Here is a 57303-nt window from a genome sequence, read left to right on the forward strand (position 1 = left end):
GCACTGTGCGCCAGCGCACGGGCCTTGGCCGCCCACTCCCCCATCCTCGTGATGGCGGAGGTCAATTGCTCCACCGCTGCGGAGATGTCCTTCACCGGCTTGCGGAGGTGTCGGCTCACCCGGACCATGGCGCCCGCCGAGGTGCCGAAGAAGCCCATCTGCACCAGACCGTCCTGCGCGGCCTCGTCCAGGGACATCAGCTGCTCCAGGAACACCTCCGCTCCCTCATCGCGCTCGTCGGGAGGCGTCATCTCGATGAGCCCCAGCGCGGCCCGCACCCCGCTGTCCATGGTTGCCATCCGCTCCACGAACGCGGCGGCGACGACGTTCAGTTCGCCCGCCGGTGCACTGATCGTCTCCGCATACCGGACGACGGCGGCGAGGCGCGCGCTCGCGGGCGCGTTCGCCCGGGCCAGTTCCAGCATCTCGGTGCTGGACTGCTCGGTCAGCGCCCCGATCGTCTCGATCGTCTTCGCGATCGCCTCCAAGTCGGCGGTCATCTCGTCCAGCCCGTCCTCGATGACGGCGAAGTCGTCGAGCAGACCGGGCGGGTCCTCGTCCTCCTCCCTGCCATCGCCGACCTCCTGGCCGGAGCTTGACCCATCACCGGCCTGAAGTCCGCGCAGCACCCGTGCCGGTGTGAGAAGTTCGAAGCCGTCCCGGAGCCCGGCCTCCAGGGCGCTCTCGATCTCCTTGCGCGCTCCGGCCAGATGACTGCGCTTTCGCTGGTAGCGGATCGTCCTGATCGATGCGATGTCGAAGGGCAACTGCCCGGACTCCCCGATGTGGATCGTCGGCTTGCCGGTGATGTGCCGCAGCCCCAGCTCGTACATCACATTGGGGTTGCCGCCGCTTACGTCCGCGACGACCAAGTCGGACTCGACGACATACCGGCAGATCTGCTCGTTGATGTCACCGGCGTGTGCGATGCCGTCCGCGCGCACGGCGCTGATGCCGTACTTCTCGCAGGCGGGGGCGATCACCTCCTCGAAGATGCCGAGATGGTGCTCGTAGGCCTCACGCTCGGGGCTTCCGTGCGCGGCGTGCGGGTCGCCGATGGGGCCGACGACGAAGCACCTACGGGGCTGGGCGGACTCCTGCCGGAGCGCCTCTGGCGTGTTCATGCGGAAACCTCCGATGCTCGAGAGTGGGTGTCGTGGGGCCGGGCAGCGGGCGCCTCGTCGTCCTCCAGGGGAACGGCGTACACGGGCCGCTCCTCGATCCCGAGGGTGCGTAGCAAGTAGGCGGTGGGGATGCGGTAGCGTCCGCCGACCCTCAACACGGGACACGGGAAGACGCCGAGGCGGATCAGCTTGTACGCCGTCGCGGGACAGATACCGAAGGCGCGTGCGGCTGTGCGCAGGTCAACACTCAGTGGCAGGTCGAGGGCCTCCGCGAAGCCGAGCGGCGGGCCGGACCGCCCGCTCACCGCTGGGCTCCCGCTGGGCACAGGACCAGCGTGCCGATGAGGTCGGCTTCTTGGTGGCGGCGGGCCCGGAACACCAGGTCGGGCAGGCGGGTCCCGGTCCGCCGGCCGTCTTGCCGAGGGCGCGGCTCAGCGAAGCGGAGTGTGGCGTACAGGCCCTCGCGGCGGGGCGGGGGCGTGATATGCAGTTCCCATCGCTCGGGTGGACGGGGCCGTTTCTGCGGCGGGTCGACGGCATTGCGGGCATCGGCGAAGGCATCGATGTCGACGACGGGGATCTCCCGCGTGACGCGCTTCGCGTAGGCCCACATCCGGTTCACCGCGTCCTTGATCAGGCGGCCGCCCGGGTCCGGGCCGTCCGGGTCCGCCACGTCGAGGGCGGCAAGCAGGGCCAGGACGGCCTCCGACTCCAGGTCGGTCCGGCCGACCCGCCCCGCCCCGCCCCGCCCACGGAGATCCAGCCCCGGAACACCGCCCGGCACACCCCGGAGACCCAGGTCACAGCGTCGGAGAGGGAAAGGTCACAGCCGTGCCCTCTGCTGCTCCTTTGTCGATCTGACCTAGCATCCGAACATGACGGTCCTGCCTGACGACGGGCTCTCGCTGGCCGCCGAGTTCCCTGACGCAACCCATGAGCAGTGGCAACACCTGGTGGAAGGTGTTCTGCGCAAGTCGGGCAAGGACGTCTCGGGCGCGGCAGCGGAAGAAGCCCTGTCCACAGCTTTGGAGGACGGGCTCCGTACCCGTCCGCTGTTCACCGCGCGCGACGCCGCGCCCGACCCCGGCCTGCCCGGATTCGCCCCCTTCGTCCGCGGTTCTCGCCCCGAGGGCAACACGGCCGGCGGCTGGGATCTGCGGCAGCGGCACACGACGGTCGCGGACGGTGTGGCGCTCGCGGACCTGGAGAACGGCGTCACCTCGCTCTGGCTGGTCGTCGGCGAGGGCGGCATCCCGATCTCCTCGCTCGGCCGGGTCCTGGACGGCGTCTATCTCGACCTCGCGCCCGTCGCCCTCGACGCGGGAGCCGACGTGGAGGCCGCCGCCGGCGTGTTGCTGCGGCTGTACGAGGAGCGGGGCGTCGCCAAGGAGGCGGCGCGCGGCAACCTCGGCGGGGACCCGCTCGGCCATGAGGCACGTACCGGAAAGTCCTCGGCGTTCGCGCCGGTCGCCGCGCTGGCGCGGCTGTGCGCCGAGGAGTACCCGGGGCTGCGGGCACTGACCGTGGACGCGCTGCCGTATCACGAGGCCGGTGGCTCGGCCGCCCAGGAACTGGGCGCCTCGCTGGCGACCGGCGTCGCGTATCTGCGGGAGCTCACCGAGGCCGGGCTTACGGTCGAACAGGCCTGTGCGCAGCTGGAGTTCCGCTACGCGGCCACCGCCGACCAGTTCCTGACCATCGCCAAGCTGCGCGCCGCGCGCCGGCTGTGGGCGCGGGTGACCGAGGTGTGCGGGGCGCCGAGCGCCCAGGTGCAGCACGCCGTCACCTCGCCGGTGATGATGACGCGCCGCGACCCGTGGGTGAACATGCTGCGTACGACGGTGGCCACGCTGGCCGCCGGGGTCGGCGGCGCCGACGCGGTGACCGTGCTGCCGTTCGACCACGCGCTCGGGCTGCCGGACGCGTTCGCGCGGCGCATCGCCCGCAACACCTCGACCATCCTCATCGAGGAGTCGCACCTCGCCCGGGTGATCGACCCGGCGGGCGGCTCCTGGTACGTGGAGTCCCTCACCGACGAACTGGCCCGCGTCGGCTGGGAGTTCTTCCAGCGGATCGAGCAGGCGGGCGGCCAGGCCGCCGTGTTGCGCTCCGGTCAGCTGCGTCAGGACCTGGCCGACACCTGGGAGGCGCGCACCGGAAAGCTCGCGGGGCGCCGCGAGCCCGTCACCGGGGTCAGCGAGTTCCCGCACCTCTCCGAGCCGCCCGTGGAGCGCGAGCCCGCGCCCGAACCCCGGTCCGGCGGTCTCCCCCGGGTCCGTCGCGACGAGGCGTACGAGGTGCTGCGGGCCCGCTCCGACGCCCACCTGGCCGCCACCGGCTCCCGGCCCCGGATCTTCCTGGCCGCGCTCGGGCCGGCCGCCGCGCACACCGCGCGCCTCACCTTCGCCTCGAACCTGTTCCAGGCGGGCGGCATCGAGCCCGTCACCGAGGGCACCTTCGAGGAGAGCGGCGCCACCGAGGTGTGCGTGTGCTCCAGTGACGCCGTGTACGAGGAACAGGCCGGGACGGTGGCCGCCGGGTTCAGGTCGGCGGGCGCCACGCACGTGTTCCTCGCGGGCCGGCCCGGGCAGTACACCGATGTCGACAGTTACGTCTTCGCGGGCTGTGACGCCGTCGCCGTGCTGTCCGCCACCCTCGACCGCATGGGAGTGTCCTGATGGGAATCCCCGACTTCTCCGGGATCGAACTGGGGACCCCGGCCACCGTTGGCGGCGCCGACGAGTGGCGTACGGCCGTCAAGCAGGCCACGGGCGGCGACGAGCCGCTGTGGGAGACCCCCGAGGGCATCGCGGTCAAGCCGCTGTACACGGGCCGTGACCTGGAGGGCCTGGACTTCCTCGGCACCTACCCGGGCATGGCCCCGTACCTGCGCGGCCCGTACCCGACGATGTACGTCAACCAGCCCTGGACGATCCGCCAGTACGCCGGCTTCTCGACCGCCGAGGAGTCCAACGCCTTCTACCGCCGCAATCTGGCGGCCGGCCAGAAGGGCCTGTCGGTCGCCTTCGACCTGCCGACCCACCGCGGCTACGACAGCGACCACCCGCGCGTGACGGGCGACGTCGGCATGGCGGGTGTGGCGATCGACTCGATCTACGACATGCGGCAGCTGTTCGACGGGATCCCGCTGGACAGGATGACCGTGTCGATGACGATGAACGGCGCCGTGCTGCCGGTGCTGGCGCTGTACATCGTGGCGGCGGAGGAGCAGGGCGTACCGCCGGAGAAGCTGGCCGGGACCATTCAGAACGACATTCTGAAGGAGTTCATGGTCCGCAACACCTACATCTATCCGCCGAAGCCGTCGATGCGGATCATCTCCGACATCTTCGCGTTCACCTCGCAGCGGATGCCGCGCTACAACTCCATCTCCATCTCCGGCTACCACATCCAGGAGGCCGGTGCGACGGCCGACCTGGAGCTGGCGTACACGCTCGCGGACGGCGTCGAGTACATCCGCGCGGGCCGGGAGGCCGGCCTGGACGTGGACGCGTTCGCGCCCCGGCTGTCGTTCTTCTGGGCGATCGGCATGAACTTCTTCATGGAGGTCGCCAAGCTGCGCGCGGCCCGGCTGCTGTGGGCGAAGCTGGTGAAGCAGTTCGACCCGCAGAACTCCAAGTCGCTGTCGCTGCGCACCCATTCGCAGACCTCGGGCTGGTCGCTGACCGCGCAGGACGTGTTCAACAACGTCACGCGTACGTGTGTCGAGGCGATGGCGGCGACCCAGGGCCACACCCAGTCGCTGCACACCAACGCGCTCGACGAGGCGCTGGCCCTGCCGACCGACTTCTCGGCGCGCATCGCCCGCAACACGCAGCTGCTCCTCCAGCAGGAGTCCGGCACGACCCGGGTGATCGACCCGTGGGGCGGCAGCGCCTACGTGGAGAAGCTGACGTACGACCTCGCCCGGCGCGCCTGGCAGCACATCCAGGAGGTGGAGGCGGCCGGCGGCATGGCCAAGGCGATCGACGCCGGCATCCCGAAGCTGCGCATCGAGGAGGCCGCGGCCCGCACCCAGGCCCGGATCGACTCCGGCCGCCAGCCGGTGATCGGCGTGAACAAGTACCGCGTCGACAGCGACGAGCAGATCGAGGTGCTCAAGGTCGACAACTCCTCCGTGCGCGCGCAGCAGATCGCCAAACTGCGGCGGCTGCGCGAGGAGCGGGACGAGACCGCCTGCCGGGACGCCCTGGACGCGCTGACCCGGGCGGCCGGCGGTGAGGGCAACCTGCTGGAGCTCGCGGTGAACGCGGCCCGCGCGAAGGCCACCGTCGGGGAGATCTCGGACGCCCTGGAGCAGGTGTACGGGCGGCACGCGAGCCAGATCCGTACGATCTCCGGCGTGTACCGCAACGAAGCCGGAGAGTCCCCGTCCGTGGACCGCACCCGTACCCTCGTGGACTCCTTCGAGGAGAGCGAGGGCCGCCGCCCGCGCATCCTGGTCGCCAAGATGGGCCAGGACGGCCACGACCGCGGCCAGAAGGTGATCGCCACCGCCTTCGCCGACCTCGGTTTCGACGTCGACGTCGGCCCGCTGTTCCAGACCCCGGCCGAGGTGGCCCGCCAGGCCGTCGAGGCCGACGTGCACATCGTCGGGGTGTCGTCGCTGGCCGCCGGTCACCTCACCCTCGTACCGGCGCTCAAGGAGGCGCTGGCCGAGGAGGGCCGCGAGGACATCATGATCGTGGTCGGCGGGGTGATCCCGCCGCAGGATGTGGCGACGCTGCTGGAGATGGGCGCGGCGGCCGTCTTCCCACCCGGGACGGTGATCCCGGACGCGGCCCACGACCTGGTGCGGCGGCTGGCGGCCGACCTCGGGCACGGCATCTGAAGCCCATGGCGATCGAACTCGATGCGTATGTGAAGGGTGTACTCGACGGGAAGCGGGCGATCGTCGCCCGCGCCATCACCCTCGTCGAGTCCACCCGGCCCCAGCACCGGGTGCTGGCCCAGCGGTTGCTGACCGAGCTGCTGCCGCACAGCGGGAAGGCGCGCCGGATCGGGGTGAGCGGGGTGCCGGGGGTCGGTAAGTCGACGTTCATCGACGCGTTCGGCACGATGCTCACCGGGCTCGGCCACCGGGTCGCGGTGCTGGCCGTCGACCCCTCGTCCAGCCGTACGGGCGGGTCGATCCTGGGTGACAAGACGCGGATGGAGCGCCTGGCGGTCGACCCGGCCGCCTTCATCCGGCCCTCCCCCACCGCCGGGACGCTGGGCGGGGTCGCCAAGGCCACCCGTGAGTCGATCGTGGTGATGGAGGCCGCGGGCTACGACGTGGTGCTGGTGGAGACGGTCGGGGTCGGCCAGTCGGAGACCGCTGTCGCGAACATGGTCGACTCCTTCCTGCTGCTCACGCTGGCCCGCACCGGCGACCAGCTCCAGGGCATCAAGAAGGGCGTCCTGGAACTGGCCGACGTGCTCGCCGTGAACAAGGCGGACGGCCCGCACGAGCGGGACGCCCGGGCCGCAGCGCGCGAACTCTCGGGCGCGCTCCGGCTGATGCACGGCAAGGACGCCGCCTGGACCCCGCCCGTCCTGCACTGCAGCGGGCGTGAGTCGATCGGCCTGGACACCGTCTGGGACCGCCTCGAACAGCACCGGGCCCTCCTCGACTCCACCGGCCGTCTCGCCGCCAAGCGCCGCGACCAGCAGGTCGACTGGACCTGGACCATGGTCCGCGACGAACTCCTCGGCCGGCTGCACGCCGACCCGGCGGTGCGGGCGGTCGCCCCGGAGCTCGAACAGCAGGTCAGGGACGGCGAGTTGACGGCGACCCTCGCCGCGGAGCGGATCCTCGCGGCCTTCGGCGACGGGCACGGGGCTCGGGCTCAGAGCGCCGGCGTGTCGGGACTGCGCGGCGCCACCAGCCCCGACTCGTAGGCGAACACGACGAGCTGGGCGCGATCGCGCGCGCCCAGCTTCGTCATCGCCCGGCTGACGTGGGTCTTCGCGGTGAACGGGCTGATCACCATGTGTTCGGCGATCTCCTCGTTGGTCAGGCCGCGCGCCGCCAGCGCCGTCACCTCGCGTTCGCGGCGGGTCAGACACTCCAGGCCGGGGGCGGTGGCCCGGTCGGGTGGACGGGAGACGAACTCGCCGATGAGGGTGCGGGTCACCGCCGGGGACAGCAGTGCCTCGCCGCCCGCCACCACCTCGATCGCCTGGAGCAGATCGGCCGGATCGGTGTCCTTCAGCAGGAAGCCGCTCGCGCCTGCTCGCAGCGCCTCGAAGACGTACTCGTCGTGCCCGTAGTTGGTGAGGATCACCACGCGGACGCCCGACAGGGCCGGGTCGGCGGCGATGTGGCGGGTCGCCTCGATGCCCGTCATGACCGGCATCTGTACGTCGATCAGCGCGATGTCGGGCACCTGGGCGCGGATCAGCGCCAGGCCCCGCTCGCCGTCCGCCGCCTCGCCGACCACCTCGATGCCGTCCTCGGCCTCCAGCAGCGCTCTGAAGCCGGCCCGCATCAGCGCCTGGTCGTCGACGAGCGCCACCCTGATCACGCCGTCCGTCATCCCGCCTCCCCCAGCGGCAACCGCGCCCGTACCGCGAAGCCTCCCTGCTCGCGCGGGGCGGCGTCCAGGGTGCCGCCGAGGGCCGTGACCCGCTCCCGCATGCCGGTCAGGCCGATGCCGGGCGTGGGCGGACGGGACGGGTCGGCGGCACCGTCGTCCTCGACCAGTACGGTCAAGTCACCGTCCTCGTAGGCGAGTCGCACGCTGACCTTCGCCGGTCCGGCGTGCCGTGCCGCGTTGGTGAGGGCCTCCTGGACGATGCGGTACATCGCCCGGTCCACGGTGGCCGTCAGCGGGCGCTCCTCGCCCGTCACCGTCAGGTCCACCGCCAGCCCGGCCGCCCGCGCCCGCTCCACGAGCAGCGTGGGAGTGCCGGTGGGCTCGTCGGTGCGCAGCACCTCCAGGGTGGCGCGCAGCTCGCGCATGGCCTCGCCGCTGGCCTCCTGGATGGCGAGCAGGGCGGGCGGCACCTCCTCGCGGCGTTTGCGGGCGAGGTGCACGGCAACGCCCGCCTGGAGCTTGACGATGGAGATGCTGTGGGTGAGGGAGTCGTGCAACTCCCTGGTTATGCGCAGGCGTTCCTCGCCCGCCCGGCGCAGCGCCGCCTCCTCCCGGGTGCGTTCGGCCTCCAGGGCGCGCTGTTCGGTCTGACGCAGGTACGCCCGCCAGTTGCGGTCGGCGAGGCCCGTGACCACCGCGCACAGGAACCAGCCGGCGAGCAGCAGTGTCTCGCGGACGATGTCCGAGGTCGCCGAACCCGCCGCCGCGTATCCGCCGAGGAAGAGCGCGGCCGCGGCCGCCGCCGTGCCCCGGTGTCCGGTCCGGGACGCCGTGTGCACCGCGCCCACGACGGGGACGGCCAGCCCGGCGGCGGGCCCGGCGTGGACGACGTCGGCGAGCAGGCAGGCGGTGGTGACGGCGAGGACCGCGCGCGGGGCGGTGCGGTGCGCGGCCAGGGCCAGCGAACCGGCCACGATCAGCGCGCAGTCCACGAGCCCCGCCCGGTCGTCCGCGACGGCGGCGAGCACGGTGATCACGCCGACCACGACCGCGACGGTCAGGTCGCCGAGCCGCTCACGTGTGATCCGGTACCCACTCATGCCCGCACAGTAGACGGCCCCACCGACAGCGACGTCAGCCCTGTGGACGGCTCTGCGACTACTCCCCGCGTAGTAGTGCCGGACGTCGGCCCGCCCCGCCGTCGCAGCGACGACTGTCTTCGGCGGTACGACGCCCCGGGCCGCCCCTGCGGCGCACGCTGCTTCCCATGACCACACCCTTCCGATTCACCGAGCCCCTCCCGCCCAGGTCGGCCACCGGCACCGTCGCCGAGGTGTACGCGCAGATCGCCCTCGACTTCGGCATCGCCGAACCCGTCACCTTCGTGGTCCTGTCCTCCGCGCCCGAACTCCTCGCCCCCACCTGGGCGTTGATGCGCGAGTCCCTCATCGCCGGGGCGGGCAGCCGGACGGGCAAGGAACTGGCGGCCCTCGGGGTGTCCCTGGCCAACAGGTGCCCGTTCTGCGTGGACGCGCACACCGTGCTGCTGCACGCCACCGGCGACCACGCGCTCGCCGAACGTCTGGCCCGCGGGGAGCGGCCGGAGAACGAGGAGCACGCGCGTGTGCTCGCGTGGGGGCGGCACACGCGCGTGCCCGGCGCCGCCCTGGAGCCGTATCCCTTCCCGCGCGAGCACGCGCCCGCCTATCTCGGCACCGCGCTCACCTTCCACTTCATCAACCGGATCGCCTCGGCCCTGCTGACCGAGAACCTGCTCCCGGCGGGCGCCCAGCGTTTCCGTGCCGTCCGCAGCCTCGCGGGCCGCGGCCTCGCCCGCACCGTGCGCCGCCCCGCCCGCCCCGGCACCTCCCTCCAGCTGCTCGACCCCGTCGACCCCGGCGAGGCCCCCGCCTGGGCGCAGGGCACGCCCGTAGGGATCGCGTACGCGGCGCTGCTCAGGGCGGCCATGCGGGGCGCGGGCCTGTTGGACGGCGACGACCACGACCTGGTGGAGCAGACCCTCCAGGACTGGGACGGATCGCATCCGCCGCTCGCCCTGGACGGGTTCCCGGACCGCCGGGAGCGTCCGGGGGCGCGCCTGGCGCTGCTGGCCGCGCTCGCGCCGTACCGCATCACCGACGAGGACGTGCGGGCGTGGCGTCGGCCGGAACACACCGACCACTGTCTGGTGCATCTCGTGGCGCACGGCGCCTTTGTGGCGGTGGACCGCATTGAAAGCGCTATCTGCGCGCAAATCGCCCAGGAAGCCATGTAACTCGCCCAGGACACCCCGCAATTGCCACCTTCTCGCGACCCTTCTGTAATGGCGTCAGCACGGAGCGAGTTGGCACTTCCGCCCCACAGGGAGTCATGTGACACTGGCGTCCCGTCCGCAGTGCGGACTCCTTCCGCACCGTCCCCCACGAGAAGTGCGCCGTGCGTTCTCTGCCCTTGCCGCTCGCCCTCACCGCGCGTCTGTCGCCCGTCGTCGTGCTCGCCGCGGCGGGCTGGGCGCTGTCGTCCGGTCCGTTCGCCGCGACCCCGGCGGCCGAAGACCAGGCGACACAGAAGAGCGGCGAGGAGTCGCCCACGGCTCCCGCGACGGCGGCCGTGTCGAAGACGTACGCCGCCGCTCCCGCGCCCTGCGGCAGCCTGGGCTCGAAGTCGATAAAGGCGCTCGTCCCGGGCGCCAAGACGGCGGGCAAGGAGATACCGTCGACCGACTCCAAGCTGCGCCGCACCTGCTCGTGGAACGCGCTCAAGGGCTACGACTACCGGTGGCTGGACGTGTCCTTCGAGATCACCAAGTCGGACGAGGCGGCCGAGAAGTCCTACAAGGAGCGTGTCGCGGACCGCAGCGGCGGCGGTGACGTCCCGGGCATCGGCGACTCGGGGTACTCGGTCGTCAACCTCACCACCGAGGACAAGCAGCAGACCCGAGAGGGCGTGGTGCTGGTCCGCGTGTCCAACGCGCTGGTCTCCATCACGTACAGCGGCAGCGACTTCGAGTCGAAGAAGGCACCCGACACGGACGAGATCAACAAGGGTGCGATCAAGGCGGCCCGGGAGGCGGTGGCCGCCCTGGAGGACGGCCAGAAGGGCTGACCGCCCTCCACAGCCGCCCTCCGCAGCCGTCCGTCCGGTTCAGGCCGCGGCGCGTTCGCGGTGGCCGGCCATCAGCACCACGTACAGCACCAGCGAGGCGCCCAGCCCCACCGCCCAGCCGTAGTCGGCCAGCGGCTTGAGGAACGGGATCAGTCCGTCCGCCGGGAACGGTCCGGTCTTGGCCCCGTCGGCACCCACGCCCGAGTACGAGCCGCCGACCGCGAGGACACCGCCCACGAGGAAGGCGACGATCGCGCGCCAGTTCCAGCCGGACGAGTACCAGTAGCGTCCGCCGGGCGTGTACAGGTCGGCCAGGTGCAGGACCGTGCGGCGGACGATCCAGTAGTCGGCGATGAGGATGCCCGCGACCGTGCCGAGCAGGCCGCCGACCACGCCGAGCCAGGTGAAGATGTAGAACTCGGGCGTCGAGATCAGCTTCCACGGGAAGATCAGGATGCCGACGACACCCGTGATCAGCGCGCCCGTACGGAAGTTGATGAGCTTGGGCGCCAGGTTGGCGAGGTCGTACGCCGGTGAGACGACGTTGGCCGCGATGTTCACGGAGACGGTCGCGACGAGGACGACGATCAGCGCGAAGAGCAGTCCGAAGGCGTTGTCCGTCTTGGCCGCCAGGGCGACCGGGTCCCAGATCGCCTCGCCGTAGACGACCTCGGAGCCGGAGGTGACCAGCACGGCGAGGATCGCGAAGAGGGTCATCGTCGTGGGCAGGCCAAGGGACTGACCCCAGGTCTGCGCCTTCTGGCTGGCGCCGAAGCGGGTGAAGTCAGGAATGTTGAGCGACAAGGTGGCCCAGAAGCCGATCATTCCCATCAGGGACGGGAAGAAGACCGGCCAGAAGTCGGCGCCCCAGCCGAGCTTCGAGGGCTGGTCGAGCAGCGCGCCGAACCCGTCCGCCTTGACCGCGATCCAGACCAGCAGCACGAACGCGCCGACGATCACGAAGGGCGCGGCCCAGTTCTCGAAGTGCCGCAGGAAGTCCATGCCGCGGTAGATGATCGCGATCTGCAGCGCCCAGAAGAGGAGGAAGCACAGCCACAGCGGCCACGGGTTGCCCGCGATCTTCCCGGCGTTCTCCCAGCCGCCGCCGGTGAGCTTGGAGCCCAGCGCGAAGATGCCGCTGCCGCCGATCCAGGTCTGGATGCCGAACCAGCCGCAGGCCACGGCCGCCCGGATCAGCGCCGGGATGTTGGCGCCCCGCAGCCCGAAGGAGGCCCGCGCCAGCACCGGGAACGGGATGCCGTACTTGGGCCCGGCGTGCCCGGTGGCCAGCATCGGCAGCAGCACGATGACGTTGGCCAGGGCGATGGTGAAGACGGCCTGCTTCCAGTCCATGCCGAGCGCGACCAGGCCGGAGGCCAGGGTCCAGCTGGGGATGCAGTGGGCCATGGAGATCCACAGGGCCGCGAAGTTGTACGTCGTCCACTTGCGCTCGGCGACCGGGACGGGACGCAGGTCCTCGTTGGCGAAGGGGCTGTCGGCGGGGAAGGCCTCGGGGGCGAGTTCGATGCGTCCGCCGGTGTCGGCGGACTGGGATATCGGCGACCCCGTGGGGACTGTGTCGGTCATGAGCAGGCCAATCGACGTGCGGAACGGGAGGGATGGGCCGTGCGGGGGCCTTGGGCGGGTGGCGGGGAGGGGCGCGTGCCTGCCCCTCCCCGGCCCCGCCTCCCTCCCCGGGCGGGTGGCGGGGAGGCCGGACCGCGGGGAGGGCGACAAGGGGTGGGGGGTCGGGTGGAGCGGTGTCGCTGGGCCGTGCCTGAACTGGCTTACGGGCGTCAGGAGTTGTCGAGGGCGTTGTTGATCGCGGGGATCACCGTCGAGCCGTACGCGTCGATCACCGCTTCCTGCGCGTCGTGCATGTCGTAGACGGCGAACTGGTCGACGCCCAGCTCCCGCAGCGCGTTCAGCTTCTCGATGTGCTTCTCGACCGGGCCGATGACGCAGAACCGGTCGACGATCTCGTCGGGCACGAACTGGGTGTCCGGATTGTCGGCACGGCCGTGGTGGGAGTAGTCGTACCCTTCACGCGCCTTGATGTACTCGGTGAGTTCGTCGGGCACCGCGGCGGAGTGCTCGCCGTACTTGGACACCAGGTCGGCCACGTGGTTGCCGACCATCCCGCCGAACCAACGGCACTGCTCCCGGGCGTGGGCGAGGGCATCGGGCGAGTCGTCCTCGGTGACGTACGCGGGAGCGGCGACGCAGATCTTCACCTCGGACGGGTCACGGCCCGCCGCGACGGCGGCGTCCTTCACGGCCTTGACCATGTACTCGGTCAGATAAAGGTCGGCGAGCTGGAGGATGAAGCCGTCGGCCTCCTCGCCGGTCATCTTCAGGGCCTTCGGGCCGTACGCGGCCATCCAGACGGGGAGTTCGGCACCGGGCTTGATCCAGGGGAACCTGACGACCGTGCCGCCGCCGAGGTCGGCCTCACGGCCGCTGCCGAGCGCGCGGATGACCTTCATGGCCTCGCTGATCCGGGCCAGGGTGTTGGGCTTGCGGCCGGCGACGCGCATGGCCGAGTCGCCGCGCCCGATACCGCAGACCGTGCGGTTGCCGAACATGTCGTTGAGGGTGGCGAAGGTGGAGGCGGTGACCTCCCAGGTGCGGGTGCCCGGGTTGGTCACCATCGGGCCGACCTTGAGCCGCTCGGTGTTGGCGAGGATCTGGCTGTAGATGACGAACGGCTCCTGCCACAGCACGGCCGAGTCGAAGGTCCAGCCGTGGCTGAACCCGCTGCGCTCGGCACGTTTCATCAGGCTGACGACCCGCGAGGCGGGCGGGTCGGTCTGCAGGACGAGTCCGAAGTCCATGGGCTCCGCTCCTAGTTGAGGTACTGACAGGTGGAGCGGGGGGTGTAGACGCCGTGCCCGGCGCGCCCGGTGTACTCCCGCTCGGTGATGACGGGTTCGCCGCGCGAGAGGACCGTCTCGACCCGGCCGGTGGTCTGCTTGCCCTCGTACGCCGAGTAGTCGACGTTCATGTGGTGCGTCACGGCGGACATGACCTGCTCGGCCTGCGGGTCGTAGATCACGACGTCGGCGTCCGCGCCCGGCGCGATGGTGCCCTTCTTCGGGTACATGCCGAACATCCGGGCCGGGGTGGCGCAGGCGATCTCGATCCAGCGGCGGCGCGAGATGTGGCCCTCGACGACGGCCTGGTGGAGCAGGTCCATCCGGTTCTCGACGCCGGGCAGGCCGTTGGGGATCTTCGAGAAGTCGCCTCGTCCCAGCTCCTTCTGGCCCACGAAGCAGAAGGGGCAGTGGTCGGTGGAGACGACCTGGAGGTCGTTCGTCCTGAGCCCCTGCCACAGCTTGGCCTGGTGCTCCTTGGGCCGCAGGGGCGTGCTGCACACGTACTTCGAGCCCTCGAAGTCGGGCTCGGCGAGGTTGTCGGTCGACAGGAACAGGTACTGCGGGCAGGTCTCGCCGAAGACGTTGAGCCCCTCGTCGCGCGCCCGCGCCAGCTCGGCCACTGCCTCCATGGCCGAGACGTGCACGACGTACAGCGGAGCACCCGCGACCTGGGCGAGCCTTATGGCGCGATGGGTGGCCTCGGCCTCCAGCAGGGCCTTGCGCACCTCTCCGTGGTAGCGGGGATCGGTCTCCCCGCGCGCCAGCGCCTGTTCCACGAGGACGTCGATCGCGATGCCGTTCTCGGCGTGCATCATGATCAGGCCGCCGTTCTCGGCGGAGCGCTGCATGGCGCGCAGGATCTGGCCGTCGTCGGAGTAGAAGACGCCCGGGTAGGCCATGAACTGCTTGAAGGAGGTCACACCCTCCTCGACCAGCAGGTCCATCTCCTTCAAGGTCTCCTGGTTCACATCGGAGACGATCATGTGGAAGCCGTAGTCGATCGAGCAGTTGCCCTCGGCCTTGGCGTGCCAGGCGTCGAGGCCCTCGCGCAGGGTGTGGCCCACGCTCTGCACGGCGAAGTCGACGATCGTGGTGGTACCGCCCCAGGCGGCGGCGCGGGTGCCGGTCTCGAAGGTGTCGGAGGCGAAGGTGCCGCCGAAGGGCAGCTCCATGTGGGTGTGGACGTCCACGCCGCCCGGGATGACGTACTTTCCGTTGGCGTCGATGGTTCGGTCGGCCGTCCAGGCCTCGGCGACGGATGTTCCGGTGGCGGCGAGGGCGGTGATACGGCCGTCCTCGATCAGGACATCGGCGTGTGTCTCGTCGGATGCGGTGATGACGAGGCCGCCGCGGATTACTGTTCGGCCGGTCATGGGTCCTCTCCCTCGGTGGTCATGTGCCGGTTGGGTGGGGCTGGTCGCGCCCGCGCGGCGGAGCCGCATATGGATACAGCCCCGCGCCCCTAGGTGGGCTGCCCTGCCGGCGCTCTTATGGTGCTGTCAGGGGGCCGTACGCTCCCGGTGCGCGGTCCCTGTAGAACTGCCAGCGGTCTCGGACCTCCCGTAGCTTGGCCAGGTCCAGGTCGCGGACGACCAGTTCGGTCTCCTTGTCGCTCGCCACCTCGCCGACGAACTGGGCCTCCGGGTCGACGAAGTAGGTGGTGCCGTAGAAGTCGTTGTCGCCGAGGTCCTCCACGCCGACCCGGTTGATCGCGCCCACGAAGTACTCGTTGGCGACGGCCGCGGCCGGCTGTTCCAGATGCCAGAGGTAGCGGGAGAGGCCGCGGGAGGTGGCGGAGGGGTTGAACACGATCTCGGCGCCGGCCAGGCCGAGGGCGCGCCAGCCCTCGGGGAAGTGACGGTCGTAGCAGATGTACACGCCGATCTTCCCGACGGCCGTCTCGAATACGGGCCAGCCGCTGTTCCCCGGCCGGAAGTAGAACTTCTCCCAGAATCCCTGGACTTGGGGGATGTGGGTCTTGCGGTACTTGCCGAGGTAGGAGCCGTCCGCGTCGATCACGGCGGCGGTGTTGTAGAGGACGCCCGGCTGTTCCTCCTCGTACATCGGCAGGACGAGGACGATGCCGAGGTCCTTGGCGAGGGCCTGGAAGCGGCGGACGGTCGGGCCCTCGGGGATCTGCTCGGCGTACTCGTAGAACGCCTTGTCCTGCACCTGGCAGAAGTACGGCCCGTAGAACAGCTCCTGGAAACACAGCACTTGAGCGCCCTGCGCGGCCGCGTCGCGGGCCGCCTGCTCGTGTACCTGGATCATGGATTCCTTGTCGCCGGTCCAGGTGGTCTGGAAGAGGGCGGCACGAATCACTCGGCTCATCGGGACCTCCGGTCGCTCGGTGTGCGAGAAGGCTAGGAAGTCCGGAGCGGCGGTTTGAGTTGCACGGTGTCACGTCTGAGGGCGTGCGGCGTGCCACGGTGTCACCCTGTCGTGGTCCCATGTTTCACCACCGTTTTCCCAGGTCGTGGCAGGTTTCAACTCTGTTGCGCGTCATGCGCGAGGAGTGCGATGTGCACGGATGCGGCCTGTTCGAAGTCGTCGAGGTCGACGCCGATACGCGTCTGTATCGCCTCCAGACGGCGGTAGAGCGCGGGCCGTGAGACATGGTGGAGCTGGGCGGTGCGGGACTTGTTGCGGCCGGTCGCGAGGTAGGTGCGCAGCACGGACAACATGTCCTCGTCGGTCGCGCACAGCAGCCCGTCCAGCTCCCGCTCCGCGAACGACTGCACCTGCGGGTCGTCCCGCAACAGCCGGATCAGGCCGCGCAGATGGACGTCCTTGAGCCGTACGACGGCCGGGAGGTCAAGGGCGGCCGAGGAGTCGGCGACGGCATCGGCGACGTGCTGGGCCTCGCGCAGTCCGGCGGGCACGTCGTCCCAGGCGGTCCGCGCGTCCGCGGCGGCCACGACGGTCCGGGCGTCCCCCGACTCGGTACGCACCCGGCCCGCGAAGTTCGCCGCGAGCACGGCGGCGTCCTGGTCCCGGGCGAGGCTGAGCAGCACGGCGGTGGCTCCGTCGGCGAGCTCGGCGACGATCCCGGACAGCCCCAACAACCGCAGGACGCGCTCCAGTCGGCCCGCCTCGCCGCCCCGCACGACCAGCGGCACGAACGTGCGCCGGTTGACGGGCAGTCCGGCGGCACGCGCGCGGGGCAGGAGGTGCCTCGCCGGCACGACCCCGCTGACCAGGTCGGTCAGCAGGCTCTGCGCGGACTGCTCCTCCCAGGTGTGCGCGGAGGTGCCGCCGAGCATGCGGTGCAGGACCAGCGCCTCGGCGGCGCGGTCGGCGAGCAGCCGTCCGGTGGCGGTGTCGCCGCGGTACCCGCACAGCATGATCTGGCCCCACCGCTCCCCGCGTCCGCCGAGTTCGGCGCGGATCCAGCCGTCGCCCTCGCTGCCGCCGGCCTGCCGGGCGATGCGCTCCCAGTCACGCAGCACGTCGTCCACGGCGGACCGCTCGCCGGCCGTGGCGAGGACGCGGTGGGCGAGGTTGGTGACGACGACGGGGCAGGCGCTGTGCGAGGCGATCTCGTCGAGGAGCCGCTGCAGCGGGGCGCCCGCGGTGATGAGTCCGGTGAGGGCGGTCCGTACGGACTCCGAGAGGCTGACGGCGGCGAACTTGCGCCGTACGAGCCGGCACTGGACCTCTTCGGTCAGCTCGGCGAAGGGGAACGGCCGGTGCAGGACCACCATGGGCAGCCCGCACCGCTCGGCCGCCCGGCGCATCACCTCCGGCGGCGCGGGGAACGCCCGGCCGAGGCCCAGGACGACGGCCGCCGCCTCGGCCCGGTGCAGGGAGCGGATGTACTCGGCCTGCTTGTCCTCGTCCCCGGCGAGCAGCACCCCGGTGGTGAGCACCATCTCGCCGCCGCTGAGCATCACTCCGACGTCCGGCGCCTCGGCGACATGCACCCACCGCACCGGCCGGTCGAGCTGACCGGCACCGGCCACCACCTCGGGCTCACCGGCGAGCACCCGCTCCAGGGTGAGGACCTGCCGGACCGACAGGGCGGGTTCCGAGGGTTCCGCAGGCTCCAGGGGCTCGGGGGTGGTGACCATGGCGACGTTCCCTCACTCGGGTACTCGGATGGGTCCTGCTAGATGCTCCTCAGAGCGTTCTCGAGGATCGCGGCGCCTTCCTCGGCCTCCGCGACGGTGAGGGACAGGGGCGGGGCGATGCGCAGGGAGGTGGTGTTGTGGCCGCCGCCCTTGCCGATGAGGAGGCCGCCCTCGCGGGCCGCCTCCAGCACGGCCGACGCGGCGGCCGGGTCGGCCTCGTCGGTGCCGGGCCGGGTGATCTCGACCCCGAGCATCAGACCCCGGCCGCGTACCTCCCGTACGTGCGGCACCTGCGTGGCGAGGGACCGCAGTCGTTCGGCGAGCAGGCCGCCGACCCGTCGGGCGTTGCCCTGGAGGTCGTGTTCCAGCAGGTAGGAGAGGTTAGCGAGGCCGGCCGCCATGGTGATCTGGGTGCCGCCGAAGGTGGAGATGCTGTTGGAGTCCAGGCAGTTCATGATGTCGGCGCGGGCGACGACACCGCCGATGGACATGCCGTTGCCGATGCCCTTGGCGAAGGTCAGGATGTCCGGCGGACCGTTCTGCCCGTGCGCCTGCCAGCCCCAGAAGTGGTCGCCGGTGCGGCCCCAGCCGGTCTGCACCTCGTCGGCGATCCACAGGATGCCCTGCTCGGCGAGGACCTCACGGAAGGCGGCGTAGAGCCCGTCGGGGCCGGAGGTGAAGCCGCCGACGCCCTGGACGGGCTCGGCGATCAGCGCGGCCGGTGGACGGGTGTGGCCGAGGATGTCCCGCAGGTCATCGACGCAGGCGGCGATGAAGTCGTCGTCGTTCAGGTGCGCGTACGGCCCGCGTGTGCGCACCCCGCCGTGGACGTACAGCGTCTGCAGCGGTGACAGCGAGGTCGGGGACCAGCCGCGGTTGCCGGTGATGCCGACCGCGCTGAAGGAGCGGCCGTGGTAGCTGTTGCGCATCGCGAGGATCGTGTTGCTGCGGCGGTAGGTCGTCGCGAGCAGCAGGGCGGTGTCGTTGGCCTCGGTTCCGGAGGTGGTGAAGAAGACGCGGGCGTCCGGGATGCCGCTCAACTGGGCGATGCGCTCGGCGAGTTCGACCATGGGCCGGTTGAGGTACAGGGTCGAGGAGTGGATGATCCGCCCGGCCTGTTCGCTCACCGCCTTGGTCACCTCGGGCAGCGCGTGCGCGGTCATCGTCGTCAGGATGCCGCCGAAGAAGTCGAGGTAGCGGTTGCCCTCGGCGTCCCACACATGGCGGCCCTCGCCGTGGGTGATCTCCAGCGGCTCCTCGTAGTAGAGGGCGAGCCAGTCGGGCATGACTGCGCGGTGGCGTCCCAGCAGGTCCTTGGTCACGGCTGCACCAGTCCTTCGTAGGCGTCGGGTCGGCGGTCGCGGTAGAAGGCCCATTGCTGGCGCACTTCGTCGATGAGGTCGAAGTCGAGGTCGCGGACGATCAGTTCCTCCGTCTTGTCGCTGGCGAGCTCGCCGACGAACTGGCCGCGCGGGTCGACGAAGTACGAGGTGCCGTAGAAGTCGTTGTCGCCGTACTCCTCGACGCCGACCCGGTTGATCGCGGCGACGAAGTACTCGTTGGCGACGGCCGCGGCCGGCTGCTCCAGGCGCCAGAGGTAGGAGGAGAGGCCGCGGTGGGTGGCGGAGGGGTTGTAGACGAGCTGGGCGCCGTTCAGGCCGAGTTGCCGCCAGCCCTCCGGGAAGTGGCGGTCGTAGCAGATGTAGACGCCGACCTTGCCCACGGCGGTGTCGAAGACGGGCCAGCCGAGGTTGCCGGGCTTGAAGTAGTACTTCTCCCAGAAGCCCTTGACCTGTGGGATGTGGTGCTTTCGGTACTTCCCGAGGAAGGTGCCGTCGGCGTCGATGACGGCTGCGGTGTTGTAGTAGAAGCCGGACTGCTCGACCTCGAAGACCGGGACGACGATCACCATGCCCGTCTCGCGGGCCAGCTCCCGCATCCGCCGCACGGTCGGCCCGTCGGGGACCGGCTCGGCCCAGTCGTAGTGCTGGGGCTCCTGGACCTGGCAGAAGTAGGGCGCGTTGAAGACTTCCTGGAACCCGATGATCCGAGCACCCTGACGGGCCGCCTCGCGGGCGTGCTCCTCGTGCTTCGCCACCATGGACTCGGTGTCGCCGGTCCAGGTGGCCTGGACCAGAGCGGCACGAACGACGTTGGCCATGAGCTGCTCCTTCGACGGGACGTCAGAGCCTCTACGCCCGTAGAGGGGGCCGTAGAGGCACGAAAGTAAGCCCCTGGAACAGCCTTGCCAAGACCATCGTCGTTAACCCGCAGAGTCGATCGCGTTTCACACTCCTGTGGGTGACTGATGGGGCGGGTGGGAGTGGTGCGACGCCCGTTGCCCGCGGCGGCTCGCCGTGTGGCCCGCGGCGGCTCAGGCCGTGTGGCCGGCGACCCGCAGGGCGTGGACGAGATCCCACCGGCACTCGTCCGAGACCCCCTGGGCGGCGGCCAGCAGCAGGGGTACGAGCGTGTCCGGGTCGGCCGCGGCACTGCGGGCGGCCTCCTCCGGGGTGCGGACGCGGACGTAGGCGTCGAGCAGGGCGCGGATCTCGCGGTGCCGCCCGGCGGCTGCGAGGGCGACGACCGCCTGCCCGATCTCGTGCGCGGGGCGCCCCACGCCCTGCCGCAGGATCTGCTCGCCGTCCTCGGTCCGCCCCGCCCCGGTCAGCGCGTCGGCGGCGGCCACGAGCCGCTCGGCGGGCAGCGAGGCGGCCTCCCACAGCAGGGTCGCCCAGTCGGCCCCGAGGCCGAAGCGCTGCATCTCGGCGGCGAGCAGGGGGATGCGTTCGGCGGGCCAGTACGAGGCCTCGACGAGCAGCGCGTGCGCCTCGCCGCTGCGCTCCTCGCCGCGCAGCCGCACCAGCGTCTCCACGACCTCGACGGCCGCCCGCCGGTCCGCGCCTTCCGTCTGCTGGACCTGCGGTTGTGCGGGCGCGGTTGCGACCGGTTCGCCCCCGGCCCCGGCGCGGGCCCCGGCGAATCGTGCGCCGCCCCGGGTTCGACGGCCGGTGACGGGCTGGGCGGGGAGGACGGGGAGGACGGGTTCGGCGGTGGGCGGTACGACGACGGGGGTCACCTCCTCCTCGACGAACCCGGCGAAGCGGGCGCTGCCGCGGCGGCGTTTACGCTGCCGCGTGCCCCGCCCTTCGGGCCGGTCCGTGTCCCCGGCAGCAGGCTCCCCCTGCTCCTCGGCGCCGGGGTTCCCGGCGGCGCCCGTGTCCGTGGCAACCCCGGTGTTCCTGGCCGCTCCGGCCTCCCTTACGCCCCCGACTCCGTCATCTCCGAACCCGTCGCCGACGAACCCCTGACCTGCGAACCGGTCGTCTGCCGACCCGTCCCCTGGGAACCCGTCCCCTGCGAACTGGTGGGTCTCAAACCCGTCGTCGAACCGGAAGACGGACTCCTCCCCCACCCGCTCTCGCCGTATCGCATGCCCTTGGGCGCTCGCCGCCCGGCGGTCCAGGTCTGCAGTGCGGGCACGGAGTTCGGCGCAGCGGGCGGTGGCGCGTTCGTGGTCGTCGCGGGCCCAGGCGAGGTCGAGGCGGATGGCGTCGGCTTCCTCCTGGCTGGTCGCGGAGGCGAGCAGTCTGCCCAGTTCAGCCTGCCGTTCGGCGGCGTATCGCTGTTCGCGGAGCATGACGTCGAGGCGGTCGCCCAGGGCGTCACGGCCGCCGGGCCGGGCGTCGTACGCGGCGAGGGCGGCGGCGTGCAGGGCGCGGGCGCGTTCCGTCTCGGGGCCGGCGCCGCCAGGGCCGTACTGGCCGGCGAGGTCATGCAGGAGTGCCTCCACCACGTCCCAGGGCGGCACTTCGCGTCCGTCGAGGCAGGCCTGCATGCCCTCTGGGTCGCGCTGCCAGAACACCCCGCACCAGCCGCCGCTCTGGTCGAGGCGCGCCAGAAGGCCGTCCAGGTAGTTCACGAACTCCCGTACCCGGGCCGGGAGTTGTTCCACTGACATTGCCCAACTCCCGCCAGACCGGAGCACTCCGGTCCGTTAGGCAACACCAGTCATGTTACGAACGGGCTACGGGAAGTTTTCCGAATGGACGCAGAGTACGCCGCGACTGCCGGAACGTGACGTGCGCGCCGCTAGGCCGCGGCGTCGGCGTCGGCGTCGGCGTCGACGACCGGTGCGCAGCGGCCGACCAGATCGTCCATCGAGAGCCCGAGGGCGTGCGCCAGTGCGGCGACCGTGAAGAAGGCCGGGGTGGGCGCCCGGCCGGTCTCGATCTTGCGCAGCGTCTCGGCGGAGATGCCGGCGCTCGCCGCGACCGCCGTCATACTGCGACCGCCGCGGGCCTCGCGGAGGAGCCGGCCGAGTCGCTCGCCGCGTTCACGCTCTTCGGGGGTGAGAGGGGTGCGCACCATGGCGCCGATTCTAATACCGCACCCCGACCGAGCCACCCCATTCAAATACCGGTATAGTAATTGGCATGGTGGAACTGAAGACGGAAGAGTCGATCGAAGCGATGCACCGGACCGGGCAGGTCGTGGGCCAGGCGCTCACAGCCGTACGCAAGGCCGCTGACGTGGGGGTTTCCCTGCTGGAGCTGGACGAGGTGGCGCGCGAGGCACTGAACGCGGCGGGCGCGACGTCCCCCTTCCTCGGCTACCGCCCCTCCTTCGCCCCGACGCCCTTCCCGGCGGTCGTCTGCGCCTCCGTGAACGACGCGATCGTGCACGGCATCCCTACCGGGTACCGCCTGCGCGACGGCGACCTGGTCTCCATCGACTTCGGCGCCGAACTGGGCGGCTGGGCGGGCGACTCGGCGATCAGCTTCACGGTCGGCACGCCGCGCCCCGCCGACGTACGCCTGATCGAGACGGCGGAGCGGGCGCTTGCCGCGGGCATCGAGGCGGCTGTCGTAGGCAACCGCATCGGCGACATCGCCCACGCCATCGGCACGGTGTGCCGGTCGGCCGGCTACGGCATCCCGGACGACTTCGGCGGCCACGGCATCGGCCGCCGGATGCACGAGGACCCCTCGGTCCCGAACGAGGGCCGCCCGGGCCGCGGCATGCCCCTGCGGGCCGGCCTGGTCCTCGCCATCGAGCCCATGCTCATCGCCGGCGGCGAGGACGACTATCACGCCGCCCCCGACGGCTGGACCCTCCGCACGAACGACGGCTCCCGCGCGGCCCACGTGGAGCACACGGTGGCGATCACGGAGACGGGCCCCCGAATCCTGACGGCCCGCTGACCGCCTCCGGCCCGTCAATCCGACCCCGCCCTGCCTCAGCGCTCCCTGAAGACGCCGGCCCGTGCCCACGCACCGGCCGACCGGGGCCGGTACCGGGCGGGGGCCGAGCCGGGACCGGGGGCCGGGCGGAGTCCTGGGGCCCAGGACCGGGGGCCGGGAGCGGGGGTCGTGCGGAGCCGGACACCAGGCGTTGTCGCGGGCTGGGCGGGAGCTGGATGCCACTGGTCAGGGCTCCGCGGAGCCGGACGCCAGGCAGCCAGGGCAGCGTCGGCGATGGCCATCACGTCCTTCCCCGAAGGCGCCGGTGCGGCACCCTCCCTGAAGGTGCCCCCCGCCACCGTTCGTGCGAAGGTGTTCTACGAACGCGGCCAGGTGTAACCGGCTTCCGGCCGGGTTACCCGACTCCGGCACGCCGATCAAGCGAGGGCGACCCTGCCCGCGCAGGGACGCCGGATGGGAACGCCATGACCAGCGGCTTCAATGGTGGTCCGGAAGACTACGACCCCTTCGGAGAATTCCTCGCCCGCTTCTTCGGCGGACCGCGCCCCGGCCCCCGGCAGATCGACATCGGCCGTCTGCTCAGTCAGCCGGCCCGGGAGCTGGTGCGGGGCGCCGCGCAGTACGCCGCCGAGCACGGCAGCCGCGACCTGGACACCCAGCATCTGCTGCGCGCCGCGCTGTCCGCCGAGCCGACCCGGAGTCTGCTCAGCCGGGCCGGCGCGGACCCCGACTCGCTGGCGACGGAGATCGACGAGCGGTCGGGGCCGGTGCAGCACCCGCCGGGCGAGGCGCCGCCGCCGACGTCGCTGTCCCTGACGCCGGCCGCCAAGCGCGCCCTGCTGGACGCGCACGACCTGGCCCGGGCGCGCGGCACCGGCTACATCGGCCCGGAGCACGTGCTCAGCGCCCTCGCCGCGAACCCCGACTCGGCGGCCGGGCACATCCTCAACGCGGCCCGGTTCAGCCCCACCGGCGGCCCGACCGAGGCCCCGGACGCCGCCGATTCCCGGCCCCGTGTCGACCAGCGGCCGCGCGTCGACTCCGGTACTCCCACCCTCGACAAGTACGGCCGCGACCTGACCGACCTCGCCCGCCGGGGCCGTATCGACCCGGTGATCGGCCGGGACGAGGAGATCGAGCAGACCATCGAGGTGCTCTCCCGGCGCGGCAAGAACAACCCCGTGCTGATCGGCGACGCGGGCGTCGGCAAGACCGCGATCGTGGAGGGCCTGGCCCAGCGGATCGCCGACATCGACGTGCCCGACGTGCTCAGCGGCCGCCGCGTGGTCGCGCTGGACCTGACGGGCGTGGTCGCGGGCACCCGCTACCGGGGCGACTTCGAGGAGCGGCTCAACAACATCGTGGGCGAGATCCGCTCGCACTCCGATCAACTGATCGTTTTCATCGACGAGTTGCACACCGTCGTGGGCGCCGGAGGCGGCGGCGAGGGCGGGTCCATGGACGCCGGGAACATCCTCAAGCCGGCCCTCGCGCGCGGCGAGCTGCACATCGTGGGCGCGACCACGCTGGAGGAGTACCGCAGGATCGAGAAGGACGCGGCGCTCTCCCGCCGCTTCCAGCCGATCCTGGTCCCCGAGCCGACCACCGCCGACGCCATCGAGATCCTGCGCGGCCTGCGCGACCGCTACGAGGCCCACCACCAGGTCCGCTACACCGACGAGGCCCTCGTCGCCGCGGTCCAGCTGTCGGACCGCTATCTCACCGACCGCCGGCTGCCGGACAAGGCGATCGACCTGATCGACCAGGCGGGTGCCCGGGTGCGGCTGCGCGCCCGGACCAAGGGCACGGACGTGCGGGCCATGGAGCGCGAGGTCGAGCAGCTGCACCGGGACAAGGACCAGGCGGTCGCCGACGAACAGTACGAACAGGCGACCCAACTGCGCGACCGCATCGTCGAGTTGAAGCAGCGCATCGCCGACGCGTCCGGCGACGGGGAGGTCGACGAGGGCCTGAACCTGGAGGTCACCACCGAGGCCATCGCGGAGGTCGTCTCCCGGCAGACCGGCATCCCGGTGAGCAGCCTCACCGAGGAGGAGAAGGACCGGCTGCTCGGCCTGGAGGAACATCTGCACGAACGGGTCGTCGGCCAGAACGAGGCCGTGCGCGTCGTCTCCGAAGCGGTACTGCGCTCCCGGGCCGGACTCGCGAGCCCCGACCGGCCGATCGGCAGCTTCCTGTTCCTCGGGCCGACCGGCGTCGGCAAGACCGAACTGGCCCGGGCGCTCGCCGAGGCGCTGTTCGGCAGCGAGGAGCGCATGGTCCGCCTCGACATGAGCGAGTACCAGGAACGGCACACCGTCAGCCGGCTGATCGGCGCCCCGCCCGGCTACGTCGGCCATGAGGAGGCGGGACAGCTCACCGAGGTGGTGCGCCGGCACCCGTACTCGCTGCTGCTGCTCGACGAGGTCGAAAAGGCCCACCCGGACGTCTTCAACATCCTGCTCCAGGTCCTGGACGACGGCCGGCTGACCGACTCCCAGGGCCGCACGGTGGACTTCACCAACACGGTCATCGTGATGACCAGCAACCTGGGCTCGGACGCGATCAGCCGGGGCGGCGCCGGGATCGGGTTCGGCTCGGGCGGCGAGGAGGCCGACGAGGAGGCGCGGCGCGAGCGGGTCCTGCGGCCGCTGCGCGAACACTTCCGGCCCGAGTTCCTCAACCGCATCGACGAGGTGGTCGTCTTCCGCCAGCTGACCCCCGACCAGTTGCGGCAGATCACCAACCTCATGCTGGACCAGACCCGCCGGCTGCTCCAGGCCCAGGGCGTCTCGGTCGACTTCACCGGCACGGCCGTCGACTGGCTGTCCGAGCGCGGCTACCAGCGCGAGTACGGCGCCCGCCCGCTGCGCCGCACCATCCAGAAGGAGGTCGACAACCAGCTCTCCCGGCTGCTGCTGGACGGCCGGATCGGCGAGGGCGGCCGGGTGACGGTGGACGTGCAGGACGGGCGGCTCACCTTCCGTGCGGAAGAGCTGCCGCCCGCCCCCGAGTTGTGACCTGCCGGGCGCGTCCTACGACGCCGGCCACACCACCATCGCCGAGCCGCCGCCGCGCCGTACCTTCTCGGCGGCGGCCAGCCACTTGCCGTTCGGCAGCCGCTGCACGCCGGTGGCCGCGCCGATCTCCGGATTGAGCCGGAAGCCGTGCCCGATCGCTTCCAGCCGCGCCCGCAGGGGGCTGTTGTAAAGGCCGGGTTCGAGCTCGGTGGTGGTCTGGTTGCGCTGGCTGGCGCGCGGCGCGGCGATGGCGTCGACCAGCGGCAGGCCCCGGTCGAGGAAGCCGGTCAGGGTCTGCAACACGGTGGTGATGATGGTCGCGCCACCGGGCGAGCCGAGCGCCACGACGGGCTTGTCGTGCCGGTCGAGCACGATCGTCGGCGACATCGACGAGCGCGGCCGCTTGCCCGGCCCCGGCAGGTTCGGGTCGTGGACGTCGGGGCTGGCCGGGGTGAAGGAGAAGTCCGTCAGCTCGTTGTTGAGGATGAACCCGCGGCCTGGGACCGTGATGCCGCTGCCGCCGGTCTGCTCGATGGTGAGCGTGTACGAGACGACGTTGCCCCACTTGTCGGCCACAGTGAGGTGGGTGGTGCTGTCGCCCTCGTAGGTGGTCGGCGCCGCCGTGCCGCTGGCGTCGCAGGCCGCCGGCTTGCGCGGGTCGCCCGGCGCGACCGGGCTGGTCAGCACCGCGTCGTCCTTGATCAGGCACTCCCGCGAGTCGGCGTACCGCTGCGACAGCAGTTCCCTCGTCGGTACGTCCTCGAAGGCCGGGTCGCCGACCCAGCGCCCGCGGTCGGCGAACGCGATCCGGCTGGCCTCGATGTAGCGGTGCAGGTACTGGACCTCGCTCGCCTTGGACAGGTCGGTGTTCTCCAGGATGTTGAGCGCCTCGCCGACCGTCGTGCCGCCGGAGGAGGACGGCGCCATGGAGTAGACACCGAAGCCGTGGTACGAGGCCCTGGTGGGGGCCTGCGTCTTGGTGCGGTAGGTCGCCAGGTCCTTGGCGGTCAGGTCGCCGGGGCGGGCGTTCCAGCCGGAGTTCGGGTCCACGGGCGGGTGGTTGACCGTGTCGACGATGTCGTCGGCGAGGTCGCCGCGGTAGAGCGCGCCCACGCCCTTCCTCGCCAACTCGGCGTAGGTGCGGGCGAGATCGGGGTTCTTGAAGGTGGAGCCGACGACCGGGAGCCGCCCGTCCGGCAGGAACAGCTTCGCGGTGTCCGGGAAGTAGCGGAACCGGGCTTCGTTGGCGGCGGTCTGCTCGCGGAAGGTGCCGTCGACGGTGAAGCCGTCCCGGGCGAGCCGCTCGGCGGGCTTCAGCAGCGTCCCGAGCCGCTTGCTCCCCCACTTGTCCAGCGCCTGCTGCCAGGTGGCGGGCGTGCCCGGGGTCCCGACGCTCAGGCCGCTGCTGACGGCCTCGGCGAAGGGGATCGCCGTGCCGTTCTCCACGAAGAGGCCGGAGCCGGCGCTCAGGGGCGCGGTCTCACGGCCGTCGATGGTGCGCACCGTACGGGACTTGGCGTCGTAGTAGACGAAGTAGCCGCCTCCGCCGATGCCGGCCGAGTAGGGCTCGGTGACGCCGAGCGCGGCGGCCGTGGCCACGGCGGCGTCGACGGCGTTGCCGCCCTTGCGCAGGACCTCGATGCCGGCCGCGGAGGCGTCCGCGTCGACGCTCGCGACCGCGCCGCCGTAGCCGACCGCTACCGGGGCCTTCTCGACTGCCGTGCTCTCGGCGGCGGGTGGCGCTGCGGCCCCCACCGACACCACGGCGGCCGAGACCGCCAGGACCGACAGTTTCCGCGCGACAGGGCGACGCATCCGCACCTCCAGTCAGGGACCGTCCGGGCAGCCTATGCGATCGGCATGCCCCCGTCAGCAGGACCGCGCCGGGGCGCTGATCGAACACGGGTTTGCGTTCGCCCGCTACCATGCGCGCCCATGAATGACGACGTGCGCAACATCGTGCTGGGCGTGGTCGCGGCGGGCATCAGCGCCGCGCTCGGCTGGCTCGCCCGGACCTACCTGTGGAAGCGCAGGCTCCGGCGCAAGCAGGCGTTCTTCGGGCTGCCCGACAACGCCGAGTCCTTGCTGGTGGTGAACCGCGGGGCCGGCGGACCCGAGCTGACGGTGATGCGTTACGACGTGTTCGCACTCCTCGAACTCGCGGCCCTGATCAAGGACTGCAACGCCCACGCCCAGATCATCCCGCACGACGCGGCCCGCCAGGGCTTCGGGGAACGCACCGAGTTCTGCGTCGGCGGCCCGGCGTCGAATCGCCGCATGATGGCGCACCTGGCCTCCCTGCTGCCCGGTGTCCTGGTGAACGTCGACGCCGAACCCGGCCCGGACCGAGGGGCGTTCCAGATCGGCTCCGAGCGCTATCGGGTGGAGGTCGGCAAGGAGGAGTACGCACTCCTCGCCCGGCTCACCGTCGGCGAGAGCCAGGGCCCCCGCCCCGTCTTCCTGTTCTGCGGCCAGACCGCGATCACCAACCAGGCCGCCACCCGCTATCTCGCCCGCAACCACGAGCGACTCACCCGCAAGCACGGCACCGGCTCCTTCGTCCTGTTGCTGAAGGTGGTCAACTCGCAGGCGTACGGCCCGGATGTGGTGGAGCTGGTCGCGGATGTCACCAGGGCGGCGCAGGCGCCTCTGCCGACACCCGCGCCCGCGCGTAATACCCACCGAGCCTCCTGAGGTTCATCACATTCCGGTAATCGTTACTGGCACGTAACTTACCCACGGGTTACTTGCGGTAAGGGGCCGCGGTTACCGTTCGGTCACTTTGCATTGACACGAGTGAGGAGTGACCGTGGGAACCCAACGCAAGGCCCTGCGTACGACCGCCGTGGGCGCCGTCTCCGCGACACTGATCGCCGGTAGCGCCCTGGGGCTCGCCCCCGCCGCCCAGGCGGCCCCCAGCAGCGTCCGCTTCGTCGACATCAGCGGCGACGGGGGCACCACCCTCAAGGCGAACGTCATCACCCCGGCCGGCGCCGAAGGCAACCGCCGCTACCCGCTGCTCGTGCTGCCCACGAGCTGGGGCCTGCCCCAGGTCGAGTACTTCGCGCAGGCCCAGAAACTCGCGAACTCGGGCTACATCGTGGTCAGTTACAACGTGCGCGGCTTCTGGCAGTCGGGCGGCGAGATAGAAGTGGCGGGCCCGCCCGACATAGCCGACGCGTCCAGGGTGATCGACTGGGCGCTCGCCAACACCCCGGCCGACGCGGGCCACATCGGCATGGCGGGCGTCTCGTACGGCGCCGGGATCAGCCTGCTGACCGCCGCGCACGACAAACGGGTCCGGGCCGTCGCCGCCCTCAGCGGCTGGGCCGACCTCATCGGCTCGATCTACTCCGGCCGCACCCAGCACGTCCAGGCCGCCGCGCTGCTGGACGGCGCGAGCCTGGTCACCGGTCGGCAGAGCGCCGAAGTCCGGCAGATCTTCAACGACTTCTACGCCTCCAACCTGTCCAAGGAACAGGACATGATCAATTGGGGGAAGAAACGTTCGGCCGCAACATACGTGGACCAACTGAACAAGAGCGGCGCCGCGATCATGATGGCCAACGCATGGGGCGACACGATCTTCCCGCCCAACCAGTACGCGGACTTCTACGAGAAGCTGACCGGCCCCAAGCGGCTGGAGTTCCGCCCCGGCGACCACGCCACCGCCGAGCTGACCGGGCTCTTCGGCCTGCCCAACGACGTGTGGACGGACACCGAGCGCTGGTTCGACCACTATCTCAAGGGCGAGGACAACGGCATCGACCGCGAGCCGCCCGTCCGGCTCAAGTCCCGCTCCTCGGGCGGCTACGAGGGCTATCCGGACTGGAAGTCGGTCGGCGCGACCGACCGGAAGATCGCCCTCGGCGGCACGACCACCATCCGCACGAACGTCAACTCCGGCGCGGACGGCGGAGTCGTCTTCCTCTCCAGCATCCTCGACCAGGTGGCCCAGCTTCCCCCGATGGCCTCGATCCCGCTGATCCCCCGGCGCTGGGCGAGCGTCTGGCAGTCGGAGAAGTACGCCACGGCCCAACACGTGCGCGGCACTGCCGAGTTGCACACCACGCTCACCCCGACCAAGGAGAGCGGCACCCTCGTCGCCTACCTCTACGACGTGGGCCCGCTCGGCCTCGGCAAGCTGGTCAGCAACGCGCCGTACACCTTCCACGGACGTACGCCGGGCAAGCCGTTCGGCGTCGACCTGGAGCTGTACTCCACGGCCTACGACGTCCCGGCAGGGCACCGGCTCGCCCTGGTCGTCGACACGGTCGACCCGCTCTACATCGAGCACAACCCGTCCGGCGCGCGGCTGACCTTCTCCTCACCGGCGAACGACCCGTCGTACGTGTCGATTCCACTGCGCGAGCAGTGATCTCCGGCCGGCGCCGGGCGGGTATGGCTCTGTGACTGCTGCCCCCTGCTGTCCCCTGGTCTAGGGGCCGTGGGGGGATCCCCACCCGGCAGCAGCGTCCCTGGTCGCGGCCGGGGCCACCTCCACGGCCTTGGGGACGGACGGAACATCGTAGTCGAGGTCGTTCGCGGCGAGGATTCCGGCGTGGAGAAACGCCGTTCGTCTCGGCATGGGTCGCACTTCCCGCTCAGTGATGAAGGATCTTCGACAGAAAGTCCCGGGCACGCTCGCTCCGGGGGTTGGTGAAGAACTCCTCGGGGCTGCGGTCCTCGACGATGCGGCCGTCGGCCATGAACACGACGCGGTTGGCGGCCGAGCGGGCGAAGCCCATCTCATGGGTGACCACGATCATCGTCATTCCGTCACGGGCGAGTTGACGCATGACCTCCAGCACCTCGTTGATCATCTCGGGGTCGAGCGCGGAGGTGGGCTCGTCGAACAGCATCGCCTTGGGTTCCATCGCGAGGGCCCGGGCGATGGCGACGCGCTGCTGCTGGCCGCCGGAGAGCTGCGCGGGGTACTTGTCCGCCTGGTCGGCCACCCCGACGCGCTCCAGGAGTTCACGGGAGCGCCGGTCGGCGTCATCCTTCTTGCGGCCGCGGACCTTGACCTGCCCGAGGGAGACGTTCTGGAGGACCGTCTTGTGGGCGAACAGGTTGAAGGACTGGAAGACCATGCCGACCTCGGCCCGCAGCCGGGCGAGCGCCTTGCCCTCCGCGGGCAGTGGCTGCCCGTCGAGCAGGATCGTGCCGGACTGGACGGTCTCCAGCCGGTTGATGGCCCGGCACAGCGTCGACTTGCCCGACCCCGAGGGGCCGATGACCACGACCACTTCCCCTTTGCCGACGGTGAGATCGATGTCCTGGAGGACATGCAGGTCCCCGAAGTACTTGTTGACGTCACGCAGCTCGATCAGTGGATCGCCAGCCATGCCCAGCCCCAGTCACTCTCAACTGTGTAGCGGTTTCCGCAAACTATCCGGGCAGCAGTTGACTCAATGCGCGACACGCACTTTTCGGTCATAAGCCGTATTTACGCCGAATTTATGTCGAACTATCGGTCGGGCTGTCACGCCTCAGCGACCTCCGCGTACAGCTGCGAGAGCTCCGGCACCCCGTTCACGGCCCACTCCTGCCCCGCGGTCACGACATCGAACTCACGGCCGGAGGCGAGCCGCACGACCGGCTGACCGTCCGGCCGGATCTCCCAGGCGGCCCCGGGTACGGTGCGCACGATGACGGTGCCGAGATACAGACCGGCGTCGTTGCCCAGCCACGGCAGGACCTCCGCGTCCTCCCGCCACCGCGGCAGCAACTGGTCGAGCGCCTCCAACGAGGCCGCCGTGTCATCGAGTTGGATTCCCGCACGGGACGCGTGGGAGCGCAGGAGTTCGCACTCGGCGAGGAGATCGGCGATGCCCTCCGGGTCGGGGGCCCCGCGCTTCTCGGGCCGGTTGCCCAGAAAAGGGATCTTCATACGCCCAGCGTGTCATTCGCACGACCGAACGCACCACAGGCGCGCGGGCCGTCGATTCCGGGTGAGTTCACGCCGAGTTCGGGCATGGCTCGTTGACGGGTCACGGGTGCCTCTCTAACTTCACGGTGCGTCTTGCGTCTCGCCGGAACGTCTCGCGCCTGTACGTCTCATCTGAAGTTGAAGTTGTCATGTGCAGTCATACGCCGTCCTGAGCGGTCGTGAACGGGAGGAGTCGGAGTTGCGCCGACGCGTGTGGAGGTCCGCGGTCGTCCTCGCTGTCTTCGCCGTCCTGGTGCCGGGTGTCTCCGCACAGGCGGCCCCCGAGCGCAGAGCCGGGCCACTGCCGTTGGACCAGCTCTTCGACAACAGGGCCGTCAGCGACGACGCCAGGCCCACCGAGGCCGACTTCGACGGGGCGGGCGCCTCCCTGTCGGCCCAGGCCCTGTCGGCGGCCGGCTGGACCCCCGGCCGCGCGCTGACCGTGCAGGGGGCCGGACTGACCTGGCCGAAGCGGCAGCCGGGCCGTCCGGACAACGTGCTGGCCGCCGGACAGGACGTACGGGTACGCGGGCGGGGCGACGCCCTCGCCTTCCTGGTGGCCGGCACGGGCGGCTCCGGCTCCGCCGGCACCGGAACCGTCACCTACGCCGACGGCAGCCGCACCTCGTACCACCTGACCGCCCCGGACTGGCGCACCGGCCCGCTCGCCACCAAGGCGGTGGCCCTGACGCACATCAACACCCCTCACGGCCAACTCGCCGAGCGGCCGCGGCTGTACGTCATGACCGTGCCGGTCTTCGTGGGACGCGACGTCGCCTCCGTACGGCTGCCGCGGGCGACCGGGCTGCATGTGTTCGCCCTGGCGGTACGGGTCCCGGCCACGGGCTGGACGGGGAGCTGGTCGACGGCGACGGGCGGCCACCCGACCGTGGGGCGGTGGACGGACCGAACGCTGCGGCTGGTGGTGCACACGTCGGTCGGCGGGCCGCGGGTGCGGCTGCGGTTCGACAACACCTTCGCGGCGGCGCCGGTACGGATCGGAAGGGCCACGGTGGCCGTGCAGTCGGCGGGCGCGGCGGCGCGGGCGAGGCCGGTCGCGGTCTCCTTCCGGCGTGCGGCGGGCGTCGTGATCCCGGCGGGGGCACAGGCCTACAGCGATCCCCTCGGCTTCAAGGTGCCCGCGGACAGCAATCTGCTGGTGAGCTTCCATCTGCCCGGGACCGTCCCGGCCGCGCCCGTGCACCGGCTCGCCCAGCAGCGGTCGTATGTGAGCGCGCCCGGTGACCACACGGCGGACCGCTCCGCTACGGCGTACCCGACGGTGCTGACCAGCTGGCCGCTGCTGACCGGTGTCGACGTCAGCGGTGGGCCGGGGTCCGTGGTGCTCCTGGGGGACTCGATCACCGACGGCGACAAGTCCACGACGGACGCCAACCGGCGGTGGCCCAACGTGCTGGCCACACGGCTGCTGAAGCAGAGTGTCGTGCCGCGCTACGGGGTGCTGAACCAGGGGGTCTCGGGCAACCGTGTGGTTACCGACCGCTATCCCGGCGACGGGGTCTCCACCGACACGGCCGGGGTGAGCGCCCTGCACCGGTTCGACCGGGATGTCCTGGCCCAGACGTCGGCGCGCACGGCGGTCGTGTTCGAGGGCGTCAACGATGTGCGCTGGGGCACCGGCGCGGAGCAGGTGATCGCCGGGCTGCGCGAGATCGCGGACCGGGGGCACGCACGGGGGCTGCGGATGCTGGCGGCGACGATCCTGCCGTGCGAGGGCGAGGCGCAGTGCACCCCGCTGGCCGACGTGGAGCGGGTCGAGGTGAACGCGTGGATCCGCTCCGGCGGCGCGTTCGACGGCGTGCTCGACTTCGATGCGGTGGTACGGGATCCTGCCCGGCCGTCTCGCATGCTCGCCGCGTACGACAGCGGGGACCATCTGCATCCCGGCGATGCGGGGCTCGCTGCGCTGGCTGGGGCGGTGGATCTGAGGTTGCTGGTGCCGTGAGGTGGGCGGCGTTGCAGTGGGCGCCTGGGGGCTGTGCCCCCAGACCCCCCTATCGGCCTGACGGCCTCGTCCTCAGACGCCGGACGGGCTGATTGTGGCCGACCTCCTCTATACGTCCAGGTCGACCACGACCGGCGCGTGGTCCGACGCGCCCTTGCCCTTGCGTTCCTCGCGGTCCACGTAGGAGTCGGTGACGGCCTTGGCGAAGGGCTCGTTGCCGTAGACCAGGTCGATGCGCATACCGCGGTTCTTGGGGAAACAGAGCTGGCGGTAGTCCCAGTACGTGTACGGGTGGTCGTACTTCAGGGGGCGCGGGACCACGTCGGAGAGACCGGCCTCGCGCAGGGAGGCGAGGGCGGCGCGCTCGGCGGGGGTGACGTGGGTGAGCCCCTCGAAGGCGGCCGTGTCGTAGACGTCGTCGTCCGTCGGGGCCACGTTGTAGTCGCCCATCACCGCGAACGGGCGGCTGCCGCCCGCGTCGCCGGCGACGGCGGCCTTGAGGGCCTCGAACCACTGGAGCTTGTACGCGTAGTGCGGGTGGTCCACCTCACGGCCGTTCGGCACGTACACCGACCAGACGCGGATCGGGCCGCAGGTCGCGGAGATGGCGCGGGGCTCGACGACGCCGTCGAAGCCGGGGTCGCCCGGGAGGCCCTTGACGACCTCCTTGAGGCCGACGCGGGAGAGCACCGCCACGCCGTTCCACCGGCCGGTGGCGTTGACCGCCGCCTCGTAGCCGAGGTCGCGCAGCGGGTCGAACGGGAAGGTGTCCTCGGCGACCTTGGCCTCCTGGAGGCACAGCACGTCGGTGCCGCTGCTCTCCAGCCAGGCGAGGAGCCTCGGCAGGCGGGCGGTGATCGAGTTGACGTTCCAGGTCGCGATGCGCATGCCTGACAACCTACCGGGCGGGACTGACAACGCGGTCCCGCCCGGGGTGGGACCGGTCACAGCTCCGCGGAGTCCCCCGGGGTCAGGCGCAGGTGCTCCGAGCCACCCAGGCCGCCGATCTGACGGTCGTAGATCGGCCGGGCCAGGTCGGTGAGCAGGGCGTCGTGGATGTCGTAGGCGCGCTGGGGCTTGACCTCGCGGACGTAGTCGATGACCTCGGAGATCTTGTTCCAGGGCGCCATGACCGGGAGCATCAGCGTCTCGACCGGGTGGTCGGGGACGGTGAGGGCGTCGCCGGGGTGGAAGACGCGGCCGCCGTCGATCAGGTAGCCGACGTTGGTGACGCGCGGGATGTCCGGGTGGATCACGGCGTGCAGTTCGCCGTGGACCTGGATGTCGAAGCCGGCGGCGGTGAAGGTGTCGCCGTGGCCGACGGTGTGGACGCGGCCCGGGAACGCCGCCGAGATCTGCTCCGCGACGGACTTCAGCGTCCAGATCTCGGCCGCCGGGTCGGCCTCCAGCACCGCCCGTAGCCGCGCCTCGTCGAAGTGGTCGGGGTGCTCGTGCGTGACGAGGATCGCGTCCGCGCCGACCGCGGCGTCCTCCTCGCTGAACCCTCCGGGGTCGAGGACGAGCGTGCGCCCGTCCTTCTCGAGGCGGACGCAGGCGTGCGACTTCTTCGTGAGCTTCATGGCACCATCCTGCCCCCGGTGCCGGCCCGCGATCACGCTCCGGGCGTGGTCACTCCGTGGGAGTGGTCTCTTCCCTTATGACCTGCTGGGCGACCTTGAACGCGCTGTTCGCCGCCGGCACGCCGCAGTAGACGGCGGCCTGGAGCAGCACTTCCTTGATCTCGTCCGGGGTGAGGCCGTTGCGCAGGGCGGCGCGGGTGTGGAAGGCGAGCTCGTCCATGTGGCCGCCCGCGACGAGGGTGGCGAGGGTGACGCAGCTGCGGGAGCGCCGGCCGAGGCCGGGTCTGTCCCAGATCTCGCCCCAGGCGTACCGGGTGAGGAACTCCTGGAAGTCCCCCGAGAACTCGTCCGCCTGCGCCAGCGCCCGGTCGACGTGCGCGTCGCCGAGCACCTCGCGACGGACCTTGATCCCGGCGTCGTACGGGTCCGGCCGTCCCGTCGCCGGCGGCTGGACGACGGCCGGTGCGATCTCGGCGATGGGCGCGGGCTGCGGCGGCGCGGCGGCCAGGACCGGCTTGGCGGGGGCGGCGACGATGGCCATCTGGCCGGTGGTGGAGTCGTAGGCGGGCTGCCAGGCGGTGGTGAAGTGCCGGACCAGCAGATCGGTGACGGCGGCGGGCTGCTCGACCGGAACGAGGTGGGAGGCGCCGGGGACCACGGCGAGGCGCGCGTCCGGTATGCCGGCGACCAGGGTGCGGGCCTCGGCGGGGCCGGTGACCTGGTCGTCCGAGCCGACGAGGACGAGGGTGGGCACCGCGACGCCGGCGAGCTGGGACCGGACGTCGAAGGAGGCGAGCGCCTCGCAGGCGGCGATGTAGCAGCCGGGGTCGGTGGTGCGCACCATCTGCACGGCCCACTCGGTGATCGCGGGCTGGGCGGCGGCGAAGCCGGTGGTGAACCAGCGGTCGGGCGAGGTGCGGGCGATGGGGTCGAGGCCGTTCGTGCGCACGATGACACCCCGCTGCCGGAACTCGTCGGCCGTGCCGAAGCGCGGCGAGGCGGCGATCAGGGCGAGCGAGGCGATGCGCTCCGGGTGACGCAGGGCGAGTTCGATGCCCAGTGCGCCACCGAGCGCGCAGCCCGCGTAGCCGAAGCGCTGCACGCCCAGTCCTTCGAGGGTGGCGAGCAGTCGTTCGGCGAGCTCGGCGGCGGAGCCCGCGGGGTACGCGGGCGCACCGCCGTGGCCCGGCAGGTCGAACCGGAAGACGCGCCACTGCTGGGTCAGCTCCGGGACCTGCCGATCCCACATGTGCCACGTCGTGCCGAGGGAGGGGCCGAGGATGAGGACGGGGGCATCTTCGGGGCCGTCGAAGCGGTACTGGAGGGCGGGGGTCTTCGTCTCACTCACCGCTCCACGCTAACCGCCCTTTCCTGCCTTCCGGACGACAGGTCCCGCCTCCTTACACCTGACTCCCGCGGACCTCCGGTGAATCCTCACACCACCTTCACCGGAGGGACCGGCCGGATACGGCTCAGGCCCGGAGGGTGACCCCGAACCGGGTCTTCATCCGACGCAGTTCCCACAGCGAGACGGCGGTCACCGACAGCGGTCCGCCCAGCGTCGAGCAGAGCTGGACGCTGGGCGGCCCCGCCGGCATGCCTTCGCCGATCAGACTGAAGGCCGCGAACACCCACACCAGCGTCATGGTGAGGACGGGCGGCAGCATCGGGTGGACCTGGGCGCTGTTGAAGGCACTGCGGGCCGAGTACAGCGACGCCATGAAGAAGAAGGGAAAACCCCACACGATCACGATCAGCGAGGCGACGGCCAGTACGTACTCCCACCAGCTCTTCCCGTCGTCGGCGTTGACGGTCAGGGCCGTCGGGACGAGAACTCCGCCGATGACGACCAGCGTCAGCACGTACCAGCCGACCGCCTTGAGCGGAATTCGCAGCCGGGAGCGCAGATGCGGCCGAAGGTGCGGGGGCGCGTAGTAGATGAATCCGATGACGACCAAAGGCGCGGCGAGCATCAGCACGAACGGGGCGAGGATGAGTTGGGCGGCGCCGCCCGCCGCCGCTTCCTTCCAGCGGTTCGGGTCCACGTTGTAGGCGAGGATCAGGGCGATGGTGGCGGCGGCACCGAGCACCGTACGGGCCGTCTGGACGCGGTCCACGGTGCGGTCCTCGATCCGGCCGTCGCCCTCCTGCACGAAGAGCCTGGTGGCAACTCGGTGCGCGGAGCGCAGTATCGCGCCGACGAGCCCGAATCGAGAGCCGAACGAAAGGCAGCCGCGGCGCCGGGCGGCGGGGCGCGGCGTGGGCTGCGGGCCATAGGGATACGGGTTCGGGGGCGGGGTGGGGTATGGAGGCTGGTTCGGGTACGGGCCCGGATTCGGTGGCGGCGGTCCGTACGGTGCGCCCCAGCCCTGGCTTCCCGGGCCGTTGCCGGCAGGCTGGCCAGGGCCGTGTCCCGGCCCCCATCCCCCCGTAGCCATGTCTCTCCCCGTTTCGTTCAGCGCCGGTTGCCGTGTCGCGCGGCGACATCGCGGCAGTGTAGTTGCTCCTGGGGGACGAGTGGCTGCCGCCCTCAGCCCTCCGGCGCGGCCCCGAGACCGGTGAGGGCGCCGACCGGGTCGAGGTCGGGCGTGCCGCGGGGCCACCAGTCGTCGTGGCCCGGTTCCGATTCGTACGGGTACCACAAACCGTCGCGGCCGAGGCGGAGTTGGACATGGCCGCGGGGGTGGGTGAGCCGGTTGCGCCACGGGCGGAAGGCGGGCAGGTCCGCGGCGAGCAGGAGCGGGCGGGCCCGGTCGAAGCGGCCGGCCGGCGGGTCCCAGGGCTCCTCGAGAACGGCGAGCCCTTCGAGACCGCCCTGCCGCCAGGCGGCGACCGCCCGGGCCAGTTCGGCCGGGGTGCGGTCGGCGGCGGCGGAGAGGGAGGAGTACAGAGCGCGGGTGCCGGCGGTGAGGCCGGAACCGGGGCGGGCGGCGGCGAGCCGGACCGCGTCCTGCCACAGGGTCAGTTCGGCCACCGGGTCACGGCCGGTGCCGAGCAGCGCGTGCGCGCGTGCGGCGGCGTCGGTCGCCAGTTGGTCCAGCGCGAAGGGGTCCGGGCCGCCCGGGGCCGCCGGGTATACGGGCGGCTGCTCGGGGTGCGGGGGCAGCGGCAACGGGGGGGGCAGGGCGGGCAGTTGACGTCCTGGCGCCAGGGCTTCGGTGGCCCTTACGCCGGCCAGGGGCGCCGGCCCCTGTTCCTGCGCGGCGCGGGCCGCGCGGGCGGCGCTCAGCCGGGACAGCGCGTCGAGCAGCCCGCGTTCGCCGCGGCCGCGCAGCAGGAGCAGCACGAAGGGGTCGGCGTCCAGCAGGCGTGCCGTCTGATAGCAGAGGGCGGCGGCGTGCTTGCAGGGGTGACCACGGTCGGGGCAGCTGCAGTGGGGTTCGAGGTCGCCGGGGCCCGGCAGCAGCGGCACCCCGCACTCGGCGAGGGACTGCGGCATCTCCTTGTCCAGCAGCGCGGCGATGTGCCCCGGTCGATCGGCCACGGCGTCCAGGAACCGCGCCCAGTCGGCGTCGCCCAGCGTCCGCAGCCGCACCTGCACGCGATACGGCCGCGGCCTGCTGCCCCGTACGTACGCCAGCGCCAGCCCCGGCGTCACGGTGATCGCGTCGACGTGCCCTTCCTGCGCGTAACCCCGCCCCCGCGCCAGCCGCTTGGCATCGAGCGCGCCCTGCTCCAGGGCGGCCACCCAGGCGTTGCCCCACCAGGTCTCGGCGAACCGGTCTTCGGCCGCGGGGCGGGGCGGGAAGGCGGGGAAGGTACGGCGGAGTTCGCTGTCGCGGCCGGGGGCGGCCATGGAGCGGGGGACCTGGGGTGCGGCGGGGGCGGCGGGTCCTGGCGAGGTGCCGGGTGCGGAGGGTGTGGAGAACGGGACCGGGTCGTCCCCCTGGGGCGAGTCCGAGGTCGGCATCCGGAAGGCCCCGGCGAGCAACGACCGTACGTCCCGGGCCCGCGGACCGTCGGAGCCACCGCCGGTCGCGGAACCAGGCCGTGCCGCCCGCCGCGACCGTCGTGCGCCCCCGCCTCCCCGGGCGGCTGCTTGTTCCGCCTCGGCCTGCCGCTTCTCCCCCAGGGCAGCGCGCAGCGCCTCTCGGGCGGCATCCGCGGGACGTGTGGAGGATGGGGCCGCCGCCGGCTGCGCCTCGCCTCGGTCTCCGGCCGACTCGTCCTGATCGTCGGCGGGGGCGCCGAACGCGTCCTGGTGTTCATCGGACGCGCCCGACGGGTCCTGGTCTGTGGCGGAGGCGTCGGACATGTCCTGGTCGGCAGCGATGGCGTCCGCGGGGGCGATACCGCCCGACACCGCCCGCCTCAGGACCGAGTCATCGGCCTCACTCCCACCCCTTTCGCCACCCCGCCGGGCACTGACGGCACGCCGCAACGCCGCACGAGCCGCGTCACCCGGCCGGACGCCGGGGCGGCCCTGCTCGTCGACTGCCGATTCCTCGTCGGCAGATGCCCCCTGCTCCGCCTCGCGCTGTTCCCGCGCGGCCCGCAACGCCCGGCGCGCCAGGTCGGCCGGCTGCGGCACCGGCTCCTGCGCCCCACCCGACTCGCCCCGTGCCGACAGTTCCTGCGCCCCGTTCGGCTCGCCGTCGCTTCCCCGCCCCTCGACCCCCGTCATGACTCCCTCCGAAGCGACACGAGGTCGGACAGCTCACGGTTCGTCAGTTCCGTGAGGGCCGATTCGCCGGAGCCCAGGATCGCGTCGGCCAGGGCCCGTTTGGATTCCAGCATTTCCGCGATGCGGTCCTCGACGGTGCCCTCGGTGATGAGGCGGTGGACCTGGACGGGCTGGGTCTGGCCGATGCGGTAGGCGCGGTCGGTGGCCTGTTCCTCGACGGCTGGGTTCCACCAGCGGTCGAAGTGGACGACATGGCCCGCGCGGGTCAGGTTCAGACCGGTGCCGGCCGCCTTCAGGGAGAGGACCAGGACCGGGGTCGCGCCGCTCTGGAAGCGGTCCACCATGCGTTCGCGTTCCGGGACGGGCGTGCCGCCGTGGAGCAGGTCCACCGGGACCGCCCGCCCCGCGAGGTGGGCCGTGATCAGCCGGGCCATCCCCACGTACTGCGTGAAGACCAACGCCGAGCCGTCCTCCGCCAGCAAGGTGTCCAGCAGTTCGTCGAGCAGCGTCAGCTTGCCGGAGCGGGCCGCCAGTCGCTCGGTCGTCCCGGCGGTCTCCTCCTTCAGGTACAGCGCGGGGTGGTCGCAGATCTGCTTCAGGGAGGTGAGGAGCTTCAGCACCAGGCCGCGGCGCGCCATGCCCTCCGCGGTCTCGATGGCGTACATCGACTCGCGCACCACCGCCTCGTAGAGCGCGGCCTGTTCACGGGAGAGCGGGACCGGGTGGTCCGTCTCCGTCTTGGGCGGCAGCTCGGGGACGATGCCGGGGTCGGATTTCTTGCGGCGCAGCAGGAAGGGGCGGACCAGGCGGGCCAGCCGGTCCACCGCCTCCTCGTCCTCGCCGTTCTCCACCGCGCGTGCGTGCCGGGCGCGGAAGGACTTGAGCGGGCCGAGCAGTCCCGGTGTCGTCCAGTCGAGCAGGGCCCAGAGCTCGGAGAGGTTGTTCTCGACCGGTGTGCCGGTCAGCGCCACGCGCGCGGGCGTCGGAATGGTACGCAGGGCCTTCGCCGTGGCCGAGTACGGGTTCTTCACGTGCTGTGCCTCGTCGGCGACGACCATGTCCCAGGTGTGCTGGGCCAGCGTCGGGGCCGCCGAGCGCATCGTGCCGTACGTCGTCAGGACGAAGCCGCCGTCCATGTCCTCCAGGGTGCGGTCCGGGCCGTGGAAGCGGCGGACGGGGACGCCGGGCGCGAAACGGGTGATCTCCCGCTGCCAGTTGCCGAGGAGCGAGGCCGGGCAGACCACCAGGGTCGGAGCCGTCCTGGCGCGCTTCAGGTGCAGGGCGATGACCGTGATCGTCTTGCCGAGGCCCATGTCGTCGGCGAGGCAGCCGCCAAGACCCAGGGACGTCATGAGGTCCAGCCAGGCCAGGCCCCGGAGTTGGTAGTCGCGCAGCGTCGCCTTCAGTCCCGGCGGTGGATCGGCGGGGCGCACTCCCACCGTCAGTCGGTCACGCAGCGCGGCCAGCGCGCCCACCGGCACCGCCTCGACCGTCTCGCCGTCGACCTCCGCGCTGCCGGTGAGGGCGACGGACAGCGCGTCGACCGGGTCGAGCAGGCCCAGTTCGCGCTTGCGGGCCTTGCGGACCAGGGCGGGGTCGACCAGCACCCAGCTGTCCCGCAGCCGGACGACCGGGCGGTGCGCCTCGGCGAGCGCGTCCATCTCGGACTCGGTGAGCGGGTCGCCGCCGATCGCCAACTGCCAGCGGAACTGGAGCAGTTCCTCGCTCTCGAAGAAGCCGGTGCCCTCGGTCGCCGAGCCCGGCGCGGGTCGTACGACCGCGGCCGCGCTGAGGTCATGCGCCAGGTCCCGGGGCCAGTGCACCGCCACCCCGGCCGCCGCGAGCCGCGTCGTGGCCACGCCAAGCAGGTCGCCCAACTCCTCGTCGGACAGCGCCAGTACGTCGGGCACGTCCTGCTCGGACAGCCGGTCCAGCGGCGCCCACACCCGGGCCGCGCGCCGCACTGCGAGCGCCGCGTCCACCCGCGCGCGTGGCCCGAAGGCCGCGTCGGCCCCGCCCGACCAGAGGGCGGCCGCGTCGGCCACCAGGGTGGGGTCGGCGAGGCTGTGCACCTGGACGATCGCGGCGCCGGCGCTGCGCGCGCCGGCACCGGTGTCGTCGAAGAGGTCGTAGGCCGACAGGTCGAGGCGGAGTGAGATCCGTACACCCGCGTCCATGCCGGCGGCGACCTCGGCCGCCCAGTCGTGGGCGTCGGGCAGCCGTTGGGCCTCGCGTGCGGCGAAGGGCTTTCCCGAGGCGTGCGGTGCGGCGGGGGTCCGGGGCAGGGTGTCCGCGACCGCGTCCAGGAAGGACCGCATCAGCGCCTCGGGCTCGGGCAGTCGCAGCGGCCCGGGGCCGGGCAGGGGGACCGCATGGCCTTCGTGCGGCAGGGCGGCGGCGACCGCTCGCAGGTGGGCGATGTCGTCCGGGTCGAGCGGGCCGGCCCGCCAGGCGTCGTGGCCGCCGGGCGTCAGGCCGGGCAGCAGCCGGCCCCGCGCGGTGAGCCGCAGCGCGTGCAGTGCGGCCGCGCCCCAGCAGGCGGTGGCGGGGTGCGCGGCCGGATCGCGCCGGGCCCGCACGAGCAGCGGCAGGGCCTCGGCGAGCGGCAACGACAGCGCGGGGGTGGTCCGGCGGCGGACTGTGGCCCCGTGGCGTCGCACGACGGTGAGCTCGATGTCCTCGGCGGGCAGTGGGCCGCCCTCCGGGTCCCAGAAGGCGATCCGTCCCTCGCGCGGGAGGGACGCGGGCAGGAAGACGGCGGCGAGCCGCACGGGGGCGGCCTCCCCCGCGCTCTCGGCCGTCGCGATGCCGTTGCTCATATGTCCTGTCACCTCCCGCCCATGAGTCGGATCAACCGTCTTCGACTCTACGGGCGGGGTCTGACAATCGGCCCCGGCGACCGGCTCGGGCCGGAGACCTCACGGGGTGGTCAGGGGACCGTGCGCGAGACGACGTACACGAACGGATTGTCCGGGTCGGACATGTTCATCACGACGTCCTGGGTGGGCGCGGGGTTCTTCTGCTTGTGGGTGAAGCCGTACCACGGGCCGGGGCCGCTGAAGTCCCAGCCGGTGATCTTCTGGTCGCGGGCGCTGATGGTGATGGCGTCCCGCTTCAGTTCGTCCCGGCTGACGCCCATGGTGTCGAAGAACCAGTCCAGGTTCTTGTCGGCCGTCTGGAACTGGACGTAGAGACGGCTGGTCTTCCAGTTGTTCGTCTCGTAGTACGCGAGGTTGTACGAATAGTCCGGCACCGGGATCTGGTAGAGGCGGCGCTGGATCCTCGACGGCCAGTGCGGAACGAGCCCGGTCGCCGAGTACTTCTCCTCCTTGTCCTTGCCGCTGTCGCGGCTCTGGTTGGCGGAGATCACCAGGTAGCCGGCGGGGACGCCGATGAGCAGCACGATGATGAGCAGGGTGAGGGCCCGGCGGCGGATCATGTGGCGGCGGTCCTCGGGCGGCTGCCGCGGCTCGTCCGGGGAGTCGGCCTGGCGGGGGACGGACACGGTCACGCCGACCCCTGCGACGACGACCGGCGGGCCTCGGCGAACCGCGCGTAGCGCTCGTAGCGTTCGACCCTGCGGCGGTTGGCGCGGCGGAAGCGGCGCGCGACCAGGCGGGCCAGGTCGGCGGCGCCGACCATGCCGGCCTCGGGGCCGAGCTGGGCGCGGGTGATGCGGGCCTCCGGGCGGTAGCCGCGGCCGGTGAGGTGACGCTTGAAGGCGTCCCGCGCGGGGCCGATCAGCAGGTCGTCGGCGGCCGACACACCGCCGCCGATCACAAAGCAGGACGGGTCCAGGGCGGCCGCGAGGTTGGCGATGCCGACGCCGAGCCACTGGCCGATGTCCTGGAGCAGTTCGATGCACATGGCGTCGCCCTCGCGGGCCAGCTCGGTGATCATCGGGCCGGTGATGTCGCCGATGTTGCCCTTGACGTGCTCGATGATCCCGTAGGCCACCGGCGAGTCGGCGGCGGCCAGCTCGCGTGCCTCCCTGACCAGCGCGTTGCCGGAGCTGTACTGCTCCCAGCAGCCGCGGTTGCCGCACGGGCAGCGGTGGCCGCCGGGCACGACCTGCATATGGCCGAACTCACCGGCCACGCCGTACTTGCCGCGCTTGACCTGCCCGTCCTCCAGGATCGCGCCGCCGATGCCGGTGCCCAGCGTGATCATGACGAGGTGGTCCTCGCCGCGCCCGGCGCCGAAGCGCCACTCGGCCCAGGCGGCGGAGTTGGCGTCGTTGTCGACCAGGACGGGCACGGCGAGCCGTCCGGCGAGGCGGTCCCTGAGGGGCTCGTTGCGCCAGGACAGGTGGGGCGCGAACAGGACGCGGTTGCGGTCGGCGTCGACCCAGCCGGCCGCGCCGATGCCGACGGCGTGCACGTCGTGCCGGTCGGACAGGTCCAGGACCAGCTCGACGATCGTGTCCTCGACGACCTTCGGGCTCTTGGACTTGTCCGGGGTCTCCGTGCGGAGCCTCTCCAGGATGTTGCCGTCGGCGTCTACGACGCCCGCCATGACCTTCGTGCCGCCGATGTCGATCCCGACGGTCGGCACCCGGGGGGCGGTCAGGTGTGAGCGGCGCTCCCGGGGTCCCACGGTGCGGAGCACGGGGGCTCGCCGGGAGCCGATGGGGGCGGTGAAGTCGCGGTAGGTGCTCATCAGGCCCGATTCTGCCGCACGCTCACACTGGGTGCCGAACGGGGCGGCAAAGGGCGGCGCGAGTCACAGCATGTTGTCCGGACATTACGACCGGCGCGTCTTACGGCCCTCTCTCGCTCAGGCCCGTGCGGCAGCGACACTCATGGCCGTACGAGCAGCTGGAACTCGAAGGAGTACCGGGTCGGGCGATAGGTGTGGGTGCCGTACTCGACCGCTCGGCCGGTGTCGTCGAAGGTCACGCGCTGCATGGTGAGGAGCGGAGCGCCCTCCTCCTCGGCGAGCCGTTCGGCTTCGGCGGCGGTGGCGGCGCGCGCGCCGATGGTCTGCCGGGCGCTGTGCAGGGTGATCCCGGCGGCGCGCATCAGCCGGTACAGGCCGGTGGCCTCCAGCTGCGCGGTGTCCAGGTCGATCAGGGCGGGCGGCAGGAAGTTGCACAGGTACGCCATCGGCTCACCGTGCGCGAGGCGCAGCCGCTCGATCCGGTGGACGTCGCTGTCCTCGGCGACCCCGAGCGCGGCCGCGACCTCGGCGGACGCCGGGACGACGGTGTTGACGATCACCTTGGTGGCCGGGCGCTGACCGGCCGACTCCAGGTCGTCGTAGAGGCTGCTGAGCTCCAGTGGACGCTTGACCTGGCTGTGCACGACCTGCGTACCCACACCTCGACGGCGCACCAGCAGGCCCTTGTCGACCAGTGACTGGATGGCCTGGCGGACGGTCGGCCGGGACAGGCCGAGGCGTGCGGCGAGTTCGATCTCGTTGCCCAGCAGGCTGCCGGGGGTGAGCGCTCCGTGCTCGATCGCGGCCTCGAGCTGCTGGGACAGCTGGAAGTACAACGGCACCGGACTGCTCCGGTCCACACTGAGCTCGAGTTCCACGGTCGGGTCCACTTCTGGTTTCGGCACGGCCTGACTGTAGCTCTACGCGTTGTTGACGGGAAGTCGTGTAGTTCGATTGTCCGGACATTTGCATTGACAGGGTGCGCACTGAACCCGCACTTTGTTTCCATGCGCATCGGGGTCATCGGCACGGGCCGCATCGGCAGGATTCACGCCAACACGCTCAGCCGGCACCGCGACGTGGGTTCGCTGATCCTCACGGACGCGGACGTCTCGCGGGCCCAGGAGCTGGCACACCGGCTGGGGGAGACAGCCGCGCCGGGGGTGGACGAGATCTTCCGGTGGGGCGTGGACGCGGTGGTGATCACGACGGCGACGTCGGCCCACGCCGAACTGATCGGTCGGGCAGCAAGGTCGGGGCTTCCCGTCTTCTGCGAGAAGCCGATCGCGCTCGATCTGCCGGGCACGTTGCATGCGATCGGGGAGGTGGAGACGGCCGGCACGATCCTCCAGATGGGCTTCCAGCGCCGCTTCGACGCAGGGTACGTCGGCGCGCGCGAGGCCGTACGGTCCGGGCGCCTCGGGCGGCTGCACACCGTGCGGGCGCTGACCAGCGACCAGTCGCCGCCGTCGGCCGCGTGGCTGCCGCTGTCCGGTGGGCTGTACCGGGACACGCTGATCCACGACTTCGACGTGCTGCGCTGGGTGACCGGGCGCGAGATCGCCGACGTGTACGCGGCCGGGTCGGACGCCGGGCCCGCGATGTTCCGTGAGGCGGGCGATGTCGACACGGCGGCCGCGGTGCTCACGCTGGACGACGGCACGCTCGCCACGGCCACGGCGACGCGGCTGAACGGCGCCGGGTACGACGTGCGCATGGAGCTGGCCGGGGAGTCGGACCAGATCGTGGTGGGCCTGGACGACCGTACTCCGATCGCGTCCACCGAACCGACCGGGCCGCCCGCGGCGGACAAGCCGTGGTCGGGGTTCCTGGAGCGGTTCGGGCCGGCGTACGAGGCGGAGCTGAACGCCTTCGTGGAGGTCGTGCGCGGCGAGCGGGCCAACCCCTGCGACGGGCGGGAGGCTCTCCAAGCCCTGCGGGTCGCGGAGGCGTGCGAGCTGTCGCGGCGAGAGCGAAGACCGGTCGCACTCGCGGAACTTGCGGGCAGCGCTTCGGCCGCGGCGCTGTAAAAGGCCACGGGCTCTGCGAAGGCCGTCGGCTGCGGGCTGCGTTGAGGTTGCAGGCTGGGTGAAGGCCTTGCCCGGCGACGCACCCGTACGACCCGACCACCGCTCCTTGCGAGGGCTGGACCAGCCGCACGGCCGCCCGCTACCAGCGCACCGGGGCGGGTCGCGGAGACCTGCGAGCTGTCGCGGCGAGACCGAAGACCGGTCGCACTCGCGGAACTTGCGGGCAGCGCTTCGGCCGCGTCGCTGTGAAGGCCAACGGCTCGCCGAAGGCCTGGCGCTCGCTGAAGGCCGCAGGCTCCGTGAAGGTGGCCACGGCCGGCCGGGACGGCTCGCGGCGGCACCTCAGCCTCCCCGAAGACCGCAGGCTCCATGAAGCCTCGCGCTCCCGAAAGCCGACGGTCCGGCGACCCATCCCTACGCCCCGCCCGCCACCCCTCGTCGCGCCCGGACCAGTCTCTGCGGCCGCCCGCTACCAGCGCACCGGCAGACTCCGCACCCCACGCATCAGCGGGCCCGGCAGCCAGTCGCCCGGCGTGCCGTCCAGGGCCAGGCGCGGGGCGCGTTCCAGCAGGGAGCGGATCGCCGTGCGGGCCTCCAGTCGGGCCAGGGGTGCGCCCAGGCAGTAGTGGATGCCGTGGCCGAAGGCGAGATGGCCGCGGGTGTCGCGGCGGATGTCGAAGCGGTCCGGGGCCGGGAAGCGGGCCGCGTCACGGTCGGAGGCGGTGAGGCCGACCATCACCGCTTCACCCTGCGCGATCGGCACTCCGGCGATCTCCAGGGGTTCGGCGGCGAACCGGAACGTCGCGTTCTCCACCGGGCCCTCGTACCGCAGCGCCTCTTCGACCGCGCCGTCGAGGAGGGTCATGTCGACGCGCAGGTCGGCCAGTTGGTCCGGGTGCGTGAGCAGGGCGTGGACGGCGTTGGTGATGAGGTTGACCGTGGTCTCATGGCCCGCGATGAGCAGGATGAAGGCCATGCCCCGCAGTTCCTGCGGCGAGAGCCGGTCGCCGTCCTCGGCGGTGGTGCGGATGAGGTCGCTGAGCAGATCGGCGCTCGGGCCGGCGCAACGCTTGTCCTCGATGAGTTCGGTGAGGTACTCGGCGAGGCGCACGAACGCGTCGCGTTCGCTCTCGGCGCTCGTCGGCGCGACGGCCTCCGTGGACAGCTTGCGGAACTCCGTGCGGTCCATCTCGGGCACGCCCAGCAGTTCACAGATCACGGTGATCGGCAGCGGGTAGGCGAACGAGTCGACGAGGTCGGCCCGGCCGTGCGGCAGCATCGCGTCCAGCAGTCCGTCGGTGATCTGCTGGATCCTCGGCCGGAGTTCCTCGACGCGCCGCATCGTGAACGCGCGGGTGATGAGGCCGCGCAGCCGGGTGTGCTGGGTCGGCGACCAGCAGATACTTCCCGATCAACTGCTCGTCGAGGAAGGTCACCCCGATCTTGCCGCCGTCCTTGGCCAGCCGCGGGTCGGCAAGCGCCGCGCGCGCCTCCTCGTACCCCACGACGAGCCACGTCTCATGGTGTTCGTCCGGCACCGGCAGCCGCACCCGGTGCACCGGACCACGCTCACGCAGACGCGCGTACACGGGATGCGGGTCGGTACGGAACCCCTCTCCGAACTCCCCCAGGTCGATCACTTCCGCCATGCCGCTCCCCCCTCCCGCCACACTCCCCCTCCCATCACCTCGACAACGCGTGGGAGCGCCGGCTAGTGCCCGTCCTCCTCCAGTTCCTCCAGAAGTCCCGCGTCGTACGCCAACAGGGCGATCTGCACACGGTTGTTGAGGTCGAGCTTGGCCAGGACGCGGGAAACATGGGTCTTGACGGTGGCGACGCTCATGAAGAGCTCCGCTGCGATCGCGGCGTTGGCCAGGCCCCGGCCCACCGCGACGGCGACCTCGCGCTCGCGGTCGTTGAGGGCGGCGAGCCGCTCACGCGCGCGTGCCCGGCGGGTGTCGGCGGCGGTGCCGGCCGCGTGGTCCATCAACTGGCGGGTCACGGTGGGCGACAGGACCGGGTCCCCGGCCGCGACGCGGCGCACCGCGTCGACGATCTCGGCGGGCGGGGTGTCCTTGAGCACGAACCCGGCGGCGCCTGCCCGCAGGGCGCGCAGCACCAGTTCGTCGGCGTGGAAGGTGGTCAGCAGCACGACCTGCGGGGCGTCCTTCCTGCCGCGCAGCCGCTCCGTGGCGGTCAGTCCGTCGACCGACGGCATCCGGATGTCCATCAGGACCACGTCGGGCCGGGTGCGGTCGACCAGCGTCTCGACCTCGCCGCCGTCGGCCGCCTCACCGACGATCTCGATGTCGTCGGCGCCGCCCAGCATGAAGGACAACCCGGCCCTGACCAACGGGTCGTCGTCGACGAGGAGGAGTCTGATCGCAGTCATGTGGCTCACGTAATCACGGTTGTACGGGGCGACGGGACCGGACGCCGTGGAGTTCGCATGCGCAAAGTGGCGTCAACGGCAACAGCGTGCGCCGGGGCGCCCGTTGAGCTCCCCGACCCCGAACCGATGAGCGTCACCCCCACGGCAACCACGCCCGCACCTCGAACCCCCCGTCCGCCCGCGGCCCGTGCTCCAGTCGCCCGCCCGTCAGCGTCGCCCGTTCCGTCAGCCCGATCAGCCCCTGTCCGGAGCCCGGAACGTGGGGGACCTCGCCCTCGGGCACGGGATTGCGCACCGCCACGGACAGGCCCTCGCCCGGCGCGCCGGTCACCGTGACCGTGACCTCCGTACCGGGGGCGTGCTTGCGGGCGTTGGTCAACCCCTCCTGGGCGATGCGGTAGGCGGTGCGGCCGACGGAGGCGGGGACGGCGGCGGGGTCGGTGACGCGCTGGTCGAGGGTGACCTTCATGCCGGCCTCGCGGGACTCGGTCACCAGCGTCTCCAGCGCCGCGAGGGTCGGCTGGGGGCGGCCGGAGTCGTCGGGCTCACGCGCCCGCAGCACGCCGATGATCTCCCGCAGGTCCTGGAGGGCCTCGTGGGCACTCTCCCGGATGACGCCCGCCGCCCGCACGATCTCCTCGCGGGGGGCGTCGGGCCGGAACTCCAGCGCCCCGGCGTGCACGCTGAGCAGCGTCAGCCGGTGGGCGAGGACGTCGTGCATCTCCCGGGCGATGGCCTCGCGGGCGAGCCGCTGAGCCTGCTCGGCCCGCAGCCGCGCCTCCGTCTCGGCACGCCGGGCACGGTCCCGCAGGCTGAGCATGAGCTGCCGTTTGGACCGGGCGAGCATGCCCCAGCCGACGACCGCGAGGGTCAGCAGCGCAGCCAGGGCGAGGGTCCAGCCGTACGACAGGTCGGGGTCGGGACGAAACCAGTAGAACACCGCGTTGACGGCCACGTACGCCCCCGCCACCCAGGCCACGTACCGGAAGGGCCGGTGCACGGCGAGCGTGAACAGGGCGACCAGGGCGGCGCCGCCTGCCGCGCTCGACACCAGAGAGACCGGCACCATCGCGGCGGCGAGCCCGACCGGCCAGCGGCGCCGCAGCCACACCGCGGCACAGGAGAGCGCGCCGACGAGTTGGTCGACGGCCGCGTAACCGGCCGGGAGGTCCTCTTTCCGTATCGTGTCCGCGGCGAGCAGCCCGACGAACACGGCCAGCAGGAAAGCGGAGAAGTCGACCACCCAGTCGCGTGCCGTGCGCCTCGGTCGCCCCGAGCGCGCGACATCGGAGTCGAACTCCTTGATCAGGGCCGAGGGCAGAAGCCAGCGCCGCCCCGCGAACGCCTGCGGTACGGGTTCCGGCTCGTCACCACTCACGATCGACAAATCTACGCAGTACGGGGCCCTGGCGCGCCTTTGCGGGCGTGTTCGTCGACGAAAGTTGCTGCATCGGCGACCTTGGTCGTGGCGAGGCAAGCGGAACGTGGACTTCCGTCCACCATGGCTCGCCCCGCGGCCGATTGGTGTGGGGGGTCCGCGGGGCGAGAGTCGTGGCATGAAGCAGTTGCTGGAGTTCCTCGGAGTCATCGCCCTGCTCCAGGGCGTCGCGGGCCTGCTGCACGAGTTCACCGACTGGGACTGGGGTCTCGTCCAGCGGATCGGTTTCCTCGACGGCTACGGGATCTACGCGAGCGTCGTCCTGCTGGTGCTGGCCGTCGCACTGTTCGCTGCCGCCGGGAGCCGGAAGTCCGGCTGAACGCGGACCGGACCTCCGGCCGGCCGCACCGTTCCTCGGTGCCGACCGTGACGTGCGGACCTACGGGGTCAGCAGCTGTAGTTGACCAGGTCGAAGGACTCGTAGTGGTCGGCGGTGTAGTAGTCCTCCTGGTTCCGCTCACCGGTGACGATCCGGCGAGCTCCGCGCGTGTCGGAACCAGGCGTGATGACCGTGTACTCGTGGTAGTACCCGGACGACTGGCTCGGCAGGATGCCTTCCCGGTTCTAGAAGACCGTGCCGTCCTGGTCGTAGGGGAAGGGACCGCCCTGCTCGATCAGGTCGAGCGTGTCGTGCGCCTGGGAGGGCAGGTCGCTGTAGCAGATGCTGCCGACCGCGGCGGCCGCCGGCGTGGCGGTGACGGTGCCGCCGACGAGGAGGGCGGACAGGACGGCGGCCGCGGCGCCGATGCGGCTGATTCGTGGGGGGAATCTCATGGCTTCATGATGACGCGCGTAGATAGTGGCATGTCAATGACAACGAGGGAGAATTTCCCGGCAAGTCCGATGAGTTTTCGGGAAGTTAACGTACGCCCCGGCGTCCTCACGCGATCTCCACGAGACCGGGTGAGAACGCCGAAGTCGCTGGTCAGGCATCTTCCGGGAGCGCGAACGAGCCGTACTCGGGGCGGCCCGCCAGGTCGTAGGAGTTGATGGCGACACCGGTGCTCGTGACGCTGCCGCCGGAGTGCTTGAACGCGGTGGGTACGGCGCCCTCCGTGAACAGGCGGTGGCCCGTGCCGAGCACGACCGGGAACGTCAGCAGATGGAGGGTGTCGACGAGGTCGAGGGCGAGCAGCGACCTGACGAGGGCGCCGCTGCCGTGGACCTGGAGCTCGCCGTCGGTGCGCTCCTTGAGCGCGGTGACCTCCTTGGCGAGGTCACCGCCGAGCACGGTGGTACCGGCCCACCCGGGGTCCGTGAGGGTGGCGGAGGGGACGTACTTCGGCAACGCGTTCAGCTTGCCGGCGACCGGGTCGGCGGGATCGGTCACCTTGGGCCAGTACGCCGCGAAGATGTCGTACGTACGGCGTCCGAGCAGGAAGGCGCCCGGGCGGCCGAAGACGTCGTTGATGAACCGGCCGAAGTCGTCGTCGGCGTACGGAAAGCTCCAGCCGCCGTGCTCGAAGCCGCCGCGGGTGTCCTCTTCAGGGCCGCCGGGGGCCTGGTAGACGCCGTCGAGCGTGACGAAGAGAGTGGAGACGAGCTTGCCCATGAGGGGTGCCTCTTTCCGGGTGGGATCTGTTGTCATCACCTCAGACCCGTCCGGCACCCGCAACTCATCGCTGCCGGCCCGGCCGGCTTCCGCACCCGGATCTAGGCGTCGCCGCCGGGTTCCGCCCCGGATCTCGGTGTCCGTTCGCCGCCAGCACTTCGGACCGCGCGGCGCTGGGATGGACGCATGACGACTACTCACGCACCCACGACAAGCACGTACGCACCCCTCGAAGGCAAAGTGGCCCTGGTCACCGGCGGCAGCCGCGGCATCGGCGCGGCGACGGCGCTGCGGCTCGCGCGCGAGGGCGCGGACGTCGCCGTGACCTACGTGAACGGCAAGGAGGCGGCCGAGGAGGTCGTACGGGCCGTGGAAGCCCTGGGGCGGCGGGCCGTGGCCCTGCGGGCGGACTGCGCGGACGCCGACGAGGCAGCGGGCGCGGTGGAGCGCACCGTGGAGGCGCTGGGCGGCCTGGACGTACTGGTGAACAACGCCGGCGTCGGCGTGCTGGGCCCACTGGACGGGCTCGCGCTCACCGATGTGGACCGGGTCCTCGCGGTGAACGTCCGGGGCGTCTTCCTGACGTCCCAGGCGGCGGCCGCCCGCATGGCCGACGGCGGCCGGATCATCACGATCGGCAGCTGTATGGCCCAGCGGGTGCCGGGTCCCGGCGGCACGCTGTACGCGACCAGCAAGTCGGCCCTGATCGGTCTGACGAAGGCCCTGGCGCGCGAGCTGGGACCGCGCGGCATCACGGCGAACATCGTCCACCCGGGTCCCGTCGACACCGACATGAACCCGGCGGACGGGCCGTACGCGGCCGGCCAGGCGGCGATGACCGCGCTGGGGCGCTTCGGCAAGCCCGACGAGGTGGCGGCGACGGTCGCGTACCTGGCCGGGGCGGACTACGTCACGGGCGCGGAGTTCGCGGTGGACGGCGGCCACGCGGCGTGACACGACGTGGGACGCGCCGGTGCTGTCCGGCCGGCGCGTCCCACGGGTTCGGCGGGCCCGCCGCTCCGACGGACCCACGGATTCAGCGGATCGGGCTGGCTCAGCCCCCCAGCTCCTGGTGGCGTGCCGCCAGCCCCGCCACGCCCTGCTCGGTCAGCGAGCCGTGCAGCCGCAGTCGGGAGATGCCGCCGTCCGGGAAGATGTCCACGCGCGCGTGCGTGCCCACCGCGGGGGCGTCCAGGACGAAGCGGTGGTTGGTGTCGGGCTGGAGGCGGGTGCGCGGGAGGATCTCGGTCCACTCGCCGTTCTCGCCGTCCTTCACCGAGACCGACGCCCAGCCCGCGCTGTTGCCCTTCAGATACGCCGTGTCGATCTCGATCGCCCGGATCTGGGACTGGGCCACCAGCTGGTAGCGGATCCAGTCGTTGCCCTGGTCGCGGCGGCGGCGCGTCTCCCAGCCGTCGTCCATCTTGCGGGAGCGGCCCGGCTGGATGGTGTTGGTGGCGGGCGAGTAGAAGAGGTTGGAGGCGTCCTCGACCTGGCCGCCGTTCTCCAGGGCGACCACGTCGAACGTGCCGAGCACCTCCAGCCACTTCGGGTCGGGTGCCACCTCGCCGTAGACGCGCAGACGGGCGATGCCTCCGTCGGGGTGCTGGTTGACCCGCAGGTGGGTGAAGCGCTGCTCGACGTCGATGGAGAAACCATTCGCCGCATGTCCGCCCACCGCCGTGCGCGGCACCAGCGTCGTCCACTTCACGTCGTCGGCCAGCAGTTCCTCCGGCGACGGCGCGCCCGGCACGGACGTGCCCTCGACGGAGACGGCCTGCGGGTAGTTGCCGCGGAAGTGGGCGGTGTCGACGACGATCCCGCGGATCACGCCGGGCGCGCCCAGGCGCACCAGCGCCCAGTCGTGGTCCTCGGCCGTCGGCCATGGGTGCCCGGCGGAGGCGCCGCGCCGCCGACGGGTCTCCCAGCCGTCCATGATCTTGCCCTTGTGCCCGAAGTGCTCGGGGTCGAACTCGGCCCGCTCGGGCACCAGCAGGTTCTCGCGCTGGGCGAAGAACTCGTCGTTGGCGGCGATGACTCCGGCGCCGAGGTTGCGGTCGGCGAGGTTGGCGTACTGGGTGAAGGGGAAGTCGGCGGTGCGGTAGTCCGCGTACGGGTCGCCGCCTCCGTAGGGGTTCGCGTCGCCGGTGAAGCTGGGTATCGCCGTCACGGTGGTGGTTCTGCCTTTCTGGAGTCGGCCGGTGCGGGTGCGGGAGGGTCAGTGGGCGGCGCGGGTGAGCAGCTCCCCCTTCGGGGCGGTGAACTCGCCGTCCGCGACGATGCGTTCGCCGCGCAGCCAGGTGGACTTCACGACGCCGTGGAGGGTCTTGCCCGCGTACGCCGTCACGCGGTTGCGGTGCTGGAGGGCGGCCGGGTCCACGGTGAAGGTCTCGTCGGGCGCGAGGACGGCGAAGTCGGCGTCGCGGCCGGCCTCGATGGCGCCCTTCTGGTCGAGTCCGACGAGCTGCGCAGTCCGCGCGGACATCCAGCGGACCACGTCCTCCAGGCCGTGCCCGCGCTTGCGCGCCTCGGTCCATACGGCCGCCAGGCTCAGCTGGAGTCCGGAGATGCCGCCCCAGGCCGTGGCGAAGTCGTCGGTCTTCAGGTCGGCCGTGGACGGCGAGTGGTCGGTCACCACGCAGTCGATGGTGCCGTCGGCCAGCGCCTGCCACAGCAGGTCCTGGTTGGCGGACTCGCGGATCGGCGGGCAGCACTTGAACTCGCTGGCGCCGTCCGGGACTTCCTCGGCGGTGAGGGTGAGGTAGTGCGGGCAGGTCTCGACGGTGATCCGTACGCCGTCCCGCTTGGCCTCGGCGATCAGCGGCAGCGCGTCGCTGGAGGAGAGGTGGAGGACGTGCACGCGCGCGTGGAGGCGTTTCGCCTGGGCGATCAGCTGGGCGATGGCCGTGTCCTCGGCGTCGCGCGGGCGCGAGGCGAGGAAGTCGGCGTATCTGGGGCCGCCCTGCTGCGGGGCCGCCTCCAGGTGGTGCGGGTCCTCGGCGTGCACGATCAGCAGTCCGCCGAAGGAGGCGATCTCCGCCAGGGACTGGGCGAGCCGGTCCTGGTCGAGGTGCGGGAACTCGTCCACGCCGGACGGCGACAGGAACGCCTTGAAGCCGAAGACGCCGGACTCGTGCAGGGGGCGCAGGTCCTTGACGTTGTCGGGCAGGGCGCCGCCCCAGAAGCCGACGTCGATGTGCGCCTTGTCGGCGGCCACGTCCTGCTTGGTGCGGAGGTTGTCGACCGTCGTGGTGGGCGGCAGGGAGTTGAGCGGCATGTCGACGAGGGTGGTGATGCCGCCGGCCGCCGCCGCGCGCGTGGCGGTCCAGAAGCCCTCCCACTCGGTGCGGCCGGGGTCGTTGACGTGCACGTGCGTGTCGACCAGACCGGGCAGCAGGACGTCGTCACCGAGGTCCTCCAGCCGGGCCCCGGCCGGTACCTCGGCGTCGTGCGCGAGTACGGCCGTGATCTTGCCGGCGGCGACCAGGACCGAGGCGGCCCGTGTCCCCTCCGGGGTGATGACTCGCGTCGAGCGCAGCACCAGTTCAGCGTCGGACACCCGGGCCCCTCTCTGCCGCCATTGACTTCCGTGTAGCGGAATTCAACTTTCTGTTGAAGGAGTCTTCCCTCCCGTTCGTGCGCCGTCAAGGGCACACTTCTCCACAGTGCACCCATCCCATACTCTCTGTACGTTTCCACAAAGTGGAAATATAATTTCGGCAAGCAGAACGTAGCTATGCACAAGCGGGGAGTCAACCGACTGACGGGTAGGCTTCTGCTCTTCCCACCGGTTCCCGAAAGGAACGCGCCGTGCCGACGTCCAACGCCAGCACCACCGACGCCGCCAAGACCAACAACGGTGGTGGTGTCCAGTCCCTTGAGCGCGCCTTCGACCTGCTCGAGCGGATGGCGGACGCCGGCGGCGAGGTCGGCCTGAGCGAGCTGTCCGCGAGCAGCGGGCTGCCGCTGCCCACCATCCACCGCCTGATGCGCACGCTGGTGGCGTGCGGATACGTCCGCCAGCAGCCCAACCGCCGCTACGCCCTCGGCCCGCGCCTGATCCGCCTCGGCGAGTCCGCCTCCCGGCTGCTCGGCACCTGGGCCCGGCCCTACCTGGCCCGGCTGGTCGAGGAGACCGGCGAGACCGCGAACATGGCGCTGCTCGACGGGGACGAGATCGTCTACGTCGCCCAGGTGCCGTCCAAGCACTCGATGCGCATGTTCACCGAGGTGGGCCGGCGCGTCCTCCCGCACTCCACGGGCGTCGGCAAGGCCCTCCTCGCCGGGTTCCCGCCTCAGGAGGTGCGCGCGCTGCTGTCCCGGACCGGCATGCCGGCCGCGACCGAGAAGACGATCACCACGCCGGACGGTTTCCTCGCGGCCCTGGAGGACGTACGCCGGGCCGGCTACGCGGTCGACGACAACGAACAGGAGATCGGCGTCCGCTGCCTCGCCGTCTCCGTGCCCGACTCCCCCACCGCGGCGGCGATCTCGATCTCCGGGCCGGCCGGCCGCGTGACGGAGGAGGCGACGGAGAAGATCGTGCCGGTGCTGCAGCAGGTCGCCGGCGAACTGTCCGAGGCACTGGCCACCCAGAACCACGCCTGACCCCGGAGGGGCCGAACCCTCAGCGCCGGCCGGTGCACTTCAGCCCGTCCGGCGTTTGAGGACGAGGCCCTTCGGGCCGATGGGGACTGGTAGGGGCGGCGAGGGCGAAGAAGGCAGTTCGCGGAACTAGCGGCGCGGCTCCCCGAACAGCTCCACGGCGTCGCGCACCCGCGTGAGCCCCGGGGACAGCGCGCTCACCGACCCGATCGCCCCCGCGATCAGCAGCAGTGACCTTCGCAGCCGCGGCGTCTCCGGCACCCCGTCGATCGTCATCGCGGCCAGCGCGGCGAGTTCGTCCTCGGCGATGCCACGGTCGGGGAACTCGGCCGGATGCGCGGCGAGTTCGCGGCGCAGGCGGGACACCGCCGACCGCAGTTCCACCACCCTCAGGTCCTCGTCGCTGCCCGTCACCGGCCTCTGCCCCAAGCTCCGCAACAAAGCACTCCCCCTCGCACGCCGTTGTGCGCCAGCAGTACGTGTCCCCCGCCGAGCTCCCCTGACGTCGATCGGGCGCCGGGGACGCGGGTCAGTAAACGCCACCGCTGCCGGGCGCGCCACCATGCGGACCGAAATTCAGCCCAAGG

At 71.7% G+C, this 57303-nt stretch carries 46 protein-coding genes and 2 pseudogenes (1 of these 48 running past the window's edge); 14 read left to right on the forward strand and 34 right to left on the reverse strand.

All coding sequences use genetic code 11. The features are described from left to right. The 3 genes in view from ACZ4UU_RS32190 to ACZ4UU_RS32200 are tightly spaced (each overlapping or abutting the next) and all read right to left on the reverse strand, a layout consistent with a single transcriptional unit that may run on beyond the window. On the reverse strand, window positions 1-1124 hold the 5' portion of the coding sequence (locus tag ACZ4UU_RS32190; RefSeq protein ID WP_471906905.1) for a hypothetical protein. It extends 10 nt beyond the left edge of the window; the window shows 1124 of its 1134 coding nt (coding positions 1-1124); the start codon lies at window positions 1122-1124; its stop codon lies off the left edge, out of view. Next, window positions 1121-1429: a helix-turn-helix domain-containing protein gene (locus ACZ4UU_RS32195; RefSeq protein ID WP_471906906.1), complete on the reverse strand. Its 309-nt coding sequence runs from the start codon at window positions 1427-1429 to the stop codon at window positions 1121-1123. Before ACZ4UU_RS32195 ends, ACZ4UU_RS32190 begins: the two co-directional genes overlap by 4 nt. Then, window positions 1426-1908, reverse strand: coding sequence for a hypothetical protein (locus tag ACZ4UU_RS32200; protein ID WP_471906907.1), 483 nt, complete (start codon window positions 1906-1908; stop codon window positions 1426-1428). Before ACZ4UU_RS32200 ends, ACZ4UU_RS32195 begins: the two co-directional genes overlap by 4 nt. Window positions 1909-1999: 91 nt before the next feature. On the opposite strand from ACZ4UU_RS32200, the gene ACZ4UU_RS32205 reads away from it, so the two are divergent. From ACZ4UU_RS32205 to meaB, 3 genes are read left to right on the forward strand one after another with little or no spacing between them, the layout of a single operon-like run. Beyond that, window positions 2000-3802, forward strand: coding sequence for a methylmalonyl-CoA mutase family protein (locus tag ACZ4UU_RS32205; RefSeq protein ID WP_471906908.1), 1803 nt, complete (start codon window positions 2000-2002; stop codon window positions 3800-3802). Then, a complete protein-coding gene (scpA, locus tag ACZ4UU_RS32210) occupies window positions 3802-5976 on the forward strand; it encodes a methylmalonyl-CoA mutase (RefSeq protein WP_471906909.1) in 2175 nt (724 codons plus the stop codon). Before ACZ4UU_RS32205 ends, scpA begins: the two co-directional genes overlap by 1 nt. Window positions 5977-5981: 5 nt before the next feature. Continuing rightward, window positions 5982-7025, forward strand: coding sequence for a methylmalonyl Co-A mutase-associated GTPase MeaB (gene meaB / locus ACZ4UU_RS32215; RefSeq protein WP_471906910.1), 1044 nt, complete (start codon window positions 5982-5984; stop codon window positions 7023-7025). Here the strand turns inward: meaB and ACZ4UU_RS32220 are convergent. Further along, entirely contained in the window at window positions 6974-7663 is a 690-nt protein-coding gene (locus ACZ4UU_RS32220) for a response regulator (protein ID WP_471906911.1), read from the reverse strand. The two genes, meaB and ACZ4UU_RS32220, sit on opposite strands and share 52 nt — an antisense overlap. Further along, entirely contained in the window at window positions 7660-8763 is a 1104-nt protein-coding gene (locus tag ACZ4UU_RS32225) for a sensor histidine kinase (protein ID WP_471906912.1), read from the reverse strand. The genes ACZ4UU_RS32220 and ACZ4UU_RS32225 overlap by 4 nt, the downstream gene beginning before the upstream one ends. 167 nt (window positions 8764-8930) lie before the next feature. Between ACZ4UU_RS32225 and ACZ4UU_RS32230 the strand changes: the two genes are divergently transcribed. After that, entirely contained in the window at window positions 8931-9938 is a 1008-nt protein-coding gene (locus ACZ4UU_RS32230) for a carboxymuconolactone decarboxylase family protein (RefSeq protein WP_471906913.1), read from the forward strand. Between the two features lie 161 nt (window positions 9939-10099). Continuing rightward, entirely contained in the window at window positions 10100-10768 is a 669-nt protein-coding gene (locus ACZ4UU_RS32235; protein WP_471906914.1) for a hypothetical protein, read from the forward strand. Between the two features lie 39 nt (window positions 10769-10807). Here the strand turns inward: ACZ4UU_RS32235 and ACZ4UU_RS32240 are convergent, their stop codons facing one another. The 9 genes from ACZ4UU_RS32240 to ACZ4UU_RS32280 all read right to left on the reverse strand — a co-directional run bounded on the left by ACZ4UU_RS32240 (window position 10808) and on the right by ACZ4UU_RS32280 (window position 22085). Further along, window positions 10808-12355: an NCS1 family nucleobase:cation symporter-1 gene (locus ACZ4UU_RS32240; RefSeq protein WP_471906915.1), complete on the reverse strand. Its 1548-nt coding sequence runs from the start codon at window positions 12353-12355 to the stop codon at window positions 10808-10810. Between the two features lie 209 nt (window positions 12356-12564). After that, entirely contained in the window at window positions 12565-13602 is a 1038-nt protein-coding gene (locus tag ACZ4UU_RS32245) for a TIGR03842 family LLM class F420-dependent oxidoreductase (protein ID WP_471906916.1), read from the reverse strand. Window positions 13603-13613: 11 nt separating this feature from the next. Then, window positions 13614-15017 carry a dihydropyrimidinase gene (gene hydA / locus ACZ4UU_RS32250; protein WP_471906917.1) on the reverse strand — a complete coding sequence of 468 codons (1404 nt, stop codon included), beginning with the start codon at window positions 15015-15017 and terminating at the stop codon, window positions 13614-13616. A gap of 115 nt (window positions 15018-15132) precedes the next feature. Next, complete coding sequence (locus ACZ4UU_RS32255; RefSeq protein ID WP_471906918.1) at window positions 15133-15975, reverse strand: nitrilase-related carbon-nitrogen hydrolase; 843 nt, start codon at window positions 15973-15975, stop codon at window positions 15133-15135. A gap of 155 nt (window positions 15976-16130) precedes the next feature. Then, the gene (locus ACZ4UU_RS32260; protein ID WP_471906919.1) at window positions 16131-17714 is read right to left on the reverse strand and encodes a PucR family transcriptional regulator; all 1584 of its coding nucleotides are present in this window, start codon (window positions 17712-17714) and stop codon (window positions 16131-16133) included. A gap of 38 nt (window positions 17715-17752) precedes the next feature. Further along, window positions 17753-19036, reverse strand: coding sequence for an aspartate aminotransferase family protein (locus tag ACZ4UU_RS32265; RefSeq protein ID WP_471906920.1), 1284 nt, complete (start codon window positions 19034-19036; stop codon window positions 17753-17755). Further along, window positions 19033-19875: a nitrilase-related carbon-nitrogen hydrolase gene (locus tag ACZ4UU_RS32270; protein ID WP_471906921.1), complete on the reverse strand. Its 843-nt coding sequence runs from the start codon at window positions 19873-19875 to the stop codon at window positions 19033-19035. Before ACZ4UU_RS32270 ends, ACZ4UU_RS32265 begins: the two co-directional genes overlap by 4 nt. Window positions 19876-20088: 213 nt before the next feature. Then, a complete protein-coding gene (locus ACZ4UU_RS32275; RefSeq protein ID WP_471906922.1) occupies window positions 20089-21675 on the reverse strand; it encodes a hypothetical protein in 1587 nt (528 codons plus the stop codon). 131 nt (window positions 21676-21806) lie between these two features. Next, window positions 21807-22085 (reverse strand): helix-turn-helix domain-containing protein, encoded by a 279-nt coding sequence (locus tag ACZ4UU_RS32280; protein WP_471906923.1) that lies wholly within the window; start codon window positions 22083-22085, stop codon window positions 21807-21809. Between the two features lie 65 nt (window positions 22086-22150). On the opposite strand from ACZ4UU_RS32280, the gene map reads away from it, so the two are divergent. Then, a complete protein-coding gene (gene map, locus ACZ4UU_RS32285) occupies window positions 22151-22918 on the forward strand; it encodes a type I methionyl aminopeptidase (RefSeq protein ID WP_471906924.1) in 768 nt (255 codons plus the stop codon). Window positions 22919-23382: 464 nt separating this feature from the next. After that, entirely contained in the window at window positions 23383-25938 is a 2556-nt protein-coding gene (locus ACZ4UU_RS32290; protein WP_471906925.1) for an ATP-dependent Clp protease ATP-binding subunit, read from the forward strand. Between the two features lie 15 nt (window positions 25939-25953). Here ACZ4UU_RS32290 and ggt read toward each other — a convergent pair whose 3' ends face one another. After that, entirely contained in the window at window positions 25954-27753 is a 1800-nt protein-coding gene (gene ggt / locus ACZ4UU_RS32295) for a gamma-glutamyltransferase (RefSeq protein WP_471906926.1), read from the reverse strand. Between the two features lie 120 nt (window positions 27754-27873). Between ggt and ACZ4UU_RS32300 the strand changes: the two genes are divergently transcribed. Together ACZ4UU_RS32300 and ACZ4UU_RS32305 are read left to right on the forward strand one after the other, a co-directional pair. Next, the gene (locus ACZ4UU_RS32300; protein WP_471906927.1) at window positions 27874-28632 is read left to right on the forward strand and encodes a hypothetical protein; all 759 of its coding nucleotides are present in this window, start codon (window positions 27874-27876) and stop codon (window positions 28630-28632) included. Window positions 28633-28747: 115 nt separating this feature from the next. Continuing rightward, window positions 28748-30316 carry a CocE/NonD family hydrolase gene (locus ACZ4UU_RS32305; protein WP_471906928.1) on the forward strand — a complete coding sequence of 523 codons (1569 nt, stop codon included), beginning with the start codon at window positions 28748-28750 and terminating at the stop codon, window positions 30314-30316. A gap of 226 nt (window positions 30317-30542) precedes the next feature. Here ACZ4UU_RS32305 and ACZ4UU_RS32310 read toward each other — a convergent pair whose 3' ends face one another. Next, the gene (locus ACZ4UU_RS32310; RefSeq protein WP_471906929.1) at window positions 30543-31286 is read right to left on the reverse strand and encodes an amino acid ABC transporter ATP-binding protein; all 744 of its coding nucleotides are present in this window, start codon (window positions 31284-31286) and stop codon (window positions 30543-30545) included. A 137-nt stretch (window positions 31287-31423) separates the two neighbouring features. Then, the gene (locus ACZ4UU_RS32315) at window positions 31424-31831 is read right to left on the reverse strand and encodes a DUF6278 family protein (protein ID WP_471906930.1); all 408 of its coding nucleotides are present in this window, start codon (window positions 31829-31831) and stop codon (window positions 31424-31426) included. 238 nt (window positions 31832-32069) lie between these two features. Here ACZ4UU_RS32315 and ACZ4UU_RS32320 point away from each other — a divergent pair, with 238 nt between their 5' ends. After that, complete coding sequence (locus tag ACZ4UU_RS32320; RefSeq protein ID WP_471907092.1) at window positions 32070-33836, forward strand: SGNH/GDSL hydrolase family protein; 1767 nt, start codon at window positions 32070-32072, stop codon at window positions 33834-33836. 108 nt (window positions 33837-33944) lie between these two features. On the opposite strand, the gene ACZ4UU_RS32325 is transcribed toward ACZ4UU_RS32320, so the two are convergent. The 9 genes from ACZ4UU_RS32325 to ACZ4UU_RS32365 all read right to left on the reverse strand — a co-directional run bounded on the left by ACZ4UU_RS32325 (window position 33945) and on the right by ACZ4UU_RS32365 (window position 45577). Then, window positions 33945-34724 (reverse strand): exodeoxyribonuclease III, encoded by a 780-nt coding sequence (locus tag ACZ4UU_RS32325; RefSeq protein ID WP_471906931.1) that lies wholly within the window; start codon window positions 34722-34724, stop codon window positions 33945-33947. A gap of 56 nt (window positions 34725-34780) precedes the next feature. Then, the gene (locus ACZ4UU_RS32330) at window positions 34781-35416 is read right to left on the reverse strand and encodes an MBL fold metallo-hydrolase (protein WP_471906932.1); all 636 of its coding nucleotides are present in this window, start codon (window positions 35414-35416) and stop codon (window positions 34781-34783) included. A gap of 49 nt (window positions 35417-35465) precedes the next feature. Next, a complete protein-coding gene (pcaDC, locus tag ACZ4UU_RS32335; protein ID WP_471906933.1) occupies window positions 35466-36764 on the reverse strand; it encodes a bifunctional 3-oxoadipate enol-lactonase/4-carboxymuconolactone decarboxylase PcaDC in 1299 nt (432 codons plus the stop codon). 124 nt (window positions 36765-36888) lie between these two features. After that, window positions 36889-37569 (reverse strand): hypothetical protein, encoded by a 681-nt coding sequence (locus ACZ4UU_RS32340; protein ID WP_471906934.1) that lies wholly within the window; start codon window positions 37567-37569, stop codon window positions 36889-36891. 377 nt (window positions 37570-37946) lie between these two features. After that, on the reverse strand, window positions 37947-40040 hold the full coding sequence (locus ACZ4UU_RS32345) for an SWIM zinc finger family protein (protein ID WP_471906935.1): 2094 nt from the start codon (window positions 40038-40040) through the stop codon (window positions 37947-37949). After that, window positions 40037-42859 (reverse strand): DEAD/DEAH box helicase, encoded by a 2823-nt coding sequence (locus tag ACZ4UU_RS32350; RefSeq protein WP_471906936.1) that lies wholly within the window; start codon window positions 42857-42859, stop codon window positions 40037-40039. Before ACZ4UU_RS32350 ends, ACZ4UU_RS32345 begins: the two co-directional genes overlap by 4 nt. A gap of 110 nt (window positions 42860-42969) precedes the next feature. Continuing rightward, a complete protein-coding gene (locus ACZ4UU_RS32355; protein ID WP_471906937.1) occupies window positions 42970-43551 on the reverse strand; it encodes a sugar kinase in 582 nt (193 codons plus the stop codon). Beyond that, window positions 43548-44699, reverse strand: coding sequence for an ROK family glucokinase (locus ACZ4UU_RS32360; RefSeq protein WP_234761826.1), 1152 nt, complete (start codon window positions 44697-44699; stop codon window positions 43548-43550). Before ACZ4UU_RS32360 ends, ACZ4UU_RS32355 begins: the two co-directional genes overlap by 4 nt. Before the next feature lie 140 nt (window positions 44700-44839). Continuing rightward, window positions 44840-45577 carry a GntR family transcriptional regulator gene (locus ACZ4UU_RS32365; RefSeq protein WP_471907093.1) on the reverse strand — a complete coding sequence of 246 codons (738 nt, stop codon included), beginning with the start codon at window positions 45575-45577 and terminating at the stop codon, window positions 44840-44842. 129 nt (window positions 45578-45706) lie between these two features. Here ACZ4UU_RS32365 and ACZ4UU_RS32370 point away from each other — a divergent pair, with 129 nt between their 5' ends. Continuing rightward, entirely contained in the window at window positions 45707-46729 is a 1023-nt protein-coding gene (locus ACZ4UU_RS32370; RefSeq protein WP_471906938.1) for a Gfo/Idh/MocA family protein, read from the forward strand. A 469-nt stretch (window positions 46730-47198) separates the two neighbouring features. On the opposite strand, the pseudogene ACZ4UU_RS32375 reads toward ACZ4UU_RS32370, so the two are convergent. The 3 genes and pseudogenes from ACZ4UU_RS32375 to ACZ4UU_RS32385 form a co-directional block, all read right to left on the reverse strand. Then, a pseudogene (locus tag ACZ4UU_RS32375) lies at window positions 47199-48378 on the reverse strand (cytochrome P450 family protein). 62 nt (window positions 48379-48440) lie between these two features. Then, on the reverse strand, window positions 48441-49121 hold the full coding sequence (locus tag ACZ4UU_RS32380; RefSeq protein ID WP_471906939.1) for a response regulator transcription factor: 681 nt from the start codon (window positions 49119-49121) through the stop codon (window positions 48441-48443). A 133-nt stretch (window positions 49122-49254) separates the two neighbouring features. Then, entirely contained in the window at window positions 49255-50499 is a 1245-nt protein-coding gene (locus ACZ4UU_RS32385) for a sensor histidine kinase (RefSeq protein ID WP_471906940.1), read from the reverse strand. A gap of 178 nt (window positions 50500-50677) precedes the next feature. Between ACZ4UU_RS32385 and ACZ4UU_RS32390 the strand changes: the two genes are divergently transcribed. Continuing rightward, complete coding sequence (locus ACZ4UU_RS32390) at window positions 50678-50878, forward strand: hypothetical protein (protein WP_471906941.1); 201 nt, start codon at window positions 50678-50680, stop codon at window positions 50876-50878. A gap of 68 nt (window positions 50879-50946) precedes the next feature. Here the strand turns inward: ACZ4UU_RS32390 and ACZ4UU_RS32395 are convergent. After that, window positions 50947-51333: pseudogene (locus ACZ4UU_RS32395) on the reverse strand (guanyl-specific ribonuclease). Between the two features lie 151 nt (window positions 51334-51484). Continuing rightward, window positions 51485-52111, reverse strand: a complete 627-nt coding sequence (locus tag ACZ4UU_RS32400) for a dihydrofolate reductase family protein (RefSeq protein ID WP_383446880.1) — start codon at window positions 52109-52111, stop codon at window positions 51485-51487. A gap of 186 nt (window positions 52112-52297) precedes the next feature. Between ACZ4UU_RS32400 and ACZ4UU_RS32405 the strand changes: the two genes are divergently transcribed. Beyond that, on the forward strand, window positions 52298-53065 hold the full coding sequence (locus ACZ4UU_RS32405; protein WP_471906942.1) for an SDR family oxidoreductase: 768 nt from the start codon (window positions 52298-52300) through the stop codon (window positions 53063-53065). Window positions 53066-53165: 100 nt separating this feature from the next. Here ACZ4UU_RS32405 and alc read toward each other — a convergent pair whose 3' ends face one another. Together alc and allB are read right to left on the reverse strand one after the other, a co-directional pair. Beyond that, window positions 53166-54281: an allantoicase gene (gene alc / locus ACZ4UU_RS32410; protein WP_471906943.1), complete on the reverse strand. Its 1116-nt coding sequence runs from the start codon at window positions 54279-54281 to the stop codon at window positions 53166-53168. A gap of 48 nt (window positions 54282-54329) precedes the next feature. Beyond that, window positions 54330-55670: an allantoinase AllB gene (gene allB / locus ACZ4UU_RS32415; RefSeq protein ID WP_471906944.1), complete on the reverse strand. Its 1341-nt coding sequence runs from the start codon at window positions 55668-55670 to the stop codon at window positions 54330-54332. Between the two features lie 251 nt (window positions 55671-55921). Here allB and ACZ4UU_RS32420 point away from each other — a divergent pair, with 251 nt between their 5' ends. After that, window positions 55922-56719 carry an IclR family transcriptional regulator gene (locus tag ACZ4UU_RS32420; RefSeq protein WP_471906945.1) on the forward strand — a complete coding sequence of 266 codons (798 nt, stop codon included), beginning with the start codon at window positions 55922-55924 and terminating at the stop codon, window positions 56717-56719. A gap of 126 nt (window positions 56720-56845) precedes the next feature. Here the strand turns inward: ACZ4UU_RS32420 and ACZ4UU_RS32425 are convergent, their stop codons facing one another. Further along, a complete protein-coding gene (locus ACZ4UU_RS32425) occupies window positions 56846-57157 on the reverse strand; it encodes a DUF5955 family protein (RefSeq protein ID WP_471906946.1) in 312 nt (103 codons plus the stop codon). Between the last annotated feature and the right edge of the window lie 146 nt (window positions 57158-57303).

It is taken from the genome of Streptomyces sp. NPDC028907 (assembly GCF_055564995.1).

Coding starts and splice junctions, on each gene's coding strand:
- ACZ4UU_RS32240 (WP_471906915.1), bottom strand. CDS start 12,355: ATGACCGACACAGTCCCCACGGGGTCGCCGATATCCCAGTCCGCCGAC.
- ACZ4UU_RS32280 (WP_471906923.1), bottom strand. CDS start 22,085: ATGGTGCGCACCCCTCTCACCCCCGAAGAGCGTGAACGCGGCGAGCGA.
- hydA (WP_471906917.1), bottom strand. CDS start 15,017: ATGACCGGCCGAACAGTAATCCGCGGCGGCCTCGTCATCACCGCATCC.
- ACZ4UU_RS32360 (WP_234761826.1), bottom strand. CDS start 44,699: ATGAGCACCTACCGCGACTTCACCGCCCCCATCGGCTCCCGGCGAGCC.
- ACZ4UU_RS32390 (WP_471906941.1), top strand. CDS start 50,678: ATGAAGCAGTTGCTGGAGTTCCTCGGAGTCATCGCCCTGCTCCAGGGC.
- ACZ4UU_RS32345 (WP_471906935.1), bottom strand. CDS start 40,040: ATGACGGGGGTCGAGGGGCGGGGAAGCGACGGCGAGCCGAACGGGGCG.
- ACZ4UU_RS32290 (WP_471906925.1), top strand. CDS start 23,383: ATGACCAGCGGCTTCAATGGTGGTCCGGAAGACTACGACCCCTTCGGA.
- ACZ4UU_RS32380 (WP_471906939.1), bottom strand. CDS start 49,121: ATGACTGCGATCAGACTCCTCCTCGTCGACGACGACCCGTTGGTCAGG.
- ACZ4UU_RS32325 (WP_471906931.1), bottom strand. CDS start 34,724: ATGCGCATCGCGACCTGGAACGTCAACTCGATCACCGCCCGCCTGCCG.
- meaB (WP_471906910.1), top strand. CDS start 5,982: ATGGCGATCGAACTCGATGCGTATGTGAAGGGTGTACTCGACGGGAAG.
- ACZ4UU_RS32225 (WP_471906912.1), bottom strand. CDS start 8,763: ATGAGTGGGTACCGGATCACACGTGAGCGGCTCGGCGACCTGACCGTC.
- ACZ4UU_RS32350 (WP_471906936.1), bottom strand. CDS start 42,859: ATGAGCAACGGCATCGCGACGGCCGAGAGCGCGGGGGAGGCCGCCCCC.
- ACZ4UU_RS32310 (WP_471906929.1), bottom strand. CDS start 31,286: ATGGCTGGCGATCCACTGATCGAGCTGCGTGACGTCAACAAGTACTTC.
- ACZ4UU_RS32245 (WP_471906916.1), bottom strand. CDS start 13,602: ATGGACTTCGGACTCGTCCTGCAGACCGACCCGCCCGCCTCGCGGGTC.
- ACZ4UU_RS32275 (WP_471906922.1), bottom strand. CDS start 21,675: ATGTCAGTGGAACAACTCCCGGCCCGGGTACGGGAGTTCGTGAACTAC.
- ACZ4UU_RS32300 (WP_471906927.1), top strand. CDS start 27,874: ATGAATGACGACGTGCGCAACATCGTGCTGGGCGTGGTCGCGGCGGGC.
- ACZ4UU_RS32315 (WP_471906930.1), bottom strand. CDS start 31,831: ATGAAGATCCCTTTTCTGGGCAACCGGCCCGAGAAGCGCGGGGCCCCC.
- ACZ4UU_RS32255 (WP_471906918.1), bottom strand. CDS start 15,975: ATGAGCCGAGTGATTCGTGCCGCCCTCTTCCAGACCACCTGGACCGGC.
- ggt (WP_471906926.1), bottom strand. CDS start 27,753: ATGCGTCGCCCTGTCGCGCGGAAACTGTCGGTCCTGGCGGTCTCGGCC.
- ACZ4UU_RS32270 (WP_471906921.1), bottom strand. CDS start 19,875: ATGGCCAACGTCGTTCGTGCCGCTCTGGTCCAGGCCACCTGGACCGGC.
- ACZ4UU_RS32230 (WP_471906913.1), top strand. CDS start 8,931: ATGACCACACCCTTCCGATTCACCGAGCCCCTCCCGCCCAGGTCGGCC.
- ACZ4UU_RS32400 (WP_383446880.1), bottom strand. CDS start 52,111: ATGGGCAAGCTCGTCTCCACTCTCTTCGTCACGCTCGACGGCGTCTAC.
- ACZ4UU_RS32330 (WP_471906932.1), bottom strand. CDS start 35,416: ATGAAGCTCACGAAGAAGTCGCACGCCTGCGTCCGCCTCGAGAAGGAC.
- map (WP_471906924.1), top strand. CDS start 22,151: ATGGTGGAACTGAAGACGGAAGAGTCGATCGAAGCGATGCACCGGACC.
- ACZ4UU_RS32370 (WP_471906938.1), top strand. CDS start 45,707: ATGCGCATCGGGGTCATCGGCACGGGCCGCATCGGCAGGATTCACGCC.
- ACZ4UU_RS32205 (WP_471906908.1), top strand. CDS start 2,000: ATGACGGTCCTGCCTGACGACGGGCTCTCGCTGGCCGCCGAGTTCCCT.
- scpA (WP_471906909.1), top strand. CDS start 3,802: ATGGGAATCCCCGACTTCTCCGGGATCGAACTGGGGACCCCGGCCACC.
- ACZ4UU_RS32260 (WP_471906919.1), bottom strand. CDS start 17,714: ATGGTCACCACCCCCGAGCCCCTGGAGCCTGCGGAACCCTCGGAACCC.
- ACZ4UU_RS32405 (WP_471906942.1), top strand. CDS start 52,298: ATGACGACTACTCACGCACCCACGACAAGCACGTACGCACCCCTCGAA.
- ACZ4UU_RS32220 (WP_471906911.1), bottom strand. CDS start 7,663: ATGACGGACGGCGTGATCAGGGTGGCGCTCGTCGACGACCAGGCGCTG.